General features: G+C 65.3%; 49 protein-coding genes and 1 other RNA gene. 27 read left to right on the top strand and 23 right to left on the bottom strand.

Translation table 11 applies throughout. From position 1 onward, the window contains the following. Positions 1 to 1,218: 1,218 nt before the first annotated feature. Positions 1,219 to 1,695, bottom strand: a complete 477-nt coding sequence (locus AC6LJ2_RS21545; RefSeq protein ID WP_183003466.1) for an Lrp/AsnC family transcriptional regulator — start codon at positions 1,693 to 1,695, stop codon at positions 1,219 to 1,221. 156 nt (positions 1,696 to 1,851) lie between these two features. Between AC6LJ2_RS21545 and hppD the strand changes: the two genes are divergently transcribed. Then, a complete protein-coding gene (hppD, locus tag AC6LJ2_RS21540) occupies positions 1,852 to 2,964 on the top strand; it encodes a 4-hydroxyphenylpyruvate dioxygenase (protein ID WP_175195530.1) in 1,113 nt (370 codons plus the stop codon). An 85-nt stretch (positions 2,965 to 3,049) separates the two neighbouring features. Here hppD and msrA read toward each other — a convergent pair whose 3' ends face one another. Genes msrA through ilvD form a run of 3 tightly spaced genes read right to left on the bottom strand, consistent with a single transcriptional unit; the run spans position 3,050 to position 5,637 of the window. Beyond that, positions 3,050 to 3,604 carry a peptide-methionine (S)-S-oxide reductase MsrA gene (gene msrA / locus AC6LJ2_RS21535; RefSeq protein ID WP_263914146.1) on the bottom strand — a complete coding sequence of 185 codons (555 nt, stop codon included), beginning with the start codon at positions 3,602 to 3,604 and terminating at the stop codon, positions 3,050 to 3,052. Between the two features lie 28 nt (positions 3,605 to 3,632). Continuing rightward, complete coding sequence (locus tag AC6LJ2_RS21530; RefSeq protein ID WP_263914147.1) at positions 3,633 to 3,968, bottom strand: c-type cytochrome; 336 nt, start codon at positions 3,966 to 3,968, stop codon at positions 3,633 to 3,635. Beyond that, on the bottom strand, positions 3,952 to 5,637 hold the full coding sequence (ilvD, locus tag AC6LJ2_RS21525; protein WP_263914148.1) for a dihydroxy-acid dehydratase: 1,686 nt from the start codon (positions 5,635 to 5,637) through the stop codon (positions 3,952 to 3,954). Before ilvD ends, AC6LJ2_RS21530 begins: the two co-directional genes overlap by 17 nt. Before the next feature lie 134 nt (positions 5,638 to 5,771). On the opposite strand from ilvD, the gene lgt reads away from it, so the two are divergent. Continuing rightward, positions 5,772 to 6,560: a prolipoprotein diacylglyceryl transferase gene (gene lgt / locus AC6LJ2_RS21520; protein WP_263914149.1), complete on the top strand. Its 789-nt coding sequence runs from the start codon at positions 5,772 to 5,774 to the stop codon at positions 6,558 to 6,560. On the opposite strand, the gene AC6LJ2_RS21515 is transcribed toward lgt, so the two are convergent. The 4 genes from AC6LJ2_RS21515 to AC6LJ2_RS21500 all read right to left on the bottom strand — a co-directional run bounded on the left by AC6LJ2_RS21515 (position 6,535) and on the right by AC6LJ2_RS21500 (position 8,359). After that, positions 6,535 to 7,299, bottom strand: a complete 765-nt coding sequence (locus AC6LJ2_RS21515; protein WP_498152142.1) for an SIMPL domain-containing protein — start codon at positions 7,297 to 7,299, stop codon at positions 6,535 to 6,537. The two genes, lgt and AC6LJ2_RS21515, sit on opposite strands and share 26 nt — an antisense overlap. Positions 7,300 to 7,373: 74 nt before the next feature. After that, positions 7,374 to 7,558, bottom strand: a non-coding RNA gene (gene ssrS / locus AC6LJ2_RS21510) — 6S RNA. Positions 7,559 to 7,601: 43 nt separating this feature from the next. After that, positions 7,602 to 7,913 (bottom strand): cell division protein ZapA, encoded by a 312-nt coding sequence (locus AC6LJ2_RS21505; RefSeq protein WP_199165131.1) that lies wholly within the window; start codon positions 7,911 to 7,913, stop codon positions 7,602 to 7,604. After that, on the bottom strand, positions 7,913 to 8,359 hold the full coding sequence (locus AC6LJ2_RS21500; protein ID WP_445658182.1) for a hypothetical protein: 447 nt from the start codon (positions 8,357 to 8,359) through the stop codon (positions 7,913 to 7,915). Before AC6LJ2_RS21500 ends, AC6LJ2_RS21505 begins: the two co-directional genes overlap by 1 nt. Before the next feature lie 481 nt (positions 8,360 to 8,840). Between AC6LJ2_RS21500 and AC6LJ2_RS21495 the strand changes: the two genes are divergently transcribed. The 4 genes from AC6LJ2_RS21495 (at position 8,841) to AC6LJ2_RS21480 (ending at position 13,588) form a co-directional block, all read left to right on the top strand. Further along, positions 8,841 to 9,305 carry a tripartite tricarboxylate transporter TctB family protein gene (locus tag AC6LJ2_RS21495; RefSeq protein WP_263914151.1) on the top strand — a complete coding sequence of 155 codons (465 nt, stop codon included), beginning with the start codon at positions 8,841 to 8,843 and terminating at the stop codon, positions 9,303 to 9,305. Between the two features lie 13 nt (positions 9,306 to 9,318). Next, positions 9,319 to 10,824: a tripartite tricarboxylate transporter permease gene (locus AC6LJ2_RS21490; protein WP_183003474.1), complete on the top strand. Its 1,506-nt coding sequence runs from the start codon at positions 9,319 to 9,321 to the stop codon at positions 10,822 to 10,824. A 201-nt stretch (positions 10,825 to 11,025) separates the two neighbouring features. Further along, a complete protein-coding gene (locus AC6LJ2_RS21485; protein ID WP_498152141.1) occupies positions 11,026 to 12,630 on the top strand; it encodes a gamma-glutamyltransferase family protein in 1,605 nt (534 codons plus the stop codon). A gap of 52 nt (positions 12,631 to 12,682) precedes the next feature. Then, positions 12,683 to 13,588, top strand: a complete 906-nt coding sequence (locus AC6LJ2_RS21480) for an NAD(P)-dependent oxidoreductase (RefSeq protein WP_263914153.1) — start codon at positions 12,683 to 12,685, stop codon at positions 13,586 to 13,588. 46 nt (positions 13,589 to 13,634) lie between these two features. On the opposite strand, the gene AC6LJ2_RS21475 is transcribed toward AC6LJ2_RS21480, so the two are convergent. Then, entirely contained in the window at positions 13,635 to 14,267 is a 633-nt protein-coding gene (locus tag AC6LJ2_RS21475; RefSeq protein ID WP_498152140.1) for an FMN-dependent NADH-azoreductase, read from the bottom strand. 125 nt (positions 14,268 to 14,392) lie between these two features. Here AC6LJ2_RS21475 and AC6LJ2_RS21470 point away from each other — a divergent pair, with 125 nt between their 5' ends. Continuing rightward, positions 14,393 to 15,331 carry a LysR family transcriptional regulator gene (locus AC6LJ2_RS21470; RefSeq protein WP_025137466.1) on the top strand — a complete coding sequence of 313 codons (939 nt, stop codon included), beginning with the start codon at positions 14,393 to 14,395 and terminating at the stop codon, positions 15,329 to 15,331. Here the strand turns inward: AC6LJ2_RS21470 and AC6LJ2_RS21465 are convergent. The 6 genes from AC6LJ2_RS21465 to AC6LJ2_RS21440 form a co-directional block, all read right to left on the bottom strand. Beyond that, the gene (locus tag AC6LJ2_RS21465; RefSeq protein ID WP_263914155.1) at positions 15,325 to 16,254 is read right to left on the bottom strand and encodes a 2-hydroxyacid dehydrogenase; all 930 of its coding nucleotides are present in this window, start codon (positions 16,252 to 16,254) and stop codon (positions 15,325 to 15,327) included. The genes AC6LJ2_RS21470 and AC6LJ2_RS21465 overlap by 7 nt on opposite strands. Positions 16,255 to 16,367: 113 nt before the next feature. Further along, positions 16,368 to 17,891 carry a tripartite tricarboxylate transporter permease gene (locus AC6LJ2_RS21460; protein WP_025137468.1) on the bottom strand — a complete coding sequence of 508 codons (1,524 nt, stop codon included), beginning with the start codon at positions 17,889 to 17,891 and terminating at the stop codon, positions 16,368 to 16,370. 6 nt (positions 17,892 to 17,897) lie between these two features. Continuing rightward, positions 17,898 to 18,377, bottom strand: a complete 480-nt coding sequence (locus AC6LJ2_RS21455) for a tripartite tricarboxylate transporter TctB family protein (protein ID WP_263914275.1) — start codon at positions 18,375 to 18,377, stop codon at positions 17,898 to 17,900. A 216-nt stretch (positions 18,378 to 18,593) separates the two neighbouring features. Next, entirely contained in the window at positions 18,594 to 20,126 is a 1,533-nt protein-coding gene (locus AC6LJ2_RS21450) for a sensor histidine kinase (protein WP_445658181.1), read from the bottom strand. Positions 20,127 to 20,136: 10 nt separating this feature from the next. Continuing rightward, complete coding sequence (locus AC6LJ2_RS21445; protein ID WP_025137471.1) at positions 20,137 to 20,823, bottom strand: response regulator; 687 nt, start codon at positions 20,821 to 20,823, stop codon at positions 20,137 to 20,139. Beyond that, the gene (locus AC6LJ2_RS21440; RefSeq protein WP_006217428.1) at positions 20,804 to 21,376 is read right to left on the bottom strand and encodes an RNA pyrophosphohydrolase; all 573 of its coding nucleotides are present in this window, start codon (positions 21,374 to 21,376) and stop codon (positions 20,804 to 20,806) included. Before AC6LJ2_RS21440 ends, AC6LJ2_RS21445 begins: the two co-directional genes overlap by 20 nt. A gap of 65 nt (positions 21,377 to 21,441) precedes the next feature. On the opposite strand from AC6LJ2_RS21440, the gene AC6LJ2_RS21435 reads away from it, so the two are divergent. The 10 genes from AC6LJ2_RS21435 (at position 21,442) to AC6LJ2_RS21390 (ending at position 30,444) form a co-directional block, all read left to right on the top strand. Continuing rightward, positions 21,442 to 23,172 carry a proline--tRNA ligase gene (locus AC6LJ2_RS21435; RefSeq protein ID WP_263914157.1) on the top strand — a complete coding sequence of 577 codons (1,731 nt, stop codon included), beginning with the start codon at positions 21,442 to 21,444 and terminating at the stop codon, positions 23,170 to 23,172. A 57-nt stretch (positions 23,173 to 23,229) separates the two neighbouring features. Then, positions 23,230 to 23,652, top strand: coding sequence for a tol-pal system-associated acyl-CoA thioesterase (gene ybgC / locus AC6LJ2_RS21430; RefSeq protein WP_025137473.1), 423 nt, complete (start codon positions 23,230 to 23,232; stop codon positions 23,650 to 23,652). Between the two features lie 2 nt (positions 23,653 to 23,654). Beyond that, complete coding sequence (gene tolQ / locus AC6LJ2_RS21425) at positions 23,655 to 24,335, top strand: protein TolQ (protein WP_025137474.1); 681 nt, start codon at positions 23,655 to 23,657, stop codon at positions 24,333 to 24,335. Next, positions 24,335 to 24,793: an ExbD/TolR family protein gene (locus AC6LJ2_RS21420; RefSeq protein ID WP_006392914.1), complete on the top strand. Its 459-nt coding sequence runs from the start codon at positions 24,335 to 24,337 to the stop codon at positions 24,791 to 24,793. The genes tolQ and AC6LJ2_RS21420 overlap by 1 nt, the downstream gene beginning before the upstream one ends. Before the next feature lie 39 nt (positions 24,794 to 24,832). After that, a complete protein-coding gene (gene tolA, locus AC6LJ2_RS21415; protein ID WP_263914158.1) occupies positions 24,833 to 25,948 on the top strand; it encodes a cell envelope integrity protein TolA in 1,116 nt (371 codons plus the stop codon). A gap of 20 nt (positions 25,949 to 25,968) precedes the next feature. After that, entirely contained in the window at positions 25,969 to 27,291 is a 1,323-nt protein-coding gene (gene tolB / locus AC6LJ2_RS21410) for a Tol-Pal system beta propeller repeat protein TolB (RefSeq protein WP_498152139.1), read from the top strand. Between the two features lie 31 nt (positions 27,292 to 27,322). Further along, a complete protein-coding gene (gene pal, locus AC6LJ2_RS21405; protein WP_025137478.1) occupies positions 27,323 to 27,820 on the top strand; it encodes a peptidoglycan-associated lipoprotein Pal in 498 nt (165 codons plus the stop codon). 85 nt (positions 27,821 to 27,905) lie between these two features. Further along, on the top strand, positions 27,906 to 28,598 hold the full coding sequence (gene ybgF, locus AC6LJ2_RS21400; protein ID WP_498152138.1) for a tol-pal system protein YbgF: 693 nt from the start codon (positions 27,906 to 27,908) through the stop codon (positions 28,596 to 28,598). After that, positions 28,598 to 29,641, top strand: coding sequence for a FecCD family ABC transporter permease (locus AC6LJ2_RS21395; RefSeq protein ID WP_263914160.1), 1,044 nt, complete (start codon positions 28,598 to 28,600; stop codon positions 29,639 to 29,641). The genes ybgF and AC6LJ2_RS21395 overlap by 1 nt, the downstream gene beginning before the upstream one ends. Next, a complete protein-coding gene (locus AC6LJ2_RS21390; RefSeq protein ID WP_498152137.1) occupies positions 29,638 to 30,444 on the top strand; it encodes an ABC transporter ATP-binding protein in 807 nt (268 codons plus the stop codon). The genes AC6LJ2_RS21395 and AC6LJ2_RS21390 overlap by 4 nt, the downstream gene beginning before the upstream one ends. Positions 30,445 to 30,530: 86 nt before the next feature. Here the strand turns inward: AC6LJ2_RS21390 and AC6LJ2_RS21385 are convergent, their stop codons facing one another. Then, positions 30,531 to 31,028 (bottom strand): YbaK/EbsC family protein, encoded by a 498-nt coding sequence (locus AC6LJ2_RS21385; protein WP_263914162.1) that lies wholly within the window; start codon positions 31,026 to 31,028, stop codon positions 30,531 to 30,533. Positions 31,029 to 31,112: 84 nt separating this feature from the next. Here AC6LJ2_RS21385 and AC6LJ2_RS21380 point away from each other — a divergent pair, with 84 nt between their 5' ends. After that, positions 31,113 to 31,922: an alpha/beta fold hydrolase gene (locus AC6LJ2_RS21380; protein ID WP_445659127.1), complete on the top strand. Its 810-nt coding sequence runs from the start codon at positions 31,113 to 31,115 to the stop codon at positions 31,920 to 31,922. Between the two features lie 58 nt (positions 31,923 to 31,980). Here the strand turns inward: AC6LJ2_RS21380 and AC6LJ2_RS21375 are convergent, their stop codons facing one another. Further along, positions 31,981 to 32,451 carry an Lrp/AsnC family transcriptional regulator gene (locus AC6LJ2_RS21375; protein ID WP_175195561.1) on the bottom strand — a complete coding sequence of 157 codons (471 nt, stop codon included), beginning with the start codon at positions 32,449 to 32,451 and terminating at the stop codon, positions 31,981 to 31,983. Between the two features lie 243 nt (positions 32,452 to 32,694). Between AC6LJ2_RS21375 and AC6LJ2_RS21370 the strand changes: the two genes are divergently transcribed. Then, complete coding sequence (locus AC6LJ2_RS21370) at positions 32,695 to 33,651, top strand: DMT family transporter (RefSeq protein WP_263914164.1); 957 nt, start codon at positions 32,695 to 32,697, stop codon at positions 33,649 to 33,651. A 98-nt stretch (positions 33,652 to 33,749) separates the two neighbouring features. Here AC6LJ2_RS21370 and fusA read toward each other — a convergent pair whose 3' ends face one another. From fusA to AC6LJ2_RS21350, 4 genes are all read right to left on the bottom strand, one after another. Continuing rightward, the gene (fusA, locus tag AC6LJ2_RS21365) at positions 33,750 to 35,861 is read right to left on the bottom strand and encodes an elongation factor G (RefSeq protein ID WP_263914165.1); all 2,112 of its coding nucleotides are present in this window, start codon (positions 35,859 to 35,861) and stop codon (positions 33,750 to 33,752) included. A 308-nt stretch (positions 35,862 to 36,169) separates the two neighbouring features. Next, the gene (locus AC6LJ2_RS21360) at positions 36,170 to 36,634 is read right to left on the bottom strand and encodes a universal stress protein (RefSeq protein ID WP_025137487.1); all 465 of its coding nucleotides are present in this window, start codon (positions 36,632 to 36,634) and stop codon (positions 36,170 to 36,172) included. Between the two features lie 87 nt (positions 36,635 to 36,721). Then, positions 36,722 to 37,066 (bottom strand): protein tyrosine phosphatase family protein, encoded by a 345-nt coding sequence (locus tag AC6LJ2_RS21355; protein ID WP_263914166.1) that lies wholly within the window; start codon positions 37,064 to 37,066, stop codon positions 36,722 to 36,724. Positions 37,067 to 37,116: 50 nt separating this feature from the next. Beyond that, positions 37,117 to 38,511, bottom strand: coding sequence for an aminotransferase-like domain-containing protein (locus tag AC6LJ2_RS21350; RefSeq protein WP_263914277.1), 1,395 nt, complete (start codon positions 38,509 to 38,511; stop codon positions 37,117 to 37,119). Positions 38,512 to 38,684: 173 nt separating this feature from the next. Between AC6LJ2_RS21350 and AC6LJ2_RS21345 the strand changes: the two genes are divergently transcribed. Continuing rightward, on the top strand, positions 38,685 to 39,611 hold the full coding sequence (locus tag AC6LJ2_RS21345) for a DMT family transporter (RefSeq protein ID WP_498152136.1): 927 nt from the start codon (positions 38,685 to 38,687) through the stop codon (positions 39,609 to 39,611). Beyond that, entirely contained in the window at positions 39,608 to 40,252 is a 645-nt protein-coding gene (locus tag AC6LJ2_RS21340) for a LysE family translocator (protein WP_263914168.1), read from the top strand. The genes AC6LJ2_RS21345 and AC6LJ2_RS21340 overlap by 4 nt, the downstream gene beginning before the upstream one ends. An 11-nt stretch (positions 40,253 to 40,263) precedes the next feature. Here AC6LJ2_RS21340 and AC6LJ2_RS21335 read toward each other — a convergent pair whose 3' ends face one another. Both AC6LJ2_RS21335 and AC6LJ2_RS21330 read right to left on the bottom strand, forming a co-directional pair. Next, entirely contained in the window at positions 40,264 to 40,956 is a 693-nt protein-coding gene (locus AC6LJ2_RS21335; protein WP_263914169.1) for an LrgB family protein, read from the bottom strand. Further along, complete coding sequence (locus AC6LJ2_RS21330) at positions 40,946 to 41,365, bottom strand: CidA/LrgA family protein (protein WP_263914170.1); 420 nt, start codon at positions 41,363 to 41,365, stop codon at positions 40,946 to 40,948. The genes AC6LJ2_RS21335 and AC6LJ2_RS21330 overlap by 11 nt, the downstream gene beginning before the upstream one ends. Positions 41,366 to 41,460: 95 nt before the next feature. Here AC6LJ2_RS21330 and AC6LJ2_RS21325 point away from each other — a divergent pair, with 95 nt between their 5' ends. The 6 genes from AC6LJ2_RS21325 to AC6LJ2_RS21300 all read left to right on the top strand — a co-directional run bounded on the left by AC6LJ2_RS21325 (position 41,461) and on the right by AC6LJ2_RS21300 (position 47,267). Then, positions 41,461 to 42,348 (top strand): LysR family transcriptional regulator, encoded by an 888-nt coding sequence (locus AC6LJ2_RS21325; protein WP_498152135.1) that lies wholly within the window; start codon positions 41,461 to 41,463, stop codon positions 42,346 to 42,348. Positions 42,349 to 42,419: 71 nt separating this feature from the next. After that, positions 42,420 to 43,307 (top strand): alpha/beta hydrolase, encoded by an 888-nt coding sequence (locus AC6LJ2_RS21320; protein ID WP_445658176.1) that lies wholly within the window; start codon positions 42,420 to 42,422, stop codon positions 43,305 to 43,307. Positions 43,308 to 43,494: 187 nt separating this feature from the next. Further along, complete coding sequence (locus tag AC6LJ2_RS21315; RefSeq protein ID WP_498152134.1) at positions 43,495 to 44,406, top strand: dihydrodipicolinate synthase family protein; 912 nt, start codon at positions 43,495 to 43,497, stop codon at positions 44,404 to 44,406. 74 nt (positions 44,407 to 44,480) lie between these two features. Then, positions 44,481 to 45,236 carry an ABC transporter ATP-binding protein gene (locus AC6LJ2_RS21310; protein WP_263914173.1) on the top strand — a complete coding sequence of 252 codons (756 nt, stop codon included), beginning with the start codon at positions 44,481 to 44,483 and terminating at the stop codon, positions 45,234 to 45,236. Then, positions 45,229 to 45,978 carry an ABC transporter ATP-binding protein gene (locus AC6LJ2_RS21305; RefSeq protein WP_445658175.1) on the top strand — a complete coding sequence of 250 codons (750 nt, stop codon included), beginning with the start codon at positions 45,229 to 45,231 and terminating at the stop codon, positions 45,976 to 45,978. The genes AC6LJ2_RS21310 and AC6LJ2_RS21305 overlap by 8 nt, the downstream gene beginning before the upstream one ends. Before the next feature lie 83 nt (positions 45,979 to 46,061). After that, the gene (locus AC6LJ2_RS21300; protein ID WP_498152133.1) at positions 46,062 to 47,267 is read left to right on the top strand and encodes an ABC transporter substrate-binding protein; all 1,206 of its coding nucleotides are present in this window, start codon (positions 46,062 to 46,064) and stop codon (positions 47,265 to 47,267) included. Positions 47,268 to 47,295 lie beyond the last annotated feature (28 nt).

Here is a 47,295-nt window from a genome sequence, read left to right as displayed (position 1 = left end):
TAACCCCCGAAAGGGTCGAGTCATACGTCGCTACTCAAAGGAAGTGAGGTATGTTCTTAAACTTGACGTCTAAGGTACTTCACTTCTAGTGAGCACTTGATTTCATTGTGCTTGTGACCGAAGTCACTCTGCACTCGCATCAAGCGCCCACACTTATCGGTTGTTTAATTGTTAAAGAGCGGCACTGCTAAATTCTGTACTGCGTTTACTTCTTGCTGCTATCTGCCCGTCAACTTCGGCTAACTTCGCTTTCGCGTCGTCGCTGTCGTTGCAGCAGAGAAACGAGATTATGAAGAAGTTTTTATCGTTTGTCAAGTCAGCTTCGTTTCGCTTTAAAACTTTCGTTTTTCAACTCAACTTCACCGCCTTGCCACTCGACCTCTCCAGGTCTCGCCTTAGCAGCTATCGAAACATCAGGGTTAACCCTAACTTTTCGGCAACTGCCAAGCCTGAAACTATAACACAACTTTTGCAGATTATGCAACCGGCTTTTGCCTAATTTGCATCCTATCCTGCAACCCCGCCATCCGGTGAATTCCTTCACTTTCCGGCAGCCCCGGAAAACCCCAGAGGTTGGTTACCGCTCAGTCGGCTAGCAACTTGATTCAGACCACCCTACCGGGTAAACCCTGATTCGCTGTCACCAGCCAAGCCCAAGACTATAGCACAACTTTTGCAGATTGTGCAACTGGCTTCTGCCTGATTTGCACCATCTTTTGCAAAACCCGCTGACTGCTGGTTCGAGAACCGTTGCCGGTTCATCGCCTTGGAGCCCTGCGGCAGATCCGTTCGCTTTTGCGTCCCGACCCGTTGCACTTGCTTGGCTTCGCGGTTCAGAAAACTGCTTGAACTGCGAAGGAGCGAGACTATAGCACAGAATTTTGGCTTGTCACGCCAGAATGACACCCGCTTTGCAGAAAGATGATGTTTTCGGGGGACGCACCCCGTGCTGACAGACTGCTCTTGTAGCTTCTTCTCTATATGGAGAAGAAGAAGCAGGCACTGGACCTTCTCTATATAAGGACAAGGTGCATCCCGTACAGAAGCTCATCGAGTCCGGCGATTCCGCCACCGTAAGCGCCTGGCGACCGAAGCCCTGCCTATATATAGAAGCGTAAAACGAGACTCCCCTTGTCCTCGCTTCCTATGCAGACCGCCCCTGCGTCGCCCGCTTAGACGCGCCCCCTTATATACAGAGGGCCCGAATCCCCCAAAGGACTACAGCCGCAGCTCGGTGGTTTCCTTGATTTGCTGGAGCGCAAAGAACGATCGCATGTCGACGACTGCGGGGTGGCGCATCAAGGTGTCCATGGCGAACCTGGAGAAGTGGGCCAGGTCGGCAACCTGGATCCGCAGCAGGTAGTCCATGTCCCCAGACATGGCGTAGCACTCGACCACTTCGGGCCAGAGCTGCACGTCGCGAGCGAAGTCGCTCATCGGGGCGTGGCTGGAACCGCTGTATTTGTTCAGGCGGATGTTCACGTAGGCCAGCAGACCAAGCCCTACCTTTTCGGCGTCGATGAGCGCCACGTACTTCTTGATGAAGCCCTTCTCTTCCAGGCGTCGGACACGGCGCAGGCAGGGACTGGGCGACAGGGACACGCGGTCGGCCAGCTCTTGATTGCTGAGCCGGCCATCACGTTGCAACTCGGCCAGAATCCTTAGATCTGTCCTATCAAGCTCCAAGTCAGACATATTTAGCCCTAGATGTTTTATCTTCAGCAATATTATTGCCCAACCTTGCCGCTTTCGCGACATGTTTGCAATTGTCTGCCTGCCTTTCCTCCCTACAATCTTCATCCTGGACTTGGAGAACAAGTCGACCGAATAATGATTCAAGGGAGCAGACCTATGAGCAGCGCATTCCAACCCTGGGACAACCCGATGGGCACCGCCGGGTTCGAGTTCATCGAGTACGCCGCGCCGGACCCCGCCGCGCTACGCAAGGTGTTCGAACTGCTGGGTTTCAAGGCCATCGCCAAGCACCGCCACAAGGACGTGACGCTGTACCGCCAGGGCGGCGTGAATTTCCTGATCAATGCCGAACCCGATTCGTTCGCGCAGCGCTTTGCCCGCCTGCACGGCCCTTCCATCTGTGCCATCGGCTTTCGCGTGCAGGATGCCGCGGCCGCGTACAAGCGCGCACTGGAACTGGGCGCGTGGGGCTTTGACTCGCACAGCGGCCCGATGGAACTGAACATTCCCGCCATCAAGGGCATCGGCGATTCGCTGATCTACCTGGTGGACCGCTGGCAGGGCAAGGAAGGCCACGGCGGGATCGGCGACATCAGCATCTATGACGTGGACTTCGTGCCGGTGGACCCGGACAACGCCCAAGCCGACCTGAACCATCGCGGCGCCGGCCTGACGCTGGTCGACCACCTGACGCACAACGTGCACAAGGGCCGCATGGCCGAGTGGTCCGAGTTCTACGAGCGCCTGTTCAACTTCCGCGAAGTGCGTTATTTCGACATCGAAGGCAAGGTGACGGGCGTGAAGTCCAAGGCGATGACGTCGCCCTGCGGCAATATCCGCATTCCGATCAACGAAGAAGGCACGGAAGAGAAAGGTCAGATCCAGGAATACCTGGACCTGTACCGTGGCGAAGGCATCCAGCACATTGCCATGGCCACCGAAGACATCTACGGCACCATCGAGGCGCTGCGTGCCAACGGCGTGGTGTTCCTGGATACGCCGGAGACCTACTACGAACTGCTGGACCGCCGCCTGCCGAACCACGGTGAAGACGTGGCCCGTCTGCAGAAAAACCGCATTCTCCTGGATGGCGCCCCCGACGGCGGCCTGCTGCTGCAGATCTTCACCGAAAACCAGATCGGCCCGATCTTTTTCGAGATCATCCAGCGCAAGGGCAACGACGGTTTCGGCGAAGGCAATTTCAAGGCGCTGTTCGAATCGATCGAACTGGACCAGATGCGCCGTGGCGTGGTGAAAAACGTCGACTGACCGCTTCCCCCTCCAGCGCCCGGCGTCTTGCGCCGCGCGCTGGCCTTGAAACCTCACCTTGCGTGAGGTTTTTTTTTCGCCGGTGTTACTTGGTCAGGCGGTCCTGGAACTGCTTGCGGAACTTGGCCACCTTGGGCGCGATGACGAATTGGCAATAGCCTTGCTCGGGGTGCAGGGCGAAATAATTGCGGTGATAGTCTTCGGCCTGCCAGAACGTTGCCGGCGCCAGCAACTTGGTGACGATGGGCGCATCGTAGATCTTTTGCGCGTCGACCTCGGCAATGACGGCTTCGGCCTGTTCGCGCTGGACGTCGTTCTGCCAGAAGATGGCCGATTCGTACTGCGGACCGATATCGTTGCCCTGGCGGCCCGGGGTAGTCGGGTCGTGAGTGGCGAAGAAGACGCGCAGCAGGTCACCGTAGGAAAGCTCGGCCGGGTCGAATTCGACGCGGGCTACTTCGATGTGCCCGGTGTCTTTGCCGCAGACCTGCTCGTAGCTGGGGTTGTCCACGTGGCCGCCGCTATAGCCAGGCAGCACGCTCTTGACGCCGCGCAGGTCGGCAAAGACCGCTTCGACGCACCAGAAGCAGCCGCCGCCAAGAACGGCGACTTCATTGCCCGGGGAAGGTTGTTCTGCCATGACGATTCCTTTCTAGAAGACGATAAGACTACTGCTTGGGCGGCGCCAGCGACAAGATCCATTCGGCCAGGAGGCGCGCGTCTTCCGGGCTGACATGGGTTTGCGCCGGCATCGGCACGGCACCCCAGGCGCCGCGGCCGCCCCCGCGGATCTTGCCGGCCAGGTAATCCACCATGGCGGGACCTTGCCCGGCATAGCGTTCGGCCACGCTGGCCAGTGGCGGCCCCACGCGCTTGGCATCCACCTGGTGGCATGCCATACAGGCCTTGTTCTTGGCCAGGTCCAGGCCGGTGGTCTGGGCCTGCGCCGCGCCTGCGGCCAGCAGGCCGGCGGCGACCACCCACAAACTACGTATCAAATGCATCGGTTACTGCCCCACGGCTCGCGGTGCTGGCGAGCTTGCCGAACTTGGCAAGCACACCGCGTGTATAACGCGGCTTGGGCGGGACCCAGGCCTGGCGACGAGCCGCCATTTCTTCGTCGCTGATATTGAGCTGCAACAGCAGCTTGTGGGCATCGATGGTAACCGAATCGCCTTCGCGGATCAGCGCGATCGGGCCGCCCACGAAGGCTTCGGGCGCCACGTGGCCCACCACCATGCCCCAGGTGCCGCCCGAGAAGCGGCCATCGGTGATGAGGCCGACGGTTTCGCCCAGGCCCTGCCCGATCAGGGCGGAGGTCGGCGCCAGCATTTCACGCATGCCGGGCCCGCCCTTGGGGCCTTCGTAGCGGATCACCACCACGTCGCCGTCACGGATCTGGCGCGCCATGATGGCGGCCATGGCATCGTCTTCGGAATCGAAGACCCGCGCCGGCCCGGTGATGACCGGATTCTTCAGGCCGGTGATCTTGGCCACGCAGCCCTCGGGCGAGAGATTGCCCTTGAGGATGGCCAGGTGGCCCTGCGGATACAGGGCGCGGTCCAGCGGCATGATCACGTCCTGGTCGGCGCGCGGAGCATCCGGAATGTCCGCCAGGGTCTCGGCGATGGTCTTGCCGGTGATCGTCATGCAATCGCCATGCAGCAGGCCGGCGTTGAGCAGCAGCTTCATGACCTGCGGGATGCCGCCGGCGCGATGCAGGTCGGTGGCGACGTACTTGCCGGAAGGCTTCAGGTCGCAGAGCACCGGCACGCGTTTGCGGATGCGTTCGAAATCGTCGATGGTCCAGGGCACTTCGGCGGCGTGTGCGATGGCCAGGAAATGCAGTACCGCGTTGGTCGAACCGCCCGTGGCCATGATGACCGAAACGGCGTTTTCGATGGATTCGCGGGTGATGATGTCGCGCGGACGCAAGCCGCGCCTGACGGCTTCGACAAGGACCCGCGCCGATTCGGCCGCGGACGCGACCTTTTCGTCATCTTCGTTGGCCATGGTGCTGGAGTACGGCAGGCTCATGCCCATGGCTTCGAAGGACGAACTCATGGTGTTGGCGGTATACATGCCGCCACAGGAACCCGACCCGGGGATGGCGCATTTTTCGATCTGCTTGAAGTCGGCTTCGGGCATGCGGCCCATGGTGTATTCGCCGACAGCCTCGAAGACCGACACGATGGTCAGGTCCTTGCCCTTGTAGTGACCCGGCTTGATGGTGCCCCCATAGACGTAGATGCCGGGCACGTTCATGCGCGCCAGGGCGATCATGCCCCCGGGCATGTTCTTGTCGCAGCCGCCGATGACCACCACGCCATCCATCCATTGGCCCTGGGCAGCGGTTTCGATGCAATCGGCGATGACTTCGCGCGACACCAGCGAATACTTCATGCCCTCGGTGCCCATCGACATACCGTCCGAGATGGTGGGCGTGCCGAATACCTGCGGGTTGGCGCGGGCGCCGCGTATGGCGTCGATGGCCGCGTCGGCCAGGCGTTGCAAGCCGCTGTTGCAGGGGGTGATGGTGGAATGGCCGTTGGCCACGCCGATCATGGGGTTTTCGAAGTCGGCTTCCTGGTAGCCCAGCGCGTAATACATGGCGCGATTGGGTGCCCGGGCGACGCCGTGGGTGATATGGCGGGAACGTTCGTTGTGCGACATGGTCTGTTGTCTCCTGTCGGCCGTCAGGACGCGGACATGGCAGCCGCGCCCGGGAGGATGGCCTGGCTCGCTCGCGTGCGAATCTTCAAGGCTCGCCGGTTATTATCATTCAACTTCATTGTGTCGGGCGGAACATGCTGCAATATCCAAAATTCGACCCCGTTGCCCTGCAGATCGGGCCCTTGTCCATCCATTGGTACGGGCTGATGTATCTGGTGGGCTTCGCCCTGGTGTATTTCCTGGGCCGTCGGCGCATCACGCGCGGCCACACCACGTCGCTGAACGTTCGCGACCTGGAAGACCTGATCTTCTACAGCGTGCTGGGCGTGGTGCTGGGCGGGCGGCTGGGCTATGTGCTGTTCTACAAGCCGGGCTATTACCTGTCGCACCCGCTGGAGGTGCTGTACCTGTGGGAAGGCGGCATGTCGTTCCACGGTGGCCTGATCGGCGTGATCCTGGTGATGCTGCTGTTTGCGCGCAAGAAGGGCCTGCCATTTTTCGCGGTCAGCGATTTCATCGCGCCACTGATCCCGCTGGGGCTGGGCTTTGGCCGCCTGGGCAACTTCATCAATGGCGAGCTGTGGGGCCGTCCGACCGACGTGCCGTGGGCGATGGTGTTCCCGAGCAGCGGCGACGGTGTGCCGCGCCATCCGTCGCAACTCTATGAGCTGGGCCTGGAAGGCATCGTGCTGTTCGCACTGATGTGGTGGTTTTCGAGCAAGCCGCGCCCCCTGGGGCAGGTCAGCGCGGTATTCCTGATGGGCTACGGAACGTTCCGTTTCCTGGTGGAATTCACCCGCGAGCCGGACAATTTCCTGGGCCTGCTCGCGGGCGGGTTGAGCATGGGACAGTGGCTGTCCCTGCCGATGGTCGCCCTGGGCGCCATCATGTTCAGCCTTACTGCAAAACGATCGTCCCGTTGACCGAGATGCTGACCGTGACGTCTCCCGCTTCCAGGGGGACGTCCGCGCTGAAGCCGGCGCCGCCGGAGGCGTCCTTGGCCATCGCGCCCATCATGCGCGGCATCGGCGTGACACCGCCGGCGCCGCCCAGTTCAAGCTTGCTCAGGCGGTAGCCCGAGAAGCCGAAGGCGTTCGAGGCGGCCAGTGCACGGTCCTTGAAGGCCTGCGCGGCTTCTTTCAGCAACTTGCGTTCTTCGGCTTCGCGCACTTCACGCGACAGCGAAAAGCTGATGTTCGAAATGGCGGTCTTGTCCGACAGCTTGGATGCCAGTGCGGCGGCGGCGGCGAAGTCCTTCGATTCCAGGATGATCTCGCCCTGGCCGCGCCAGCCGGCGTTCTTGCTCGCCTTGCTGCCGCTGCCGGAATTGGGCCAGACATTGAAGCCGCCCGTGCGCACGTCCACGCCCTTGGTGTCGCGGGCGCGCTTGGCCAGGTCGTCCAGCATGGCGGTCAGCTTCTGGCCCGCCGTGGGCTGATCCGCAGCCTCGACCTCGGCGGACAGTGAAATACGCACCGTGTCTTGCTTGACCTCGGACGAGGCAGTGGCCTGCAGGGTCAGCTCGGGCGATCGGTTGGTCGTGGATTCCGTCGGCGCAGGCGTCTGGGCCTGGGCGAAAACGGGCTGTGCCATGGACAGAGCGACCACGGCTGCGCACGCCGCACCAAGTTTGGTCAGCGAAAAAACGGGGGGTTTGAACATGGACTGGTCCTATGAGGGAGGACGATGGGGAGGCGCCCGAGGCGGACCTGCGCTCGTGGCAGGCCCGCTGGGATAGATGCCCCGCCTGTGCCGTCAAGGCCGGCATCTCGAACCCTGAGGTTCAAGGTGGTCGCGTTCCGAAGAGCCTTGGGTTCATCTACGAGAGACAATCACGCCAGCTCTGCACTCCCGCAACCAATATGCCATAAGACATAGGTTCAGAGAATGTATGGCCAAGTCACGGACACGGCAGGGACAAACTGAAAATACTGAAAAAAACTGGTGAAAACCGCGTATGAACGTTAGAGCAGTTTTTCCTGACCCGACAAGGCATCGTCGAGGACTGCGTTCATGTCCTCAATTCTACGCTTGAAGTCGCCGACCGCCAAACCGCCCAGCGGACCGTCGGGTGCTTTCATGGCAAGCAGCTCGCCAGCGACCTGCAATGCGGCCATCACGGCGATGCGTTCGTTGCTGGAGACCTTGCCCGTCCCCTGGATGCGCAGCATGAGCTGGTCGACGTGGCGCACGGCGGCCATCAGGGTGGGTTTTTCTTCGGGGGAGCACGCCAGCGAGTAGTCGCGCCCCAATATGGTTACGTCAACGCGTTCCATCAGTGTTGCTCTCCGGACGGCGCACCCGGCAAGCGGGCCAGGACGGCGTCGATGCGCTCGCGGGCCGAGGCGGCGGCCGCGCGCAAGCGCTGTAGTTCGGTGTCGCGCACTTGCAGGCTGCCCTGCAGCTCGGTTTCCCGAGCAGAGAAACGCGCTTCGAGCGAGTGGCGTTCGGCGGTTTCGCGAGCGAGCTGTTCGCGCAGGGCCACTTCGGCCTTTTGCGCCTGCTCGAGCATCGCGGTGACGGCGCCGTCGTTGTCTTGCAGCTTGTGCTGCAGGGCGGCGATGTCGGCGTCGCGTTCGGCAGCGCGCTGCTTGAGCACGCGCTGCTCGGCTTCTGTTTCATTCAGGCGCATACGCAACGCGTCACGCTCGGCGTGGAGTTGCCGGGTGCGTTGCACCAGTTGCCCGATACGGGCGGCGAGTTGGTCTAGGTCTTGCAGCATGGGCGCTATCGTAAACCATCCAGGGGGGAATCGGGCCTCTTCACGCAAGGTGAGAAACACGGCAATATTCAGTAGGAAATGCAGCTGTCATTCCAGCGGCCGGCAACATAACCGATCAGGGCCAACTAGAAAAGTCCCGCGCGCCTGGAATTCGACGGATCGCCCCGACCGGCTTTCGCATTTCTTTCTATAAACTTTCACTTAGCTTTCAAAACGCCATCAATCCGCCCGCCCCGTTACATCTGGGGATCGGGAGTACCCCAATTTTAGGGAAAACCCCAGGCTTTCACCGAGCTTACAGGGTTTGCATCGTCGCGGGCGTCCATTACCATTCGGCCTTTCAAGAAGCCTTCGCCGACGCTTTCAGAAGACCCAAGGCACCCCGACGTGCCTTTTTTGTGCCTGTCACTCGCCTTTCGGCCCGCCTGGCAGATCACAAGCCTTTTTTTATCTACATGCTGTAAACAGGAGCCAACCAATCATGCAGCTACGCAATCGACAGGACTTCTGGTCGGGGGTGATGTTCATCGCCCTCGGACTGGGATTCGCCTGGCAAGCCAGCAGCTACCAAATGGGTACTGCCGCCCGGATGGGCCCCGGGTATTTTCCTTTCTGGCTAGGCATTGTTCTCGCATTGCTGGGCGCCATCGTGCTGCTTGGCTCGCTGTCCAAGAAAGCCCACGAAACGCACGTCGACAAGTTCGACTGGCGCATCGTGCTGCTGGTGGTCGGGTCCGTGGTCATCTACGGTCTGGTCCTCAAGCTGCTCGGCATCTATATCTCGGTGTTCATGCTGGTTGTGATCAGCAGCCTGGCGAGCCACGAGTTCAGCCTGAAGGTCGCCGTTGCGAACGGCATCTTCCTGGTGGTGTTCTCGTATCTCGCATTCGTCAAGGGGCTGGGGCTGATTTTCCCGCTGTGGCCGTCGTTTCTGGGCATGAACTAAGGAGCAACCGGTCATGGAATTGTTTGACAACCTGATGTTGGGTTTCTCGGTGGCGTTCACGCCCGAGAACCTGTTGTACGCGCTGCTGGGCTGCGTCCTGGGTACGTTGATCGGCGTGCTGCCGGGCATCGGCCCCGTCCCGACCATCGCCATGCTGCTGCCGATCACGTACGTGCTGCCGCCGGTGGCTGGCCTGATCATGCTGGCGGGTATTTACTACGGTGCTCAATACGGTGGCTCGACCACAGCCATTCTCGTGGCGCTGCCAGGGGAAACGTCCGCGGTGGTGACCGTGCTGGACGGTCACCAGATGGCCCGCAACGGCCGCGCTGGCGCCGCCCTGGCCATTGCCGCCCTGGGTTCGTTCTTCGCCGGTTGCGTGGCCACGCTGCTGCTGGCCGCCTTTGCCCCCCCGCTGGCTGAAGTCGCGTTCAAGTTCGGCCCCGCCGAGTACTTCTCGCTGATGTGCCTGGGTCTGGTCGGCGCCGTGGTGCTGGCCTCGGGCTCGCTGCCCAAGGCGATCGCGATGATCATCCTGGGCCTGCTGCTGGGCATGGTCGGCACCGACGTCAACTCGGGCGTTGCCCGCTTCGACTTCGGCGTGCCGGAACTGCAAGACGGCATCGACTTCGCCATCGTGGCCATGGGTGTGTTCGGCTTTGCCGAAATCATGACCAACCTGGAGCAGAAGGAAAACCGCGTCGACATCACCGACAAGATCGGCTCGCTGTATCCCAACAAGCAGGAATTCAAGGAATCGTACCCCGCCGTGCTGCGTGGCACGGCCCTGGGTTCGGCCCTGGGCATCCTGCCGGGCGGTGGCGCCGTGCTGTCGTCGTTCGCGTCGTACACGCTGGAAAAGAAGATCTCGCGCAATCCGGAACGCTTCGGCAAGGGCCACCCGGCCGGCCTGGCTGGCCCGGAATCGGCCAACAACGCCGCCGCGCAGACGTCGTTCATCCCGCTGCTGACCCTGGGCATCCCGGGCAACGCCGTGATGGCGCTGATGGTGGGCGCGATGACGATCCACAACATCCAGCCCGGCCCGCAAGTGATGACGAGCCACCCCGAGCTGTTCTGGGGCCTGATCGCTTCGATGTGGATCGGCAACCTGATGCTGGTGGTGCTGAACCTGCCGCTGATCGGCCTGTGGGTCAAGCTGCTCAAGGTGCCCTACCGCATCCTGTTCCCGGCGATCCTGGTGTTCTGCACCATCGGTGTGTACTCGCTGAACTACAACGCGTTCGACATCTTCACGACGGCCATGTTCGGCATCGTGGGCTATGTCTGGTCGAAGCTGAAGTGCGAAGGCGCACCGCTGCTGCTGGGCCTGGTGCTGGGCCCCATGATGGAAGAGAACTTCCGCCGTGCCCTGCTGCTGTCGCGTGGCGATTTCACCACCTTCGTGACGCGCCCCCTGTCGGCATCGCTGCTGGCCGTGGCCGTGTTCCTGGTGATCCTGGTGGCCCTGCCGGCCATCCGCAAGAAGCGCGAAGAGACCTTCGTCGAAGAAGACTGACGCGAGCCTTCGCTGCCCAGGCGGCAGCGGTTGCAAGCCTTTCGGACCCCCGGCTCGCCGGGGGTTTTTCTTTGGCCAGCACCAGGGCCCGAGGACGACCTGCCCAGCAAAAGCTACCAATAATTACAACGCGCTACAGGATGCGAGGCCGCGGGCTTCATCTACGGTAAGCTACGGGTTTACCCCACGCGATGATTCAACATGAATTTCGACTGGAACAACCCCTACCCCACCACGCGCACGCCGGTGTTCGCCCGCAACGTCGTCGTGACCTCGCAACCGCTGGCGGCTCAGGCGGGCCTGCGCATCCTGGCCAACGGTGGCAATGCCGTGGACGCGGCCATCGCGGCCGCGGCCACGCTGACACTGACCGAGCCGGTCAGCAACGGCCTGGGATCGGATTGCTTCGCCATCGTGTGGGACGGCTCGAAACTGCACGGATTGAACGCGTCGGGGCCGGCCCCTGCGGCCTGGAACCTGGATTACTTCCGGCGCCGCCACCAGGGCGCGATTCCGACCCGCGGCTGGGACAGCGTCACGGTGCCCGGCTGCGTGGCCGGCTGGGCCGCGCTGCATGAAAAGCTGGGCAGCCTGGCGTTCGCCGACGTGCTGGCCCCCACGATCGACTATGCCGAGCGGGGCTTTGCCATCAGCCCGATGGTGCAGCAGAAGTGGGCCGCGCAAGCGGATGTGCTGCAACCACAGCCAGGCTTCGCCGAGCACTTCCTGCCGCGCGGCCGTGCGCCGCACGTGGGCGAGCATTTCGTGCTGAAAGGCGCCGCCGCCACGCTCAAGCGCATCGCGGCCAGCGGCGGCCGCGATTTCTATGAAGGCGAAACCGCCCACAAGCTGGTGGCCCACGCACAGGCCCATGACGCGGCGCTGACCCTGGCCGACCTGCGCGACTATGCACCCGAATGGGTGACACCCATCAGCCAGCTGTACCGCGGCCACACGCTGCACCAGATCCCGCCCAACGGGCAGGGCATCGCCGCCCTGATCGCCCTGGGCATCCTGCAGAATTTCGACCTGGCGTCCAGGCCCGTGGACCACCCCGAGACCCAGCACCTGCTGCTCGAGGCCATGAAGCTGGCGTTCGCCGATGTCTACACGCACGTGGCGGATTCGCGCCATATGCGCCTGACCGTGGCGCAGATGCTGCGCGCCGACTACCTGGCCGAACGCGCGCGGCTGATCGACCCGAATGTGGCGCAGGCGTTCGCCTGTGGCCACGCGCCGCAAGGCGGCACCGTCTACCTGACCGCCGCCGACCGCAGCGGCATGATGGTGAGCTTCATCCAGTCCAACTACATGGGCTTCGGCTCGGGCGTGGTGGTACCGGGCACGGGCGTCAGCCTGCAGAACCGAGGCCACTGTTTCAGTATGCTGCCCGATCATCCCAACGTCGTGGCGGGCGGCAAGCGCCCTTTCCACACCATCATTCCGGGCTTTTTGATGCGCGATGGCGCGCCGGTGATGAGCTTCGGCGTGATGGGCGGCAACATGCAGCCGCAAGGCCAGGTGCAGACGCTGGTGCGCATGTTGGACTACGGCCAGCAACCCCAGGCGGCCTGCGACGCCCCGCGCTGGAAATGGAACCAGGGACTGGCGGTGGACGTCGAACCCTCGATGGCGCGCTCGGTGGCCGACGGCCTGCGCGCACGCGGCCACGTGCTGGAAGGCATCGAAGACCCCTACATGGACTTCGGCTCGGGCCAGTTCATCTGGCGCCTGGGCGACCCGGCCGTCGATGGCTACGTCAGCGCCAGCGACAGCCGTCGCGATGGACTCGCCGCCGGCTTTTGATTGCGTTAAGGTTACTGCCTCAGGTTTTCCTTTCCTCTGCGGAGTCCCCTGCATGGCATCGATCGGTACCAAGAGCTACGACGCGGTCGTGGCCCAGAAAGTCGCATTCCTCGGCTTGGGCGTGATGGGCCTGCCCATGGCCGGCCACCTGGCTCGCGCCGGGCATGACGTCACCGTCTACAACCGCACGCCGGCCAAGGCCCAGGCCTGGGCCGCGGAATTCGGCGGTCACAGCGCCGTGACGCCGCGCGAAGCCGTGGCCGGGGCACAGATCGTGTTCGCCTGCGTGGGCAATGACGACGACCTGCGCAGCGTGGTGCTGGGCCCGGATGGCGCCTTTTCGGGCATGGCGCCGGGCGCCGTGTTCGTGGATCACACCACCGCATCGGCCGACGTGGCGCGTGAACTGTATGCGCAAGCCAAGGACCTGGGCCTGAATTTCATAGACGCGCCGGTTTCTGGCGGCCAGGCCGGGGCGGTCAACGGCGTGCTGACGATCATGTGCGGCGGCGAACAGGCCGTGTTCGATGCCATCAAGCCGGTGGCGCAGGCGTTCGGCCGCGCCGTCACCCGCGTGGGCCCGCCGGGCGCCGGGCAGTTGGCCAAGATGGTCAACCAGATCTGCATCGCCGGCATCGTGCAAGGCCTGTCGGAAGCCGTGGCGTTCGGCCAGGCCGCCGACCTGGACATGAAGCTGGTGCTGGACGTGATCAGCAAGGGCGCGGCCCAGAGCTGGCAGATGGAGAACCGCGGCGGCACCATGGTCGATGACAAGTTCGACTTCGGCTTCGCGGTGGACTGGATGCGCAAGGACCTGGGCCTGGTATTGGCCGAGGCCCGCCACAACGGCGCCCGGCTGCCGCTGACGGCGCTGGTCGACCAGTTCTATGGCGACGTGCAGAAGATGGGTGGCGGCCGCTGGGATACGTCCAGCCTCATCAAGCGCCTGCGGGATTGATCCGGCGCAGCTGAAAAAATGCGGCCCCGTGGGCCGCATTTTTCATTCAGGCCGCTTGTTGTGCGACCGGGGCCGGCGCTTGCAACAGCGCGTCGATACGTTGGCGGGCCAGCGCCACGCCTTCCAGTGCGGCGGCCTCGCCCATCGCCATGCCTTCGGCGGCGATGAAGGTGACGTCGGTCATGCCCAGGAAGGCCAGCATCTGCCGCAGGTACGGCGTCATGGTGTCCGACGGCGTGCCTTCGGCCTTGCCGCCACGCGCGGTCAGCACGAACACCTGCTTACCCTTCACCAAGCCCTCGGGCACGCCTTCCGGCGTATAACGGAACGTGACGCCGGCGCGGGCAATGTAGTCGAGGTAGCTCTTGAACTGTGCGGGCAGGCTGAAGTTGTAGACCGGCACGGCGAACACGATACGGTCGGCTTCCTTCAGTTCGGCCACCAGCGTATCGCTGAGTTCGACGATGCGCTGTTGTTCGAGCGTGCGCGCATCGGCCGGGGTGAACAACGCGCCGGCGGTGGTGCCGTCGAAGTACGGCAGCGGCGCGGCGCCGATGTCGCGGGTGGTGATGACGGCAGCCGGATCGGCCTGCTTGACGCGGGCGACCAGATGGTCGGCCAATTGCTTGCTGTGCGAGCGGTCGCCCAGAATCGACGACAGGATTACCAGGGTTTTCATGACTTAATCTCCAGTGGGGACCGCACGGATGGGCAGGTCCTGAATGCATGGGCTCACTGTAGATCGCTTAATTGATCACATAAACCCCTGTATGATGAACTACTCGTTCCACACATAGAACAATCATGCAAGATCTGAACGACCTCTACTACTTCTCTCAAGTCGTCGAGCAAGGCGGCTTCAGCGCGGCGGCCCGGGCGTTGGATATCCCCAAATCACGCCTGTCGCGACGCATCTCTCACCTGGAAGAAAGCCTGGGCGTGCGGCTGCTGCAACGCACGACCCGCCGGCTGCGGCTGACGGCTGCGGGGGAACGCTACCTGCACTACTGCCGCGAGATGGCGGCTTCGGCCCGCGCGGCCGACGACGCCATGCGCCAGTTGCAGTCCGAGCCGTCAGGCCCGGTGATTGTCAGCTGCCCGGTCTCGATTGCCCAGGACGTGCTGGCCCCCCTGCTGCCGGAATTCCTGGACGCCTGGCCGGCGATTTCGGTGCAGTTGCTCGTGACCAACCGGCGGGTGGACCTGATTCGCGAAGGCGTGGACCTGGCACTGCGCGTGCGGACCAAGCTGGATACCGACGCCGAACTGGTGGTGCGGCACCTGGGCACTGCGCGCGGCACGCTGGTGGCCAGCCCCGGCTACCTGCAGCGCCACGGCACGCCCGACACGCCGCAGGACCTGGCCTCGCACACCACGCTGAGCTTCAGCGATCCGCAGAACGAGGTGCGCTGGCCCCTGCGCAACGACAAGGGCGAAGAGGTGCACGTCGAATTGAAGCCGCAGTTGTCGTGCAACGACTTCATCGTGCTGGTGGAGGCGGCCGTGCGCGGACGCGGCATCGCGCTGCTGCCCTCGATCGCGACGCACGAGGAACTGCGGCGCGGCCAGCTCGTGCCGGTGCTGCCGCAATGGCAATCGCCGGAAGGCATCGTGCACTGCATTTACCCGTCGCGCCGCGGCATGATGCCCGCGGTGCGCACCTTGCTGGACTTTCTGTCGCAGCGCCTGCCCGCCACCTACCAAAGGCTGGAAAAGCAAGGCACTGCGTTGCCGGCTCAGTAACCGCGCGATCGATCGACGACGCCCGTGATGGGCTCGCCACGCATCAGCTGCGCGACCTTGGCCGCGATCTGCTCGATGCTTTCGTCGCGCAAGGTACGGGCGGCGATGTGCGGCGTGATGTGCACGCGCGGGTCGCGCCAGAACGGATGGTCCTTGGGCAACGGCTCGGTGTGAAAGACATCCAGCGTCGCGCCGGCGATCTCGCCTTCTTCGAGCATCTGCACCAGGTCATCTTCGACCAGGTGTTCGCCACGGCCGACGTTGACCAAGTGTGCGTCGGGCAGCAACTGGCCCAGCGTGTCGCGATTGAGAATGCCGCGGGTGTCGGGCGTAAGCGGCAGCACGTTGACCAGGAAGCGCGTGCGGGCCAGGAAAGCCGGCAAGGCATCCTGCCCTGAAAATGTCTGCACGCCGGGAATGTCGCGCGGGGTGCGCGACCAGCCGGCCACCGGGTAGCCGAATTCGGCCAGCGTCTGCGCCACGCGCGCACCGACCTGCCCCAGCCCCAGCACGCCCACGGGCCAATCGGCCTGGCGCGTACCTTCGCGGGTATCCCAGTGCTGGCGCGCCTGGGCCTCGTCGAAGGCCTGGAAATCACGCGATACGCGCAGCAAGGCATAGAGCGCGTATTCGGCCATTTGCACCGACATGCCGGCATCTTCGAGGCGAACGATGCGCACCTGCGGCGGAATCTCGGGCATCTTGAGCAAGGCGTCCACGCCGGCGCCCAGATTGAACAGCGTGGTGATGCCGGTTTCGTGGCTGAACAGTTCTGCCGGCGGCCGCCAGACCAGGGCGACTTCGGCACCCGACGGCGGACCATCGGGATTCCAGACGGAAATGCGGCAACCGGGCATGGCGGCTTCCAAGCGCGGGACCCAGACATCGGGATCGTGCAGGGGGCAGGCAAAGAGTATGTGCATGACGGGGATCTGTGCGGGCTGGATAAACCACAAGCATGCGGCAAGGCGGGCCGTAAATCAAACGGCCCGGCATGAAAGCCGGGCCGTGCGCACATCAGGTATCGCCAGCCGGATCAGGCCGTCTGCGTGACCTGCGGCTTGTTCTTGCCCTTGTTGCGGCGCAGGAAGGCCCACACCTGCAGCAGGATCAGCAGCGCGCTGGCACCGATGAACCAGGCGCTGATCGGACGCTGCACGAACACCGCCAGGTCACCGCGCGACAGCAGCAGCGCGCGACGGAAGTTCTCTTCGACCATGGGGCCGAGCACGAAGCCGAGCAGAATGGGCGCAACCGAGAATTCCAGTGTCATCAGGATGGCGCCGATCACACCGAAGGCCAGCACTTCCCAGATCTGGAAGAGGCTGTTCTGCGTACTGAACACGCCCACTGCGATGAAGAACAGCGCGGACGGGAACAGATAGCGGTACGGCACCTGCAAGAGCTTGACCCACACGCCGATCAGCGGCACGTTCAGCACCATCAGCAGCACGTTGCCGACCCAGAAGCTGGCGATCAGGCCCCAGAAGATGTCCGGATGCTCGGTGATGAGCTGCGGGCCGGGCTGGATGCCCTGGATCAGCAGCGCGCCCAGGATCAGCGCCATCACGGCATCGCCCGGAATGCCCAGGCTCATCGTCGGGATGAAGTCGACCTGCGTCTTCGAGTGCGACGAGGCTTCGGGCGAGGCCACGCCGGCGATCATGCCGGTGCCGAACTTCTCGGGCGTCTTGGAGATCTTGCGTTCCAGCGCGTAGGCCACGAAGGTCGTGATGGTGGGGCCGGTGCCGGGCATGGCGCCGAACAGCGTGCCCACCGCGGTGCCGCGCACCATCGGCCAGAAGGCCGTCTTCAGTTCCTGCTTGCTGGGCCGCATGTCGCGCAGGCGCAGCTTGGCGCCGCTGCCGATGATGGTCATGCGGTTGACGCTCATCAGGAAGTCGGCCACGCCGAACAGGCCCATCGAGATCGCCACCAGTTCCAGGCCGTCGGACAGGTCCAGCAGGCCGAACGAGAAGCGGATGGTGCCGGTGTTGACGTCGGTGCCGACCACGCCGCACATCAGGCCGAACAGGGTCATGGCGACGCCCTTCAGGGGCGAACCACGCGACATCGTCGCGCCGGCCAGGAGGCCCAGCAGCATGATCGAGAAGATCTCGGTGGGACCGAACTTGAACGCCACTTCGACCAGCAAGGGCGAGGCGAAGATCATGACGATGATCCCGACCGATGCCGCGAAGAACGAACAGATCATCGTGATGCCCAGCGCGGTCCCGCCCTTGCCCTGTTTGGTCAGGGGATAGCCGTCAAGGCAGGTCACCGCGTGCGGCGGGTGCGAAGGCAGGTTCAGCAGGATCGCGCCGATGGCGCCGCCGTACTGCGAGCCGTAGAAAATACCGGCCAGCATCAGGATGGCGGGCACCGGCTGCATCACGTAGGTCAGCGGCAGCAGGATGGAAATGGCCGACAGCGCGCCCATGCCGGGCAGCACGCCGATGAGGTTGCCCACCAGCACGCCGAAGAACGACCACATCAGGTTGTGGAACTGGAACGCGACGCCGAAGCCGTACCAGAGGTCCATCAAAGATTGAGAGATCATGGCGCTTCAACCCCAACGAAACAGCGGCAGCTGCAGTTGCAGCGCCCACCAGAAAACCACCACCGCGATCACGGACATGCCGATCGACAGCACGAATGCCTGCTTGATCGTGTTCTTGCGATCGCCCAGGGCAGAAATGAAGACGATGGCGAACGTGGCAGGCAGCAGGCCGCCCCAGTGGCCCAGCACCAGGAACGCCAGGGTGCCCAGCAGGATGCAGGCGCCGCCGCGGAAATCCGGCAGGCCGTGCGCGTGGCCGTCACCCGGCGCCGGCGGGGTCGCCTCGCCCGAACGCGCCGAGATCGCGATGAGTATTCCGGTCAGCGCCAGCAGGCCGCCCAATGCCGCGGGAAAGAACCCCGGGCCCATGTGGCTGAGCGATCCGATGTGATAGTCCGTACCACCGTAAATCGCCCCCAATCCGATAAGGACCATCAGCGCGCCGCCGTAGTAGTCCTTTCTATTAATTGTTTTTTGCACTTCCATCCTCCTGAAGCAGGGCCGTGCAGCCCTTGAGGCGCCGCTCAGATCGAGCGCCACCCGGCCCTTTACGACAGACCGGCTGGCAGATTACGGAAGCAAGCTGCTAATCCGCTTTCTATGCGCTGTCGCCATCCTGAATCCGGGGGTAATCCCTGATGGAAACAGTCCGACTTAGCGTTAGCGGCCAGGAGGAAAGAATGAAAGCTGACTTGGACAAATCTACTGTTCGCCCGTGAACTCGACGTCCGTGGGGCGCGGATACTGCGAGACCGTGGCGGCCAGGGGCAGCCACAGCACGGAGGCCAGACCCACCCCGCCCTGCTCGTTGGCCTCGCCGTCGCGCAGCTCGATGTCGCCATCGTTGCGACGGGCATAGGCGCGGGCGATCGCCAGCCCCAGGCCCGACCCGGACGAGGCCACAGGCTTGTCGGTGCCGACCCGTTCGAAGCGGGCGAAGGCGCGTGCGCGCAGCAAGGGTTCGAGCCCGGGACCGTTGTCGGACACGGCGACTTCGGCACGGTTATCGACCCGGCTGACCGACACCGTGATGCGCGCGCCGACGGGTGCGTAGTGAATCGCGTTGTGCACCAGATTGGACAGGGCCTCGTGCAGCTCGGCCTCGCTGCCGGACACGGTCGCGCCGACCTCCTGGCCCTGCTCGTTGACGGCCTGCACCCAGCCCAGGTCCTGCTGCTTTTCATGCGCCAGCGGCAGGTACTGCAGCACCACTTCGCGCGACACGGCATTCATGTCGAGCAACTGCCGCGGCAGCTGATCGGCCTGGTTGGCGTGCGCCAGCGACAGCAACTGCTCGGTCAGGCGGCGGGTGCGGCCGAGCTGGTCGACGATGGCGCGCAGGCCCTCTTGCGCCCGCGCGGGGTCGCGTTCGCGCAGCGCGTACTGTGCCTGGGTCAGCATGATGGCCAACGGCGTGCGCAATTGGTGCGAGGCGTCGGCCAGGAAATGCGATTGCTCTTCGAGCACGCGCCGGTAGCGGGCGATATGGTGATTGACGGCATCGACCAGCGGCGCCACTTCGCTGGGCACGCGCGAGGCGTCCAGCGGCGTCAGATCGTCGGGCCGGCGGTTGCGGATGTCGGCCCGCAGCCGGCGCAAAGGCTTGAGCGCCCATGACACGCCCCACCACACCAGCAGCACGACCAGCGCCAGCATGCGGGCGTCACGCAGGATTTCCTGGCGCCGTGCGCTGTTTTCAGCCTCGATGCGCTTACCGGTGCTTTCCGCAACCAGCACCAGCACCTGGCGGTGGTTGCCCTGGTAATACAGATCGCGCAGCACCGACACCACCCGCACGGGGTCATTGCGGTAGACGCCGTCGTAGAACACGGGCTGGCCGTTGGCGCGTGGCCAGGTGGGCGGACGCGGCAGCTCGGGCATGCCCAGCAGCGTCTTGCCCTGTTCGGTGGGCACGGGCGAATCGTCCGGCAGGGGCGGATCGATCTGCTCAATGCGGAAATACTTGCGCAGCCCCGCCCGCGATTCCAGCATGACCTGGGCGTACAGGGGCGTGGCCACCTGCAGCGAGCCGTCAGGGGCGAACTCCAGGCTGCTTTCAAGCACCCGGGCCGGTTCGACCAGTGCGCTGTCGTAGGCCTCGTTGGTGATCTCGGACAGGGTGCGGTAGTCGTTCAGGCTGTCGATGACCAGCAGCGCCACCACGCCGGGCAGCAGCAGGATGATCAACAGGGCGCGAATGCCGACCCGCGGCAATCCAGGTATCCGTAGGCTCACGGGGAAGGATTCAGGTGTCGGCGGCTTCGCTGGCGACACTTTCCAGCATGTAGCCCAGCCCGCGGACGGTCACGATGCGCACGTCGCTGCCGGCCAGTTTCTTGCGCAAGCGATGCAGGACCACTTCGATGGCGTCAGGGTTGGCTTCGCTGTCGTGGGTGAAGACCTTGCCGAACAGCTGCGACTTGTCGACGGGGTAGCCGCTGCGGGTGAGCAAGGCCGCCAGGGCGGCGTGCTCGCGCGGGGTCAGGAACAGCAAGGAGCCGTCGAGCGTGAACGCCCGGCTTTCGCTGTCGTAGGAGAGCGAGCCGCACTGCAGCCGCGGGTGCTGGCGGCCGCGGCTGCGGCGCACCAGGGCGGTCAGGCGGGCTTCGAGCTCTTCGAGGGCGAACGGCTTGGTCAGGAAGTCGTCGGCGCCCAGGTTCAGGCCGCGTACCCGGTCTTGCAGCGCGCCCTGGGCGGTGAGCAGCAGGACGGGCGTGCGGTCGTCGCGGTTGCGCATTTCGCGCAGCACGACCAGGCCGTGCTTGTCCGGCAGGCGCAGGTCCATGACGATGGCATCGTATTCGGTGCCCGCCATGAAGGCTTCGGCCGTGCGGGCATCGGCCGCGTGATCGGGCACGAACCCGCTTTGCGCAAGCGCGCGCATGAGCCAGGACGCCATGTCCCGTTCATCTTCAACCAACAATATGCGCATGACCGTCCGTTCCTTCGGGCAAGTTCTCTGCCGCCCGCTGCCCATGCACGCGCTGACGCAGGTAGCGGGTTTCGTGATGACGCCGAAAGAGGATTGCTGACAACTCGTTCAACGCCTGGGTATAGACGTCTCGCTTGAACTCGATGACGGCATCCAGGGGGACCCAATACTGGCTCCAGCGCCAGGCATCGAATTCCGGATGCTGCGTCGCGCGCAGGCACACGTCGCTGTCACGTCCCACCAGGCGCAACAAGAACCAAATCTGTTTTTGTCCTTTATAGTGGCCACGCCACTCACGCCGGACGAAGTGATCGGGCACGTTATAACGTAACCAATCGCGTGTACGCCCCAAAATACGGACATGCTCGGGCTTTAGGCCCACCTCTTCATGGAGCTCGCGATACATGGCCTGCACCGGGCTTTCGCCGTACTTGATGCCACCCTGAGGGAACTGCCAGGCATGTTCCCTGATACGCTTGCCCCAAAAGACCTCGTTTCTGCTATTGACGAGAATGATGCCGACATTGGGGCGGTAGCCTTCGCGGTCAAGCATGGGCCACCCCCACCGAATTCAATACAATTACAGTCGATTATACGTATCTGCTGCCACCTTTAAACATGCGCGCATCCAACTACCACATCAACACCCTCAAAGAAGCCCCTTCCGAAGCCGAAGTCGCCAGCCACCAGCTGATGACCCGGGCCGGGATGATCCGCAAGCTCGCGGGCGGCATCTACACCTACATGCCCCTGGGCCTGAAGATCATCCGCAAGGTCGAGGCCATCGTCCGGGAGGAAATGAACGCCTCCGGCGCGATCGAGCTGCTGATGCCGGTGGTCCAGCCGGCCGAGCTCTGGATGGAATCGGGCCGCTGGGAGCAATACGGCGCCGAACTGCTGCGCATCAAGGACCGGCACCAGCGCGATTTCGTGCTGCAGCCCACCTCGGAAGAGGTGATCACCGACATCGCCCGCAACGAAATCCACAGCTACCGCCAGCTGCCGCTGAATTTCTATCACATCCAGACCAAGTTCCGGGACGAGCGCCGCCCGCGCTTCGGCCTGATGCGCGGCCGCGAATTCACCATGAAGGACGCCTACTCCTTCGACCGCGACGAAGCCGGCGCCCAGCGCAGCTACGACAACATGTACGCCGCCTACATGCGCATTTTCGGTCGCCTGGGCCTGGAATTCCGCGCCGTGGCCGCCGATACGGGCTCGATCGGGGGCACCCGCAGCCATGAATTCCAGGTCATCGCCGAGACCGGCGAAGACCTGCTGGTCTACAACGCCGAGACCGACTACGCCGCCAACATCGAACTGGCCGAGGCGGTCAGCCTGTACCCGACGCGCGGCGCCGCCACCCAGGCGATGGCCGACGTGGCGACCCCGGGCGCGGCCAAGTGCGAAGACGTGGCCCGCCTGCTGGGCATCCCGCTCGAACAGACGGTGAAGTCCATCGTCCTGGCCACCGACGGCGAAAAGGGCAAGGTCGACGTCTGGCTGCTGCTCTTGCGCGGCGACCACGAACTCAATGAAATCAAGGCTGGCAAGCTGCCGGGCCTGGCCGGCTTCCGTTTTGCCACGGAAACCGAGATCGTCGAGCACTTCGGCTGCAAGCCGGGTTACCTGGGCCCGGTCCGCACCGCCCGTCCGGTGCACGTCATTGCCGACCGCACCGTGGCCAACATGGCCGACTTCGTCTGCGGCGCGAACCGTGAAGACTTCCACATCCAGGGCGTTAATTGGGGACGTGACCTGCCCGAACCCGAGCTCGTGGCCGACCTGCGCAACGTGGTCGCGGGCGACCCGTCGCCGGACGGCAAGGGCACGCTGTCCATCCAGCGCGGCATCGAAGTGGGCCACGTCTTCTACCTGGGCAAGAAATACTCCGAAGCCCTGAAGGCCACCTTCCTGGACGAAACCGGCAAGCCGGCCACCCTGGAAATGGGCTGCTACGGCATCGGCGTGACCCGCATCGTCGGCGCCGCCATCGAGCAGAACCACGATGCCCGCGGCATCATCTGGCCCCGCGCCATCGCCCCGTTCGAAGTGGTGATCTGCCCGGTGGGCTGGGGCAAAAGCGAAACCGTGCGTAACACCTCCCTGAAGCTGTACGAATCGCTGCTGGCGCGTGGCGTGGACGTCATCCTGGACGACCGCGATGCCCGCCCCGGCGTGATGTTTGCCGAGTGGGAATTGATCGGCGCTCCGCTGCGTGTAACAGTTGGAGAACGCGGATTGAACGACGGTGTGGTGGAATTGCAGGCCCGTCGCGAAACCGAAGCGGCCAAGATTCCGGTAGAGTCCGCGCTTGAGACGGTGCTGACGAAACTCGACACGCTGTAAACCCTAAAGCAACTACGGACTTTTCGCGTCCCGACCCGCATTATCGAAGCCCGCATCGTGACCGATCCGAAGTCCGCCGAATCCCGCCTGCAAGTCCGCGTCTACTACGAAGACACGGATGCGGGCGGGGTGGTTTTCTACGCTAACTACTTGAAATTCCTGGAACGCGCCCGCACCGAGTGGTTGCGCGACCTGGGGGTCAACCAATCCGATCTGGCCACCGGCGAGCAACGCCTGTTCGTTGTCCGCTCGCTGGACATGTCCTACCGCAAGCCTGCCAAACTGGACGATTTGCTAACTATTCGCAGCCGGGTCACAAAATTGGGCCGCGCTTCGATACACTTCGCGCAGCGCGCAGAACGGGACGGGGAACTGCTTGCCGAAGGCAACATCCAAGTCTGCTGCGTCGATGCCGTCAACATGCGGCCGGTGGAACTACCGGCCGACGTCCGCGCCAAACTGGAATCAATTCAGGAATAACCATGCAAGCCACCAACGACATGTCGTTGCTTTCGTTGATTTCGCACGCCAGCGTGCCGGTCCAGCTGATCATGCTGATGCTGCTGGGCATCTCGATCATGTCCTGGACGTACATCTTCGCCAAGCGGCTCGCCATCAAGCGCGCCCACGCCCAGACCCGCCGTTTCGAAGACGACTTCTGGTCCGGCGGCGATCTGTCCATGCTGCAACAGGCCGTGGCCTCGCGCCGCGACGAGCAAGGCGCCCTGGCCCGCATCTTCGATGCCGGCATGACCGAATTCCTGAAGGCCCGCCGCGGCAACGCCGGCAGCGACGCCACCGCCCTGCTGGACGGCCCGCGCCGCGCCATGCGCGCCGCCTACCAGCGCGAAATGGACGCGCTGGAATCGCACCTGAACTTCCTGGCCTCGGCCGGTTCGGTGTCGCCGTACATCGGCCTGCTCGGCACCGTGTGGGGCATCATGCACGCCTTCATCGGCCTGTCGAACATGCAGCAGGCCACGCTGGCCTCGGTGGCCCCCGGTATCGCCGAAGCGCTGATCGCCACCGCCATCGGCCTGTTCGCCGCCATTCCGGCCGTCGTCGCCTACAACCGCTTCACCAACGACATCGACCGCATCTCGATCCGTTTCGACAGCTTCGTCGATGAGTTCCTGAACATTCTGCAACGGCAGGTGCGCTAATGCCCTCGGTAAGCTCGCGCGGCAGGTCCGGCCGCCGCATGAAGGCCGACATCAATGTGGTGCCGTACATCGACGTGATGCTGGTGCTGCTGGTCATCTTCATGGTGACCGCACCCCTTATCACGCCGGGCCTGATCCAGCTGCCCTCGGTGGGCGCGGCATCGGACGTGCCGGTCAAGCCGCTTGAAGTCCAGATTTCGGAAGACGGCAAGATCGCGCTGCGCATGCGCGAGCCCGGCGCCACCCTGCAAGACATCGCCCGCCCCGAACTGGTGGCCCAGGTGCGCTCGCGCATCACCGCCGAAACCCCGGTGGTGATCGCAGCCGACGGCAAGGTGCCCTACGAGACGGTCGTGAAGGTCATGGACGAACTGCGTACCAATGGCATTACCCGCCTGGGCCTGCTGGTGGACCAGTCCGCCGGCGGCAATCAGCCTGCCCCCGCGAAAAAACGCTAACGCGACGCCCTCCGCCGGCCCTGCCGGCTTGCAACGCTCATGACGCCACCCATTATTCGACACCACAGCGGCCCCCCGGCCACGCCGCCCAACAACGACAACCGGATCGCCTTGATCCTGGCGTTGCTGGTGCACGCGCTGCTGCTGGCCGTGTTGATCTTCAACCTGAACTGGCGCACCGAAACCCCGGGCCCCGTGCAAGTGCAACTGTGGGCCGACGGCGTGTCGCCGGACGCGACCCCGCCCAAGCCCCAGCCCGAACCGCCCAAGCCGCAGCCTCAACCCAAGCCGCAGCCCGAGCCGGAGCCCCAAAAGGCACCCGAACCACCGCCCCCGCCGCCCAAGCCGGAACCCCAGGTCCAGCCCAAGACCGAACAAGAGGATCCGGAAATCGCGCTGCAGGAAGCCAAGAAAAAGCGCGAACAGGAAGAGCAGGCCCGCCAGGCCGCCGAGGCCGCCAAGGAAAAGGCGCGCCTGGAAGAAGAGCGCAAGCAGGCTGAACTGAAGGAAAAGAAGCGCCTGGAGCAGGAACGCCAGGCGGCCGAGAAGGCTGCGGCCGACAAGGCTGCCGCGGAAAAGGCCGCGGCTGACAAGGCCGCTGCCGAGAAGAAGGCCAAGGAAGACGCCGCCAAGAAGGCGGCCGCCGAAAAGGCCGCTGCCGACAAGGCGGCTGCTGAAAAGGCGGCCGCGGACAAGGCCGCGGCAGAGAAAGCCGCGGCCGAAAAGGCCGCTGCCGAGAAGAAGGCCAAGGAAGAAGCCGCCAAGAAGGCCGCCGCCGACAAGGCGCTGAAGGACGCCTTCCGTAACGACGCCCTGGGCGCAGCCGGCATCCCGGGCGGCACCGCCGACCGCAACCAGACCGGTGGCGCGGGTGGCCGCGATGCGGGCTACGGCGCCAAGGTGCGCGCTTGCGTGCAGCCGGGCGTGGCCTACCCGACGCCGCCTCGCAGCGGTGCCGATAACCCGACGGCCGAATACCAAGTAAAGTTGAATACCTCAGACGGAAAGGTCACTGCGGTTACGATTACCAGATCTTCGGGTATTCCCGCATTTGACCGCGCAATCGAAAGCGGCATCCGCCGCTGCAACCCGTTCCCGAAACCTTCTAATGGCCGCTACGAACCGAGTATCTACGGTGAGTACAGCATGTACTAATAGACAGGAGATTGCTGATTATGACTCCCGCCCCTAGCCGACGAGCCCCCCAACCCGCCCTGTGGCGACTGTACGGACTCGGACTGCTGCTGCTCGCGCTGGCCTGCCTGATGGCCATGAAGCCCGCCCAGGCGCAGCTTCGTGTCGACATCTCGGGTACCGGCGCCACCCAATATCCGGTCGCCATCGCCGATTTCGCGGTGGATGACACCCATGGCCGCGCCCTGGCTGAAGTGATTCGCGCCGACCTCACCCGCACGGGCCAGTTCCGCCTGATCAGCGCCGCCGGTTCGGGCCTGAACGTCGATTCGCCCATCGCCCACGATGACTGGCGCGGCAAGGGTGCCGACTTCATCGCCTACGGCAGCATCGTGCGTGGCAGCGATGGCCGCTACGACGTGCGCTACCGCCTGGCCGACACGGTCAAGAAGGGTCAGCTGGACGGCGTGGCGTTCTCGGGCACCGAGCAGGAACTGCGCCGCGTGGCCCACCAGATCGCCGACCGCATCTATGAAAAGATCACCGGCGTGCGCGGTGTGTTCTCGACCCGCATCGCCTACGTGCTCAAGCAAGGCCCGACCTACGAACTGCAAGTGGCTGACGCCGACGGGCAGAACCCGCAGGTCGCCCTGCGTTCGCGCGAGCCGATCATTTCGCCGTCCTGGTCGCCCGATGGCGCCAAGCTGGCCTACGTGAGCTTCGAATCCGGCAAACCGGTCGTGTACGTTCACACCCTGGCCACCAGCGCCCGCGTGCCGGTCGCCAACTTCAAGGGCAACAACAGCGCCCCCGGTTGGTCGCCCGATGGCACCCAGCTGGCCGTGGCCCTGACGCGTGACGGTTTGTCGCAAATTTACATCGTTAGTGCGGCCGGCGGCTCGAATATGAAGCGAGTTACGCGTTCTCCCGGGATTGACACCGAGCCGAGCTTTACGCCAGACGGCCGTTCCATTATCTTTACCAGTGACCGCAGCGGCGGGCCGCAGATTTATCAAACCGGCCTGGACGGTGGCGATGCTCGCCGCCTCACGTTTAATGGTGGTTACAACATCTCACCCCGAATTTCCCCCGATGGATCGACGTTGCTGTACGTTGCCAGACGCGACGGCGCGTTCCGGATTGCATCGTTGAACCTGTCCTCCGGCTCGGAGAACTTGTTGACCGATGGTCGTGACGATCAGTCGCCAAGCTTCGCGCCGAACGGCATGCAAGTGCTTTACGCCGCCATCCAAAATGGCCGTAGCGTGCTTGCTGGCGTATCGAGCGATGGCCGCGTACGACAAACGCTTTCGGTACTGAACGGGGAAATACGTGAACCGACTTGGGGCCCATTTACCCGATAACACGTGTGACTCTCTTTGCAAAGGAACTATCATGAAGTCGCGCATTGCCAAAAGCCTAACCATCGCCGCTCTGGCCGCCACCCTGGCAGCTTGCAGCTCCGTCCCTCTCGACGATAAAGCGGGTCAGGGCGGAGGCGCTGGCCAAGGATCGGCCTCTGGCCAGATCCTTGATCCCTTCAACCCCCAAAGCATCCTGGCGCAACAGCGCTCGGTGTACTTTGACTTCGACAGCTACACGGTGTCCGACCAGTACCGCGGCTTGGTGGAAACCCACGCCCGTTACCTGGCTTCGCACCAGCAGCAGAAAATCAAGATCGCAGGCAACACCGACGAACGCGGCGGCGCCGAATACAACCTGGCCCTGGGCCAGCGCCGTGCCGACGCCGTGCGTCGCATGATGACCCTGTTGGGCGTCAGCGACAACCAGATCGAGACCATCAGCTTTGGTAAAGAAAAGCCGAAGGCGACTGGTACGTCGGAAGCCGACTTTGCGGAAAACCGCCGCGCCGATATCGAATATCAGCGTTAAGCTTTTCGTATAGCCAAGTGCCCCACCACGCGTCGGGACGGTCAGCCGGCCGTCCCGACGTTTGTTTTTATACCCGGGAATTTTCATGCGCGATAACGTTCTGTCCCTGCGTCCTTTGATTGCGGCCACCGGCCTGGTGCTTGCGGCCCTGACGGCGCCCGCCCACGCTTTTTCCGATGATGAGGCCCGCAAGGCCATCCTGGATTTGCGCCAGCAAGTACAGCAGCAGAACGAGCAGAGCCAACGCGCCAAGCTCCAATTGGCCGATCAGATTCAAGCCCTGCAGCAGGAAGTTGCCCAGTTGCGCGACCAGCTCGAACTGGTGTCGCGCCAGCAGCCCAGCGCCAACAAGCCGGGCGGTGCCGCAGGCGGCGCCAACCCGCCGGGCGCGACCGCCGGCGATCCGCAGGAGCAAGCGGCCTATGACGGCGCCATCGACCTGTTCCGCAAGGGCCAGTACAAGGAAGCGTCCGAATCGCTGGCTGCCTTCACCGCGCTCTACCCCAACAGCCAGCTGGCCCCCAGCGCCCAGTTCTACCTGGGCAGCAGCCGCTACGCCCTGAAGGACTTCAAGGGCGCGATCGAACAGCTGTACGCCATGGTGCAAAAGGCCCCGGACAACGGCCGCGCGCCCGACGCGCTGCTGGTCATTGCCGGCAGCCAGATCGAAATGAACAACCGCGCCGGCGCCAAGACGACGCTGCAGCGCATCGTCCGCGATTATCCCAACGCACCGGCCGCCAGCACGGCCAAGAGCCGCCTGCAACTGCTGCAGTAATGGCCGACGCCGCATCCGCGGTCGCCGCTTACCGGCATATCCTGCGCCGCCGCGCGGGGCTCATCGCCCTGCTGCTGGCGGCGATTTTCATTGGGCTGCTGCTGGATTTCACCCTGGGGCCCTCGGGCCTGGGCTGGGGCGAGCTGTGGCGCACCCTGACCGCACCGGACGCCGCGGACCCGACGCTGCGGGTCATCGTCTGGGATATCCGGCTGCCTTATGCGCTGATGGCGGCTCTGGTGGGCATGGCACTGGGCCTGGCCGGCGCCGAAATGCAGACCATCCTGAACAACCCGCTGGCCAGCCCGTTCACCCTGGGCGTGTCGTCGGCCGCCGCCTTCGGCGCATCGCTGGCGATCGTACTGGGGCTGGGCCTGCCCGGCATTCCGGACGGCTGGCTGATCGCCGGCAACGCGTTCCTGTTCGCGATGCTGGCCGCCCTGATGCTGGATGTCGTGGCGCGCCGCGGCGGCATGCAGACGTCCGGCGTGGTGCTGTTCGGCATCGCCATGGTGTTTACCTTCAACGCCCTGGTGTCGCTGGTGCAATTCACGGCCAGCGCCGAGGCGCTGCAGAACCTGGTGTTCTGGACCATGGGCAGCCTGGCGCGGTCCAGCTGGACGACGGTGGCCGCGCTGGGACTGGCGTTCGCGCTGGCCTTGCCGCTGGCCATGCGGCAGTCCTGGAAACTGACGGCGCTGCGGTTGGGCGAAGAGCGCGCCGCCAGCTTTGGCGTGGACGTACGCCGGGTGCGCGTCACCGCCCTGGCGCGCGTCAGCCTGCTGTCGGCGCTGGCGGTGGCGTTTGTCGGCACCATCGGCTTCATCGGCCTGATTGCGCCGCACATCGCCCGGCGGCTGGTGGGCGAAGACCACCGCTTTTTCCTGCCGGCCAGCGCCCTGGTGGGCGGGGTCATCCTGTCGCTGGCCTCGGTCGCATCGAAGAACCTGGCGCCGGGCGTGATCGTGCCGGTGGGCATCGTGACCTCGTTGATCGGCATCCCCTTTTTCGTGGCGGTGGTGCTGCGCCGGAGCCTGCCATGACCGCGGCAATGGCACCGCGTGCGGCCTTGGCCATCGGCCACGTCACGGCAGGCTACGGCGCAGCGGACGTGTTGCACGACCTGTCGCTGCCCGAGCTGAAGGCGGGCGAAGTCACCGCCTTGCTGGGGCCGAACGGCAGCGGTAAATCGACGCTGCTCAAGGCCCTGGCGGGCCTGGTGCGGGTGCGCAGCGGCCATGCGAGGCTGGATGGGCTGGACCTGGTGCAGCAGGACTTCGCAACCCGCGCGCGGCACCTGGTGTATCTGCCGCAAAGCCTGCCGGCGGCCGTGCACCTGCGGGTGTTCGAATCGGTGCTGGTGGCGGCCCGCGCCAGCGAAGCCGTAGGACCGCCGGCCAGCCTGCACGACATTGACCGCCTGCTGGAACGGCTGGGCATCGGCCACCTGGCCCTGCACTACCTGGATGCCCTGTCCGGCGGGCAGAAGCAGCTGGTGGGGCTGGCCCAGGCGCTGGTGCGGCGCCCACGGGTGCTGCTGCTGGACGAACCGCTATCGGCGCTGGACCTGAATTACCAGTTCCATGTGATGCGGCTGTTGAAGCAGGAAACCGAAGACCACGGCCTGATCACCGTGATCGTGCTGCACGACTTGAACGTGGCGTTGCAACATGCCGACCGCGCAGTGATGATCCATGGCGGCCGGCTGGTGGCGGCCGGGGCGCCTGCCGCGGTGATCACCCCGGCGGCGTTGGCGACGGTGTACGGGGTGCAAGGCCGGGTCGAGGCCTGCTCACGGGGCCGGTTGCAGGTGTTGATCGACGACCTGGAGGCGCGGCCGCACTGACGCGGCCGGGCCGATGCCTTGGTCAGGCCGCCGTCCCGCCGCAAGCAGGAAGCGATGAACCTGCCCGTGCCACGCCCGGCGCCGTCTCAGGCGCGCTGGGCGACGTCAGCCACGGGCGCCCCCGTCATGGCGGCCAATTGCTGCGGAGTCAGGTTGAACACGGCGTGCGGATGCCCCGCTGCCGCCCACAGGCTGTCGTACTGGAACAGGTCCTGGTCGAGCAGCATGACCGGCTTGACGGCGTGGCCTATGGGGCAGACGCCGCCGATGGCGTAGCCGGTCATTTCGCGCACGAACCTGGCGTCGGCCTTGGCCAGCGCGCCGACCTGTTCCGCGACCTTGGCCTCGTCCACGCGATTGATGCCGCTGGCGATGACCAGCACCGGCGCGTCATCGGCCGCGCGGCGGAAGATGATCGACTTGGCGATCTGCGCGACTTCGCAGCCCAGGCCCGCCGCCGCTTCCGCCGAGGTCTTGCCGGTTTGCGGTAGCACCACCACGGGCTTGTCGTGGCCCAGTTGCTGCAACAGGCGGGCGACGCGCTGGGCGGATTCGGGAAGCTCGGCGGGCGTGGCGGATGACATCTGGCAGACTCCGTTCGAAGGGAATAAATCGGGAAACGAGTGTATCAGCCTAAAATGCGGGCCTGGCTTTCCTACCCGTATCCCATGCGTTCCGAACCCGTCCTGCCCCTGCAAACCGCCGAGATCGGCGGCTACGCCCTGTCCTATACCGAATACGGCGAGGGTGCGCCCCTGGTGCTGGTGCACGGTTCGCTGTCCGACAGCCGCTACTGGAAATCGCAGATGGCGCCGCTGGGACGCTCGTTCCGGGTGCTGGCGGTGTGCCTGCGGCGCTATTGGCCCGAGACCTGGGACGGCGAAGGCGACGGTTTTTCGGTGGCGCAACACGCCGCCGACGTACTGGAATTCATCGACCGCGTGGCGGGCGAACCGGCCCACCTGGTAGGACATTCTCGCGGCGGCCGCGTGGCGCTGGAAGCCGCCCTGACGCGGCCCGATGCACTGCGCAGCCTGACGCTGGCCGACCCCGGCCTGGCATTGCCCGGCGATGACGATGCGCGTGGCGGTTTTCGCCAGCGTGCGCTGGAATTGATCCGCGATGGCGCCATCGAGGAAGGCCTGGCGCTGTTCGTCGATACTGTGACCGGGCCGGACACCTGGCAGCGCATGGTGCCGTGGTTCAAGGACATGGTGCGCGACAACGTCGGCACGCTGTTCGGCCAGGCCCGCGAGACGCCCGCCGCACTGGGCGCCGCCGAAATCGGGTCGATTACGCTGCCCACGCTGCTGATCGGCGGGGCGCTCAGCCCTGCTCCCTACCCCGCCCTGCTCGACATGCTGGAACAATGGCTGCCGCAATCGCGGCGCGTGACCATCGCGGGTTCGTCCCACGGCATGAACCTGGGCAATCCGCGCGCCTTCAACGGCGCCATCGAAGCCTTTCTGCACGGCTAGGCGGGTAGCCGATCAACGGCCTGCGCGCGGCTGCCAGCCCCCAGGCCCGCCCGCGCCGTCAGGGTTCGACCGACGGCGTGTGCTTCAGGCGCTTGAGCACGAAGGTGGAGCGGCTGTGCCGTACGCCGGGCAGCTTGTAGAGCCGTTTGCGCAGGAATTCCTCGTAGCCTTCGGTACCGGCCACGGCCACCTTGATCAGGTAGTCGTATTCGCCGGTGACCAGGAACGCCTCGACCACCTGCGGCAAGCGCGTGATGGCGTCGCCGAAGCGCGCCAGGGTGTCGTCGTCGTGGTGTTCGAGCGTGACTTCGATCATGACCGTGTCCGGCAGGCCCAGCGCCTTCTGGTTCAAGAGCGCGGCATACCCTTCGATGACACCGGCGTCCTCCAGGGCCTTGACCCGGTTCCAGCATGGCGTGGGCGACAGACCGACCTGCTCGGCCAGCTTGAGGTTGGTGAGCCGCCCGTCTGTGCGCAGCGCGCGCAGGATCTTGCGGTCGGTTTCGTCGATTTTCGGGGCGGTGGACACGGCGGCGGATCCGTAAAAGAGAATTTCCCTGCAAAAGTGGATTTTAGGGGATAACCCTTTTCCTTTTTCACGCAATACGGCGGGAATCAGGAAACCTATTTTCCCGGCCTGGCCGTAGACTTTCCAGCAAGACGGGCACCACCCCGCCCGTCGTATCCAGCGTGAAGCGCCGCGGCACAACCCGGCCCCCGCGCCGGGCGTCCACCGCAGCATGCCGCGCGTCGATCCGCGCGGCGGAAAATCATGTCTCATGCAGCAGCAGTACCCGCAAGAACCGGCCTGGGCCTGTCCGGCACCGCCATGCTCCTGGCCGCGCCGGCGCTATTCGCCTCGAATATGGTGGCCGCCCGCTGGGCCCACGACGCCGCCCTTCCCCCTGTTTTCCTGGCCTTCGGCCGCTGGCTGATCGCCCTGTTGATCCTGCTGCCGCTGGCCGCGCCGGCCCTGCTGCGGCATCGCCAGGCGCTCTGGCGCGGCTTGCCCGCGTTGCTGCCGCTGGCGGTGCTGGGCATGGGCGTGGCCGTGGCGCCGCAATACATCGGCGCCCAGTCCACCAGCGCCACCAACATCGCCCTGATCTTTTCGTGCAGCCCGATCCTGGTGGCGCTGCTGGAAGCGCTGCTGTGGCGCAAGCCGCTGCCGCCGCTGCGCGCGGCCGGCCTGGCGCTGGCGCTGGGCGGCGTGCTGGTCGTATTGACACGCGGCGACGCCCACGCCTTGGCGCGGCTGGCGTTCGGCCAGGGCGACCTGTGGGTGCTGCTGGCGGCCACCGGCTGGGCGTTCTACACCGTGCTGCAAAAACGCCTGACGCTGCCTGCGGTACCGGACAGCGCGCGCCTGGCGACGATGATGCTGGGCGGGGTGATTGCCTTGGCGCCCTTTGCCGGTATCGAAGCCGCGACCGGGGCGACGCCGCCCTGGACCGATCCGCGCCTGGCGGCGGTGCTGCTGTTTCTGGCGGTGGTGCCCAGCCTGGGCGCGTACTACGTCTACGGCCGGCTGATCAGCCGGGCCGGGCCGGCGACGGCGGGCTTGTCGATGTTCCTGGTGCCGGTGTATGCCGCGCTGCTGGCCTGGCCGCTGCTGGGCGAGGCGCCGCAACTGTTCCACGCCTACGGCTTCGTGATGATCCTGCTGGGGGTGAAGCTGGCGTCGGCGCGGCTGCGGACCCGCGCGGCGGCGGCCGCCGCGCCCGCGTGAGGCCGGGGCTGTCGACCGCGGGTTGACCACCGCCGACAACTCCCGAAGGATTGCAGCCGTCGGCAGAGACCCTCCTGCCGACAGCCGCCCGCCGAAGATCAGCGGCCCGTGCCTTGCGCGGCGATGACTTCCTGCGCCACGTTGCGAGGCGCTTCGGCGTAGTGCTTGAACTCCATCGTGTAGGTGGCGCGGCCCTGCGTCAGGGAACGCAGCGAGGTCGAATAGCCGAACATCTCGGCCAGCGGCACTTCGGCGCGCACCACTTTGCCGCCGCCCCCGGCGATGTCTTCCATGCCTTGCACCATGCCGCGGCGCGACGACAGGTCACCCATGACGTTGCCGGTGAAGTCTTCGGGCGTTTCGACCTCGACCTGCATCATGGGTTCGAGCAGCACCGGGTCGGCCCGGCGCATGCCGTCCTTGAAGGCCATCGAACCCGCCATCTTGAAGGCGTTTTCGTTGGAGTCGACATCGTGGTACGACCCGAAGAACAGGGTCACCTTGACGTCCACCACCGGGTAGCCGGCCAGCACGCCGGCGTTCAGGGTTTCGCGGATGCCCTTGTCCACCGCGGGGATGAACTCGCGCGGCACCACGCCGCCCTTGATGGCGTCGACGAATTCATAGCCCTTGCCCGGCTCTTGCGGTTCGAGCTTGAGCACGACGTGGCCATACTGGCCCCGGCCGCCCGACTGCTTGACGAACTTGCCTTCGACTTCGTCGCAGGTCTTGCGGATGGTTTCGCGGTAGGCCACCTGGGGCTTGCCCACGGTGGCTTCCACGCCGAATTCGCGCTTCATGCGATCGACCAGGATTTCCAGGTGCAATTCGCCCATGCCTGAAATGATGGTCTGGCCGGATTCTTCATCGGTGCGCACGCGGAACGAGGGATCTTCCTGCGCCAGTCGGCCCAGGGCGATACCCATTTTTTCCTGGTCGGCCTTGGTCTTGGGTTCGACTGCCTGCGAAATGACCGGCTCGGGGAAGACCATGCGTTCGAGCACGATGACGTGCGCGGGATCGGACAGCGTGTCGCCCGTGGTGACGTCCTTGACGCCCACGGCCGCGGCGATGTCGCCCGCGTAGACTTCGGTGATCTCGCGCCGTTCGTTGGCGTGCATCTGCAGGATGCGGCCCAGCCGCTCTTTCTTGCCCTTGACCGGGTTGTAGACCGAGTCGCCGGACTTGACCACCCCCGAATACACCCGAAAGAAGACCAACTGGCCGACGAAGGGGTCGGTCATGATCTTGAAGGCCAGCGCCGAGAAGGGTTCCTTGTCGGTGGGATGGCGTTCGATTTCGTGGTCGCGTTCGTCGTGGCCCTTGATGGCGGGCACGTCGACCGGCGACGGCAGGTAGTCGATCACGGCGTCGAGCATGGCCTGCACGCCCTTGTTCTTGAACGCGCTGCCACACAACATGGGGACGATTTCGTTGGCGACCGTGCGCTGGCGCAGGCCCTGCTTGATCTCGGCTTCGGTGAGGGGTTCGCCGCCCAGGTACTTTTCGAGCAGCGTCTCGTTGGCCTCGGCGGCTTTCTCGACCATCTTGTCGTGCCATTCCTGGGCCTGCGCCTGCAGCGCGGGCGGAATGTCGCGGTATTCGAAGCGCACGCCCTGGCTGGCGTCGTCCCAGATGATGGCTTTCATCTTGACCAGGTCGATGACGCCTTCGAAGCCGTCTTCGGCGCCCACCGGCAGTTGCACCGGCACGGCATCGCCCTTCAGGCGTTCGGCGATCTGCCGCTGCACGCGCAGGAAGTCGGCACCGACGCGGTCCATCTTGTTGACGAATGCCAGGCGCGGCACGCGGTACTTGTTGGCCTGGCGCCAGACGGTTTCGGATTGCGGCTGCACGCCGCCCACGGCGTCGTAGACCATCACGGCGCCGTCCAGCACGCGCATGGAGCGTTCGACCTCGATGGTGAAGTCGACGTGGCCCGGCGTATCGATGATGTTGATGCGGTGTTCGGGATAGTTGCCGGCCATGCCTTTCCAGAAGGCGGTGGTGGCGGCGGAGGTGATGGTGATGCCGCGTTCCTGCTCTTGTTCCATCCAGTCCATCACGGCGGCGCCGTTGTGCACCTCGCCGATCTTGTGGGTGATACCGGTATAGAAGAGGATGCGCTCGGTGGTCGTCGTCTTGCCCGCGTCGATATGGGCGCTGATGCCGATATTCCGGTATAGCTCGATAGGCGTCTTGCGAGTCATGGCCTCGTTCCTTGCAGTAATCACCAGGAATGGACGGCAGGGTCCGACCGGACGCTGCCGCGGCGGGCGCCATGCCGCGTGAGAGGTGTGCTCGGGATATTGCGAAACCGCGCCCGCACTTATCCGTAAATATTACGCGCCGCGCGCGCGTTTACAAGCTTTAGCCATAAGCGCCATAGGGGCTGGCGCAGATGGCGGCCCGGACATGAAAAAAGCCCCTCGGAAGACGAGGGGCTTGCGGGTGCGCCGACCAGGGTTTCGGCCTGGCGACGCCGGGCGGCCTGACAGCCGCCTGACGCGGTCGGCGATTACTTCTTTTCTTCCTTGACGCGGTAGACCAGCACGGCGGTGCTGGCCAGCGACAGCACTTTGGCCGTGACGCTGCCCAGCAGCAGGCGCGACAGGCCGCTGCGGCCGTGGCTGCCGATGAAGATCAGGTCGCAACCGGCGTCGGCGGCGGCCTGGACAATGCCGTCTGCCACGTTGAAGTTGGACACGGCGCGCGCCTCGGCCTTCACGCCGCCGGTGTCGGCGCGGTCGGTGATCTGCTTGAGGTACTTGTCGGCCTGTTCGGCGGAGGCCTTTTCGTAGTCTTCGTCGGTAATGGCGTAGGCGGCGGCCATGCCGTCAAAACCGATGGTGGCGGCGAAAGGCTGCGTCACGTAGAGCGCGACGACGTCGGCGCCCACGGAACGTGCGAAGGAAATGCCAGCGTTGGCGGCTTGGGCCGACAGCGGCGAGCCGTCGGTGGGAATCAGGATCTTCTTGAACATCTTGCCTGCTCCTGTTTGAGAGGAAGTTCAATGCTACCGGAAACCCGCCAGGTTCACATCAAGCGAACCTGGGGCGCTTGATGCGCGTCAACCCAGCTGCTGGGCAGCGGCGAACAGGTTGGTGCAGCGGGTGCCGGTGCGGCAGTACGCCAGCACCGGACCCGGCAGGGTGCGCAGCAGTTCGGCGAAACGCACCACGTCGGCGGCGGTCATGGCGCTGCCCACCACGGGCTGGTATTCGATTTTCAGGCCGGCGGCGACGGCGGCCTTGGAGACGTCGGCCGCGGTGGGCTGGTCGGGGCCGCCTTCGAAGTCGGGACGGTTGATGATGACGCTTTTATAGCCGGCAGCGGCCACGTCGGCCATGTCGTCGGGACCCAGTTGCGGGGCGACGGCGAAGTTCTCGGTAAGGGGCTTGATGGGTGCGGACATGGCGATTCCTTGATGGGGACAGCTGAATATTATTGATTGTAGGGGCGGTTTCAGGCGAACAGTTTTTCCAGCACCGTCCAGACGCCGCGATCGTCGGCCATCGACACGGAAAAGCGCAGCATGGTGGACGGCGCCTGGGACGGCGAAAACAGCGTGCCCGGGGCCAGCAGCATGCCGCGGTCGGCGGCGGCGCGGGCCAGCACCTCGCTGTCACGGCCGCAATCGGCCCAGACGAACATGCCGGCGTGCGGCTCGTGCGGAATCGTCAGGCCCAGTTTCAGCAGCCCCTTGATGCAGCGCTGGCGCGCCTCGTCGACCCGCAGGCGGACGCGCTCGATGTGGCGCCGGTACTGCCCTTCCATCAGCACCCGGTGCACCACCCGTTCGCCCAGTTCGGGCGAGGTCAGCCCCGCCAGCATTTTCAGGTCGGCCAGTTTCTGCAGGATGTCGGGGTTGGCGGCCACGTAGCCGACCCGCAGGCTGGCGGCCAGCATCTTGGAATAGCCGCTGACCAGGATGACGCGGTTGAGCCGATCCAGTACGGCCAGTTTCATGGCACGGCCGGGGTGCAGGTCGCCGTAGGTGTCGTCTTCGACCACCATGAAATCGTGGCGCTCGGCGATGCGCAGGATGTCGTAGGCGACACCGGCCGACAGCGTATGGCCGGTTGGGTTGTGGACGGCGCTGTTGATGATGAACAGCTTGGGCTTGTGCTGCGCCGCCAGTTGTTCGAGCAGCGCGATGTCCGGGCCGTCGGGGCCGCGCGGCACGCCGATCAGGCGGGCGCCGAAGGCGGCCAGGCGCCCGAAGATGACGAACCAGGCGGGGTCCTCGACCAACACGACATCGCCGGGCTGCACCAGGTGGCGGGCGATCAGGTCCAGGCCATGGGTGACGCCGTTGGTGGTCAACAGGTTGTGTTCGGGGTGGGCCGGCACCCCTTCGCTCTGCAACGAGGCGGCAACCTGCTGGCGCAGCGGCGCGAAGCCCTGGGGATGCCCGTAGGACACCAGTTGGCCACGCACCGACCGGCCCACGGCGCGCACGGCGCCGGCGACCATGTCGGGGTCGAGCCATTCGGCAGGCAGCAGGCCGGCGCCGCCCGGCATGCCGGGGCCTCCGCCCTCGCGAAACATGCTGCGCAGCAGCCAGGCCACATCAATGCGCACCGGCGGGGCAAACGGGGGGAGCGCGGGCGCTGCCGCGGCGGCCAGCGGGCCGCTGCGGGCGCGCACGAAAAAGCCCGCACCGCGGCGCGACTGCACCAGCCCGCGCGCCACCAGCCGGTCGTAGGCTTCCACCACCGTGAAGCGGCTGACGCCGGACTGCTCGGCCATCTTGCGGATGGACGGCAGGCGGGTGCCCGGCCGCAGGCCCTGTTCGTCGATGCGGCGGGCCAGGCCGTCGGCCAATTGCGCCACCAGGGTGGCATCGGCCTGGCGCACGGGCTGCCAGGGCAAGGAGGGGGAAGCAACTGTCATGGGGATTTCACCAGGCCAGTGGTTAAAGTGATATGCCAAAGTGTACCGGTACTGTACCGATAACTATGCGTAGAGTGACAGCAATGCCCCAGACCCGCAAGTGGCGACCATGGGGCCCTGTTTTCTGGATGTTCCCCATGCGCCGATCCGTGCTGTACCCCTCGCCCCAGGCCGCCCCCGCTGCGTCGCAGGCGTCGCCCTGGGAAGGCTATGGCTATGGCTTGCTGGGCGTACTGATCTTTTCGCTGACCCTGCCGATGACCCGCGTGGCGGTGTCCGAACTGCCGCCGTTGCTGGTGGGCCTGGGACGCGCCCTGCTGGCCGCCGTACCGGCGCTGGCCCTGCTCTGGATCACCCGCAGCCGCCGGCCCGACCGCCGTGAATGGCCTGGCGTGATCCTGGCGGCGGTGGGCATCGTGGTGGGCTGGCCCCTGGCGTCGACATTGGCGATGCAGAGCGTATCGTCGTCGCACGGCGCGGTGTTCAATGGCCTGTTGCCGCTGTCGACCGCAGCGTTCGCCGCCTGGCGCAGTGGCGAACGGCCATCGCCATCGTTCTGGGCCTGGGCGATGGTGGGCGCCGCGCTCGTGTGCTCGTTCGCCCTGCGCCAGGGACACGGCACGTTGGCCGTCGGCGACTTCTGGCTGTTGCTGGCCGTGGTGCTGGGCGGGATGGGCTACGCCGAAGGCGCCCGCGCCGCGCGCACCCTGGGCGGCTGGCGCACCATCTGCTGGGCGCTCGCCATCAGCGCGCCGGTGATCGCGGTACCGGTGGGCTGGATGGCCTCGCAGCAGGCCGCCTGGCCCGGCGCGAACGTCGTTTCGGCCTGCGCTTACCTGGCGTTCGGGTCGATGTTCGTGGGTTTTTTTGCCTGGTACCGCGGCCTGGCCGCGGGCGGCATCGCCCGAGTCGGCCAGATCCAGCTGCTGCAACCGTTCCTGACGGTGCTGGCCGCGGCCCTGTTTTTTGGTGAGTCGGTGGACCTGGCGACGTTCCTGTTTGCCGCCGCCGTCATCGTGGTCATCGCCGGCGGACGCCGCGCGATCGTTGGAGTCAAGAAATGACGCTGTTCCCCGCCAATCTGGCCGAAGTGCCGCTTGCCTCGTTGTCGTTGCTGGGCCCCCTGGCATTGTTCGCCCTGGTCAGCTCGATCACGCCCGGCCCGAACAACGTGATGCTGGCTTCGTCGGGCCTGAATTTCGGCTTTCGCCGCAGCATGCCGCACCTGCTGGGCGTGAACCTGGGCTTTACCTTGATGATTTTCCTGGTGGGCATCGGCCTGGGCTCGGTGTTCCAACAGGTGCCCGTGCTGTACACCGTGCTGAAGTACGTGGGCGCCGCCTACCTGCTGTACCTGGCCTGGAAGATCGCCAATTCGGGCGGCATGGAAGAAGGCGAGGCCCGCGCCAAGCCGCTGACCTTCCTGCAGGCGGCGGCGTTCCAGTGGGTCAATCCCAAGGCCTGGGTGATGGCGGTGGGCGTGGTGGCGACCTACACGCCGCAAGCCGGCTTCTTTGCCAACCTGGTCATCGCCACGGTGGTATGCGGCATCGTCAACCTGCCCAGCATCGGCATCTGGGTCACGTTCGGCACGGCGCTGCGCCGCGTGCTGCACAAGCCCTGGGCGATCCGCGCGTTCAACATCGGCATGGCGCTGCTGCTGGTGGCGTCGTTGTACCCGGTCGTGCTGGAAGCGCTGCACTGACGCCGCGTCCTCTAGGCCAGCAAGCCCGCCACCACGGCCGGCGTGACCAGCACGTTGAACAGGCCGGCCATCACCATCACCAGCCCTGCCACGGCGCCCTCTTCGGCCGCCAGTTCGCGAGCCTTGGCGGTGCCGGCACCATGGGCACCCATGCCGAACAGCGCGCCACGTGCCAGGGCCGAACGTAGCGGCAACCAGCCGCGCATCAGTTGGCCGATGGCCGCGCCGAACACCCCCGTGACGATCACGAATACCGCAGTCAGGTCGGGCACGCCGCCGACGTGGGACGACACCGCGATGGCGAACGGCGTGGCCACCGACCGCGGCAGCAGGCTCAGGCGCAGGTCGGGCGGCAAATCAAGCAGGCTGCCCAGCAGCCAGGCGCTGGCGCCCGCGATACTGCTGCCCACTGCCACGCCGGCCACCAGCACCGGCCAGTAACGGCGGATCAGCGCGCGTTGCTCGTACAGCGGCAGCGCGAAGGCGACGATGACCGGACCCAGCATCATCATCAGCCAATGCGAGCCGGACATGTAGTCGCGATAGGTGGTGTGCAAGACCAGGGCCAGGAGCAGCAGCAGGGCCGGCGCCACCACCAGCGTGGACGTCCACCAGTAGGCATAGCGGCGGTAGAACCGCCGCGCGCAGACGTAGGCCAGCACGGTCGCCAGCGGCCAGAACAGCAGATTGAAATCAGCCTGCATGGCGGTTCATCCAGCGGTAGCAGAGATCGATCGTGAGCGCGGTGCCGGCCATGACCAGCGCGGTGCCCACCAGGATGATGACCAACAGCTTCAGGCCGAGCACGCCCAGGAATTCGCGGTGATCCAGCAACGACATCACCGCCGGCACGAAGAACAGCAGCATCTCACCCAGCAGCCAGTTGGCGCCGCGATGCACATTGCGCACGCGCAACAGGCCGCTGGCCAGCAGCGCCAGCACCAGCGCCATGCCGATGACGCCGCCCGGCACCGGCAGGCCGGCGGCGTTGGCCAGCGCCTGCCCCAGCAGCGAAAACAGGATGAGCAGGCTGATCTGCAGCACGCGGCTGCGGCGCAGCAGGCTGCGCAAACGGACGGGGGTGCGGGCAGGAAACAAGAGCAGGGGTGACATAGGGGCAGTTCCAGCGGATGGGAACGTTTTACGCCGGTGCGGGCCATAGATAAAATGAATTTGTTGAATTCACATTATTCGAAATAGGCATAGCCATGGATCTGCGTACCCTGCGCGCGCTGGTGGAAGTGGTTCGCCAAGGCGGTTTTTCCCAGGCGGCCAAGACGGTGTTCGCGACCCAGCCCACGGTCAGCAAGGCCGTGCGGCAGCTGGAAGACGAAGTCGGCATGCCTTTGCTGGACCGCCAGGCCCAGCCGCCGCGGCTGACCGAGGCCGGCGACATCGTCTATCGCCGCGCCGTGAAAATGTTGGCCGAACGCGACGACCTGTACGCCGAACTGGATGAACTGCGCGGCCTGACGCGCGGTGTGCTGCGCCTGGGCCTGCCGCCGCTGGGCAGCAATGCGCTGTTCGCGCCCATGTTCGCGCGCTTTCGCAGCCGTTATCCGCGCATCGAGATCAGCCTGCTGGAACACGGCGGCCACCGGCTGGAAGAGATGGTCATGGCCGGCGACATCGAACTGGCCGCCTCGCTGCGGCCGGAATCGGCCAATTTCGAATGGCAGCCGGTGGCGCGCGAACCGCTGATCGCGCTGCTGCCCGCCGACCACCCCTGCGCCGGCGCAGCGTCCGTGGGCCTGGCCGATCTGCGCGATTCGCCTTTCATTCTGTTCGAAAGCGGTTTCGCGCTGAACCGCATCATCCAGGACGCCTGCCTGCGGGCGGGCTTTGCGCCCGCCGTCGCGGCCCGCAGCGGCCAGATCGATTTCATCGTGGCGCTGGTGACGGCGGGACTGGGCGTGGCCTTCCTGCCACGCATCAAGGCCGACGAGGAACGCTGCGCGGGCGTGGCGCAGGTGCCGCTGCGCGATGCCCGGACGGAATGGGAAATGGGCCTGGTGTGGCGCCGGGGCGGCTACCTGTCGCAAGCGGCGCAGGCCTGGCTGGCGCTGGCCCGCGAGATGCATCCGGATACGGCTTGATGCGATCGGCTGCCGGGCAGCGTTGTATGCTGCCGGCGGAACCGCGCCCGTCCGCGCGGGTCATATTTCCCATGCCCGCCCTGCCCCGATTCACTTTCCGCCGCCTGTTCGGCGCCGCCCTGCTGACCGCCGCCGGCGTGGTTGGCTGCTCGCAGCTGGATTCCTGGCAGCGCCAGACCATCTTTTCGCCGCAATCCGAGCCCCAGACCTGGTGGCGGGAACCCGCCGCAGGCACCCAGGTGTACGACCTGGCGCTGGCCAACGGCGACAAGGTGCGCGCCTGGTACTGGCAAAGCCCGCAGGCCAATGCCCCCACCGTGCTGTACCTGCACGGCGCGCGCTGGAACCTCAATGGCAGCGCCTTTCGCATCGACGGCTGGACCCGCATGGGCTATTCGGTGCTGGCGATCGACTACCGCGGCTTCGGGGCGTCCACGCCGCGCCTGCCGTCCGAGGCCAGCGCGCTGGAAGACGCCATGGCCGGGCTGAAGGAACTGGCGCGGCTGCAGCCGGACGCGTCCCGCCGCTTCGTCTACGGGCACAGCCTGGGCGGGGCCATCGCCATCGACCTGGCCGCGCGGCCCGAACAACCCGACTTCGCCGGGCTGATCGTCGAAGCCAGCTTCACCAGCATCGGCGCGATGCTGGCGACCATGAAGTGGGGCCGCGTGCCGGGGGCCGGCTTGCTCGTCACCCAGCCGTTCGCGTCGGTCGACAAGCTGGGCGACATGCACACGCCCATGCTGTTCCTGCACGGCACCGCCGACCGCGTGGTGCCGCACACCATGAGCGACGAACTCTACGCCGCCGCCCGCAACGTATCGCCGGACCTGAAGCGGCTGGTCAAGATCGAAGGCGCCACCCACTCGGGCGCCTTCCGCAGCGGCGCCCAGTACGAGAAGGCCGTGAAGACCTTCATGCAGGACGCCAGCCGGGCGTTCCAGCGCAAGTCGGGCTGACTGGCCCGCCCTGCGGTTGGCAGGCGCCGCCCTGCCGCCGCGTTCCCTTCTATCACCTGCCCCGGGGAAAACCCGCTCTCGGGAAAGTCCCAAATCAAAATATCTTCTAAATATATTTAACCGATATTAGACTTTCTCCTGCCCGCCGCTCCCCCCTCGCGGCGCCGGCCTTACGAGGAGAACCAAGTTGAGTAACGTGCGTTGGCAGGGCGTCTTTCCTGCCGTAACCAGTAAGTTCCATGCCGACGAAACCCTCGACTTCGAAGCCATGCGCAAGCATTTCGGCTTCCTGATCGACAACGGCGTACATGGCCTTGTCACCTGCGGTTCGCTGGGCGAAGCCAGCACCCTGACGCTGGAAGAAAAGCTGGCCGTGACGCGTTGCGCCGTGGATGTCAGCGCCGGCCGCATTCCGGTGCTGGCCAATGTGTCCGAAACCAGCACCCGCGAAGCGCTGCGCTTCATCAAGGAAGCCGTGGCGCTGGGCGTGGACGGCTTCATGCTGATGCCGTCGCTGATCTACGTGGCCGATTCACGCGAGGCGATGCAGAGCATCCGCACGATGGCCGAAGCCGCCGCCAAGCCTTGCATGATCTACAACAACCCGGTGGCCTACCGGGTGGACCTGAAGCCGGAACACATGGCCGAGCTGGCCGATTGCAAGTGGCTGGTGGCCATCAAGGAAAGCAGCGACGACATCCGCCGCGTGACCGACCTGCGCAATGCGCTGGGCGACCGCTACCAGTTGTTCATCGGCGTGGACGACCTGTCGTTCGAAGCCCTGGCGCTGGGCGCGGACGGCCTGCTGGCCGGGCTGGTGACCGCCTTCCCGCGCGAAACCGTGGCGCTGTATGACCTGATGAAGGCCGGCAAATGGCAGGAAGCGCTGGCGCTGTATCAATGGTTCACGCCGCTCCTGCACCTGGATGTGTCGACCAAGCTGGTGCAGAACATCAAGCTGGCCGAAACGCTGGCCGGCGTGGGCAACGAGCACGTACGCCGCCCGCGCCTGCCGCTCGTGGGCGCCGAACGCGAACGCTGCACCGCCATCATCGAGGCGCAGCTGGCCAAGCGGCCGCGCCAATACCAGTCGAAGTAAGCCACCCAGCCCCGGATCAAGGATAGGCGTGGCCCCCAAAGGCCGCGCCATCCTCCCGCAGCCTCTCGGACACCATGCAAAGCGACATCATCCTTCAGACCCGGGGCCTGACCAAGGAATTCCGCGGTTTCGTGGCGGTCAACGACGTCAACCTGAGCGTCAGGCGCGGGGCGATCCATGCGTTGATCGGACCCAACGGCGCGGGCAAGACCACGGTCTTCAACCTGCTCACCAAGTTCCACATTCCCACGCGCGGCCAGATCGTCTACGACGGCGTGGACATCACCGCCGAACGGCCGGCGCAGACCGCGCGCCGCGGCATCGTGCGTTCGTTCCAGATTTCCGCCGTGTTCCCGCAACTGTCGGTGCGCGAGAACGTGCGCGTGGCGCTGCAACGCAAGCTGGGCGTGGACTACTGCTTCTGGCGCTCGGAAAGCACGCTGGAACGGCTGCACCAGCGCGTGGACGAATTGCTGGACCAGGTGGGCCTGCGCGGCCAGCTGGACGTGGCGGCCGGCGACCTGCCCTACGGCCGCAAGCGCACGCTGGAAATCGCCACCACCCTGGCGCTGGAGCCCGAGCTGCTGTTGCTGGACGAACCCACGCAGGGCATGGGCCACGAAGACGTGGACCGGGTCAAGCATCTGATCAAGCAGGTGTCTGCGGGCCGCAGCATCCTGATGGTGGAACACAACATGAAGGTGGTGGCCGATATCTGCGATGCCATCACCGTTTTGCAGCGTGGCGAAATCCTGGCCGAAGGGCCGTATGCCGAGGTCGCGGCCAACCCGGCGGTGCGCGAAGCGTACATGGGAGCGGAAGATGAATGAGACCCTGGCGATCGACACTCCCGTGCAGCGCGACACGACCTCGCAGGCCATGCTGGAAATCCGCGACCTGCACGCCTGGTACGGCGAATCGCACATCCTGCACGGCATCGACCTGGACGTCAGGGCCGGCGAATGCGTGACGCTGCTGGGCCGCAACGGCGCCGGCCGCAGTTCGACCCTGAAATCGGTACTGGGCCTGGTCGGACGGCGCAGCGGCTCGATCAAGGTGATGGGCCAGGAAACCATCGCCCTGCCGCCGCACAAGATCGCCCGCAAGGGCATCGGCTACTGCCCGGAAGAACGCGGCATCTATGCATCGCTGACCGCCGAGGAAAACCTGATGCTGCTGCCCTCGGTGGGGCCCGGCGGCATGTCGATCGATGAGATCTACGCCATGTTTCCCAACCTGAAAGAGCGTGCCCACAGCCCCGGCACGCGGCTTTCCGGCGGCGAGCAGCAGATGCTGGCGATGGCGCGCATCCTGCGCACCGGCGCGCGCCTGCTGCTGCTCGATGAAATCACCGAGGGCCTGGCCCCGGTGATCGTGCAGGCCTTGGGCCGGGTGATCCGGCAATTGAAAGAGCGCGGCTACACCACCGTGCTGGTCGAGCAGAACTTTCGCTTCGCCCAGCACCTGGCCGACCGCCACTACGTCATCGAGCACGGCCAGGTGGCCGCCGTGATCGACCGGGCCGACGTGCAGCAGTCGCAAGACCGGCTGAACGCGCTGCTCGGCATCTGACAGTTCGCGCAGTTCCCCGTCGTTGCAGTGGCCCCTGGTTTTCCGACCGCAGTTCCCCCCATTCCTATCCGGAGCGTAGTCAGATGAAATTGAATCGAATCGCAGCAGCGTTGTGCACCCTTGGCCTGGCAGGCATAGCCCACGCCCAGGGCGGCATCAGCGACGACGTCGTCAAGGTCGGCGTGCTGACCGACCTGTCGGGCGTGTATTCCGACCTGGCCGGCAACGGCTCCGTGATCGCGGCCCGCATGGCGGCCGAGGAAATGGGCAACAAGGTGCTGGGCAAGCCGGTGGAAGTGGTGGCCGCCGACCACCAGAACAAGCCCGATGTCGCCGCCAACCTGGCGCGCGAATGGTTCGACCAGGGCAAGGTCGACATGATCACCGACTTTCCCACCGCGTCGACCGCGCTGGCCGTGATGGAAATCGCCCGGCAGAAGAACCGCGTGACGATGCCGTCGGCCGGCCTGTCCACCGCCATCCTGGGCGAGAAGTGCTCGCCCCTGAATGCGCAATGGACCACCAACACCTACGCCCTGGCGGCCGGCACGGCGCGCGCGCTGGTCAAGGAAGGCAAGAAGACCTGGTACTTCATCACCGCCGACTACACCTTCGGCCACTCGCTGGAAAAGGACGCCACCGAGGTCATCCAGGAAAACGGCGGCAGCGTGGTCGGTGTATCGCGCCACCCCTTCCCCGGCAACGACTTCTCGTCGTTCCTGCTGAAGGCGCAGGCGTCCAAGGCCGATGTGATCGCGCTGGCCAACGCCGGCAACGACACGGTCAACGCGGTCAAGCAGGCCAACGAATTCGGCATCACCAAGAAGCAGATCGTGGCGCCGCTATTGACGTATATCTCGGACGTGCACAGCATGGGCCTGGCCAAGGCGCAGGGCATGTACCTGACCGAGGCCTTCTACTGGGACTTCGACGACGCCTCGCGCGCCTGGGCCCGCAAGTTCTTCGACAAGGCCAAGAAGATGCCGACCGCTTCGCAGGCGGGCGTGTATTCGGCCACGCTGTCGTACCTGAAGGCCGTCGAGGCGGCCGGCACCGACGACGCCCCGACCGTGATGGCCAAGCTGCGCGAGATGACCATCAATGACGCCGTGATCCGCAACGGCAAGCTGCGCGCCGACGGCGCGCTGGTGCACGACATGCTGCTGTTGCAGGTAAAGGCGCCCGCCGAGTCCAAGGCATCGTGGGACTACTACCACGTGAAATCGGTGCTCAAGGGCGAAGAGGTGTTTCCCAAGCCCCAGGCCGCCTGCCCGTTGAACAAGTCGTAAAGCGTGGCCGGCGCCGGGCGGTCACGCC

The sequence above is a fragment of the Achromobacter sp. 1014246743 genome (genome assembly GCF_059760725.1).
The sequence above is the reverse complement of the archived record's forward strand: the minus strand, read 5'-3'. Positions and strand labels throughout refer to the sequence as shown.

Coding starts and splice junctions, on each gene's coding strand:
- AC6LJ2_RS21545 (WP_183003466.1), bottom strand. CDS start 1,695: ATGTCTGACTTGGAGCTTGATAGGACAGATCTAAGGATTCTGGCCGAG.
- hppD (WP_175195530.1), top strand. CDS start 1,852: ATGAGCAGCGCATTCCAACCCTGGGACAACCCGATGGGCACCGCCGGG.
- msrA (WP_263914146.1), bottom strand. CDS start 3,604: ATGGCAGAACAACCTTCCCCGGGCAATGAAGTCGCCGTTCTTGGCGGC.
- AC6LJ2_RS21530 (WP_263914147.1), bottom strand. CDS start 3,968: ATGCATTTGATACGTAGTTTGTGGGTGGTCGCCGCCGGCCTGCTGGCC.
- ilvD (WP_263914148.1), bottom strand. CDS start 5,637: ATGTCGCACAACGAACGTTCCCGCCATATCACCCACGGCGTCGCCCGG.
- lgt (WP_263914149.1), top strand. CDS start 5,772: ATGCTGCAATATCCAAAATTCGACCCCGTTGCCCTGCAGATCGGGCCC.
- AC6LJ2_RS21515 (WP_498152142.1), bottom strand. CDS start 7,299: ATGTTCAAACCCCCCGTTTTTTCGCTGACCAAACTTGGTGCGGCGTGC.
- AC6LJ2_RS21505 (WP_199165131.1), bottom strand. CDS start 7,913: ATGGAACGCGTTGACGTAACCATATTGGGGCGCGACTACTCGCTGGCG.
- AC6LJ2_RS21500 (WP_445658182.1), bottom strand. CDS start 8,359: ATGCTGCAAGACCTAGACCAACTCGCCGCCCGTATCGGGCAACTGGTG.
- AC6LJ2_RS21495 (WP_263914151.1), top strand. CDS start 8,841: ATGCAGCTACGCAATCGACAGGACTTCTGGTCGGGGGTGATGTTCATC.
- AC6LJ2_RS21490 (WP_183003474.1), top strand. CDS start 9,319: ATGGAATTGTTTGACAACCTGATGTTGGGTTTCTCGGTGGCGTTCACG.
- AC6LJ2_RS21485 (WP_498152141.1), top strand. CDS start 11,026: ATGAATTTCGACTGGAACAACCCCTACCCCACCACGCGCACGCCGGTG.
- AC6LJ2_RS21480 (WP_263914153.1), top strand. CDS start 12,683: ATGGCATCGATCGGTACCAAGAGCTACGACGCGGTCGTGGCCCAGAAA.
- AC6LJ2_RS21475 (WP_498152140.1), bottom strand. CDS start 14,267: ATGAAAACCCTGGTAATCCTGTCGTCGATTCTGGGCGACCGCTCGCAC.
- AC6LJ2_RS21470 (WP_025137466.1), top strand. CDS start 14,393: ATGCAAGATCTGAACGACCTCTACTACTTCTCTCAAGTCGTCGAGCAA.
- AC6LJ2_RS21465 (WP_263914155.1), bottom strand. CDS start 16,254: ATGCACATACTCTTTGCCTGCCCCCTGCACGATCCCGATGTCTGGGTC.
- AC6LJ2_RS21460 (WP_025137468.1), bottom strand. CDS start 17,891: ATGATCTCTCAATCTTTGATGGACCTCTGGTACGGCTTCGGCGTCGCG.
- AC6LJ2_RS21455 (WP_263914275.1), bottom strand. CDS start 18,377: ATGGAAGTGCAAAAAACAATTAATAGAAAGGACTACTACGGCGGCGCG.
- AC6LJ2_RS21445 (WP_025137471.1), bottom strand. CDS start 20,823: ATGCGCATATTGTTGGTTGAAGATGAACGGGACATGGCGTCCTGGCTC.
- AC6LJ2_RS21440 (WP_006217428.1), bottom strand. CDS start 21,376: ATGCTTGACCGCGAAGGCTACCGCCCCAATGTCGGCATCATTCTCGTC.
- AC6LJ2_RS21435 (WP_263914157.1), top strand. CDS start 21,442: ATGCGCGCATCCAACTACCACATCAACACCCTCAAAGAAGCCCCTTCC.
- tolQ (WP_025137474.1), top strand. CDS start 23,655: ATGCAAGCCACCAACGACATGTCGTTGCTTTCGTTGATTTCGCACGCC.
- AC6LJ2_RS21420 (WP_006392914.1), top strand. CDS start 24,335: ATGCCCTCGGTAAGCTCGCGCGGCAGGTCCGGCCGCCGCATGAAGGCC.
- tolA (WP_263914158.1), top strand. CDS start 24,833: ATGACGCCACCCATTATTCGACACCACAGCGGCCCCCCGGCCACGCCG.
- tolB (WP_498152139.1), top strand. CDS start 25,969: ATGACTCCCGCCCCTAGCCGACGAGCCCCCCAACCCGCCCTGTGGCGA.
- pal (WP_025137478.1), top strand. CDS start 27,323: ATGAAGTCGCGCATTGCCAAAAGCCTAACCATCGCCGCTCTGGCCGCC.
- ybgF (WP_498152138.1), top strand. CDS start 27,906: ATGCGCGATAACGTTCTGTCCCTGCGTCCTTTGATTGCGGCCACCGGC.
- AC6LJ2_RS21395 (WP_263914160.1), top strand. CDS start 28,598: ATGGCCGACGCCGCATCCGCGGTCGCCGCTTACCGGCATATCCTGCGC.
- AC6LJ2_RS21390 (WP_498152137.1), top strand. CDS start 29,638: ATGACCGCGGCAATGGCACCGCGTGCGGCCTTGGCCATCGGCCACGTC.
- AC6LJ2_RS21385 (WP_263914162.1), bottom strand. CDS start 31,028: ATGTCATCCGCCACGCCCGCCGAGCTTCCCGAATCCGCCCAGCGCGTC.
- AC6LJ2_RS21380 (WP_445659127.1), top strand. CDS start 31,113: ATGCGTTCCGAACCCGTCCTGCCCCTGCAAACCGCCGAGATCGGCGGC.
- AC6LJ2_RS21370 (WP_263914164.1), top strand. CDS start 32,695: ATGTCTCATGCAGCAGCAGTACCCGCAAGAACCGGCCTGGGCCTGTCC.
- fusA (WP_263914165.1), bottom strand. CDS start 35,861: ATGACTCGCAAGACGCCTATCGAGCTATACCGGAATATCGGCATCAGC.
- AC6LJ2_RS21360 (WP_025137487.1), bottom strand. CDS start 36,634: ATGTTCAAGAAGATCCTGATTCCCACCGACGGCTCGCCGCTGTCGGCC.
- AC6LJ2_RS21355 (WP_263914166.1), bottom strand. CDS start 37,066: ATGTCCGCACCCATCAAGCCCCTTACCGAGAACTTCGCCGTCGCCCCG.
- AC6LJ2_RS21345 (WP_498152136.1), top strand. CDS start 38,685: ATGCGCCGATCCGTGCTGTACCCCTCGCCCCAGGCCGCCCCCGCTGCG.
- AC6LJ2_RS21340 (WP_263914168.1), top strand. CDS start 39,608: ATGACGCTGTTCCCCGCCAATCTGGCCGAAGTGCCGCTTGCCTCGTTG.
- AC6LJ2_RS21335 (WP_263914169.1), bottom strand. CDS start 40,956: ATGCAGGCTGATTTCAATCTGCTGTTCTGGCCGCTGGCGACCGTGCTG.
- AC6LJ2_RS21330 (WP_263914170.1), bottom strand. CDS start 41,365: ATGTCACCCCTGCTCTTGTTTCCTGCCCGCACCCCCGTCCGTTTGCGC.
- AC6LJ2_RS21325 (WP_498152135.1), top strand. CDS start 41,461: ATGGATCTGCGTACCCTGCGCGCGCTGGTGGAAGTGGTTCGCCAAGGC.
- AC6LJ2_RS21320 (WP_445658176.1), top strand. CDS start 42,420: ATGCCCGCCCTGCCCCGATTCACTTTCCGCCGCCTGTTCGGCGCCGCC.
- AC6LJ2_RS21310 (WP_263914173.1), top strand. CDS start 44,481: ATGCAAAGCGACATCATCCTTCAGACCCGGGGCCTGACCAAGGAATTC.
- AC6LJ2_RS21305 (WP_445658175.1), top strand. CDS start 45,229: ATGAATGAGACCCTGGCGATCGACACTCCCGTGCAGCGCGACACGACC.
- AC6LJ2_RS21300 (WP_498152133.1), top strand. CDS start 46,062: ATGAAATTGAATCGAATCGCAGCAGCGTTGTGCACCCTTGGCCTGGCA.